The organism is Flavobacterium sp. XN-5 (assembly GCF_008033395.2).
Classification (GTDB): Bacteria; Bacteroidota; Bacteroidia; order Flavobacteriales; family Flavobacteriaceae; genus Flavobacterium; species Flavobacterium hiemivividum.
In genome coordinates this window covers 173,015-230,685 of record NZ_VOGZ02000002.1, presented here as the reverse complement: position 1 = coordinate 230,685, position 57,671 = coordinate 173,015, and the positions used below count along the sequence as shown (strand labels likewise).

The window sequence follows — 57,671 nt, the reverse complement described above, 5'->3', positions numbered from 1 at the left end:
TAGCATAGAGTATGTTTTTTCTCATGAGATTTCAATTTTTACTAAATTCAAGGATATAATTTTAAAAGTAACTTAGATGGTAGATGGATGTCTAACATAGCAGTTCTAAAGTATATTTTAAAAAGAGGCAAATTTAACGAGGGCTTCCATTTAATCCTGCTTTAATTTTTTCATCAGCTAATGCTTTGTTCTCGCTATCAGCTTCCATTTTATCAGCTTCATCTTCTCTTAAAATAATAAGGCTGATACTTATGGGGAAATGATCAGAGTCAATTGTTTTTTCAACTTTCATGTCGACGAGTCTAAAATGGCTGCTTAAAAAGTAATGATCCAGTGGCCATCGCAATAATAGCTGCTTTGCGTTAAAAGTACTATACATGCCGCGTCCACGTCGAGGATCCATTAATTCGCTAGTTTTTAAGAATAATTCGGTAGTGTAACTCCAGGCCACATCATTCATATCGCCTATAACAATGCAGGGATCTTTATACTCTTTCGCCATTTTTCCAATTAATAGAATTTCGGCATCTCGGTCAGTACTGTATTTGTTTTCTTGAGGAACTGGTGGTGTGGGATGGAGGCCATAGATTCTTACATTTTGGTTGTCGTATTCTACGTCCACAATAATAGAGGGGATTTCCTTATCAATAAGGAAATTGATTTCCTGTTTTTTTAATGGTAATTTGCTGTAAAATAGTAAGCCATAAGTGTTTTCTTGTGGTGTTTCTATATAGTAAGGATATTCTTCTCGAAGACCTATTACCGCTTGTAGCCATTTTTGATCGGTTTCTACTAAGAATATTATATCTGGGTTTCTCTTTTCTATCAATGCAAGAAGTTTTGAATAACTGGTATTGTATTGGTAAACATTAGAAACAAGTATGTTTATAGTATCTTGGTTGGGTGCTTTTACACGGTCAATCATTGTTCTTCCCAGAAACGTAAACGGAAGTATAACATAGAAAAGATGGATGAACGTAACGCCTAGGAAAACAATGATACACCAATCTATTATTATTAGAGAATCTCTAAGCAATAACAGCCAGGCTGCAATAAGAAAGCCAATGATTACAAACTTTTGTAATCGAGGGTAATCAAAAACACGAAAAACCCAAAAATCTTTTTTTATTAATGGCAATAGTACCGTAAGTATAACCAAAAAGGAAAAGAAATAGAGTGAAATCTTTAATATTGTCATGGAATGCTAGTTGTGTTAAATTTTAAAGTGTTTCGTATAAGAGGCATGTAATCTATGTTATGACAGAGTAATTAAAATTGAAAAATATCATATAAAGGATAAAAGTACTCATTTAAGTACTAGTTTACTGCTTTTTTGACAGCAAAAAAAAGAGTTTTTTCGGACAATAAAATTATTCTGCCACAATGAGATAAGGAAATTAAATAAGTCATTAAAACTCAAATTAGAAGTCATTGTGCCGCTAAGAATGTGATCGTTATAAGTAAAGATGTTTATTACTGATACTTTCATTTGGTCTTAAAACTACTAAAAAGATTACAAAGCAAGTTTTTCAATCCACAAAAAATAGCTTACTTTAGCAGTATATAAATTTAGTATAAAAATGATTAGCGAAGCACAATTTCAAAACGAATTACAGATTTTAATTGCAAATGCCATCCGTGAAGATGTAGGTGATGGTGATCATAGCTCGTTAGCTTGTATTCCAGCTTCGGCTCAAGGAAAAGCAAAGTTATTAGTGAAAGATGACGGAATTATTGCCGGTGTCGAATTTGCTAAAATGATCTTCCAATACGTAGATCCAAATTTAGAAATTGAGACCTTTATAGTTGATGGTACGCCAGTAAAATACGGAGATGTAGTATTTCATGTGTCGGGAAGTTCGCAATCTATCCTTAAAGCAGAAAGAATGGTTTTGAACTCGATGCAACGCATGTCAGCCATCGCTACCAAAACAAATAATTATGTCAAGTTACTTGAAGGGACTGATACTAAAATATTGGATACTCGTAAAACCACACCTGGTTTTCGAGTTGCCGAAAAATGGGCAGTAAAATTAGGTGGTGGCGAGAATCATCGGTTTGCCCTGTATGATATGATTATGCTCAAAGACAACCATATTGACTTTGCTGGCGGTATAGCTTTGGCGATAGCCAAAACAAAAGAGTACCTCAAGGAAAATAATTTAGACTTGAAAATTATTGTGGAAGCTCGAGATTTAAACGAGGTTAAGGAAATCGTTGCCTGCGGCGGAGTGTACAGGATTCTATTAGATAATTTTGACTTTGAAATGACTAGAAAGGCAGTGGTTTATATAGGTAATCAAAGCTTAACGGAATCATCGGGAAATATTAATGAAGAAACTATTAGGGCGTATGCTGAGTGTGGAGTGAATTATATATCTTCGGGAGCATTAACGCATTCTGTCTATAATATGGATTTGAGTTTAAAAGCGATATAAATTTACTAATTTCGCAACCTGATCCCAGTTATTAAAGGGACTGATACCTGAATAGAATGAGTGAGGAAATTGAAGAAAAAATTGATAAAATCCCGGTATTGCGCAATTTTGCAATATATCTAAAAAGGATAAAATTGAAGTGGCTGGCTGATTTACGGCTTTATGATTTAATGGAATTGTATGTTTTAGGTATTGTAGAAGGGGCAGTCTCGAATAGGGCTGGTTCTATTGCATTTAGTTTTTTTATGGCATTGTTTCCATTTGCGTTGTTTATTCTTAACCTTATCCCATACATTCCCATTGAGGGATTTCAAGCTGATTTTTTGAAATTTGTATCAGAGGGAGTTCCTCCTAATACATTTTACGCGATTGAAAATATTGTAAATGACATATTACATAATAGTCATTCAGGATTGTTATCTACGGGTTTTATACTGTCTATTTTCTTGATGGCTAATGGATTAAATGCTATTTTGGGAGGCTTTGAAAACTCAAGACATGTCTTAGTAAAAAGAGGTTTTGTTCGTCAATATTTGATTGCCGTGGGAATGTCTGTTTTTTTATCGCTGTTGTTACTACTTACAGTAGGTGTTATTGTAGTTTTTGAAGTATTTATTCATAAATTAACCGCTAATCAGGTTTTAAATGAGCAAATTCCATTAATTGTGATGGGGAGGTATTGTTTTTTAATTGCAATGATTTTGACGACCACCTCAATACTATTCAAATTTGGAACAAAACATGATAAATCAAGAGCATTCATTTCTATAGGATCGGTTTTTTCTACGATTTTAACTATTATTATTTCGTATTTTTTTGGAATTTGGGTTATCAAATTTTCTCAATACAACCAACTTTACGGCTCGATAGGAACTTTACTGATTGTGATGTTCTATATCTGGATAAACTGTATGATTTTACTTCTAGGTTTTGAATTGAATGCAGCAATAAATAATTTGAAAAGAAAAAATAATATTAAAACAATCTAAATGATTTTCGTTAATTTTATAGTATGTTTGATGTAAGTAAAGCTATTTTTGGCTTTAGAAGCGTATTAATTGAGGGATATGTCTTTCTGATTCAAATAAAATAAAAAGAAGTTTCCACTTAAGGGAAATTGTAAAAAAGATAAATTATGAAAAAGAGTATCACATTAATATTACTATTTGTTTCAACATTGTTTTACGCACAGGGTCATGATGTAATTGGAAAATGGACCACAATTGATGATGAATCCGGGGAGGCGAAATCTGTGATAGAAATTTATGAGAAATCCGGGAAGATTTATGGACGAGTATTAGAAATCTTTGATCCTAAACGTAGAAAAGATCGCTGTAATGGTTGTGCAGGAGAAGACGCTAATAAACCCATTATTGGGTTAACAGTTATTAAAGGACTTTCTAAAGATGGAGACGAATACAATTCAGGAAAAATTTTAGATCCCAAGAACGGAAAGGTTTATAAATGTTTTATTACTTTAGAATCCAAAGATAAGCTTAAAGTACGTGGATATATTGGATTTGCAATGCTAGGAAGAACTCAATATTGGAATAGAGTTAAATAAGACTTTCTATATCTCTAAACTGTACTGATAAACACCCAATATTTAAAAGAATGCTTTTTTTTGCCGAAGTAATTTTACCGCTTTCTCTTGCCAAAACGTTCACGTATAGTATATCGGAAGCCGAGTACCATTATATCAAGAAAGGAATGCGGCTTGCAGTTCCTTTTGGAAAAAGTAAGATCTACACTGCTCTAGTTGTAGAAACCCATCAAAATAAACCCACATTATACGAGGCTAAGGAAATTCATCAAATTCTAGATGAAAATCCTATTGTTACTGAGATACAAATATCCCATTGGCAGTGGATTGCGTCGTATTACATGTGTGCCATCGGCGATGTTTATCGTGGTGCTATGCCAAGTGCTCTACTATTAGAAAGCGAAACTATTATTTCTCAGAAAGTAGATGGTTTTGTTGATGAAAGTACACTTTCAGACGATGAGTTTTTAATTTATCAAGCCTTACAGCAGCAATCTTCTCTAAAGGTGCAGGATATCATTGCAATTTTAAACAAGAAGAATATTTTTCCGGTCATTCAAAAACTGATTGATAAGAATATACTGGTGCTTCAGGAAGAAATGCTGGAAAACTATAAACCAAAATTAGTTCGTTACATTCGTTTGCATTCTAAATACGAATCCAATCAAGGGTTAGGCGCATTGTTAGAATCACTAAAAAGTGCTAACAAACAAAAAGAAGTTGTTTTATCTTATTTTCAATTAAGCGCTACTGACAAGAATCCAATCACTGTAAAAAAACTAGTGGACGCTGCTGGAACAAGTTCGGCAATTGTAAAAGCGCTAATCGATAAAGAAATATTCGAAGATTATTTTATACAAGAGGATCGCGTTAATTTTGCAGGAAAGAGTAGGGACACGGAATTGCAACTTAGTAAAGCCCAACAGAATGCTTTGGACGGAATAAAAGAAAGTTTTACGCAAAAAGAAGTTTCTCTTTTACATGGTGTAACCTCCAGTGGAAAAACAGAGATTTATATAAAACTGATTGAAGAATATCTTCTTACAGGAAAGCAAGTGTTGTATTTACTACCTGAAATTGCGCTTACCACACAATTAGTAGGCAGGTTAAGAGTTCATTTTGGAAATAAAGTAGCAGTTTTTCATTCGAAATACAATAACAATGAGCGCGTAGAAGTATGGAATCAGGTGTTGCAAAATTCTGAGAAAGCACAAATAGTGATAGGAGCGAGGTCGGCATTATTTTTACCGTTTGCTAATTTAGGTTTTGTAATTGTCGATGAAGAACATGAGCAAACCTTCAAGCAAATTGATCCTGCGCCTAGGTATCATGCTCGTGATGCAGCAGTAGTGTTAGCAAGTTTTTATAAAGCCAAAGTTTTATTAGGTTCAGCGACACCTAGTATTGAAACTTATTTCAATGCTGTCTCAGGGAAATATGGTTTAGTAGAAATCAAGGAGCGATACGGTAATGTGATGATGCCAGATATCGAGCTAGTAGATTTAAAGGATAAGTATTTTCGAAAAAGGATGAAAGGTCATTTTAGCGATACCTTGATTGAAAGAATTACAGCGGCTATCGCATTAGGTGAACAAGTGATTTTATTTCAAAATCGAAGAGGGTATTCGCCTGTGGTGGAGTGTATGACTTGTGGCCACGTACCACATTGCCAGCAGTGCGATGTTAGTTTGACGTATCACAAGCATAAAAGCCAACTTCGATGTCATTATTGTGGATATTCTATTGCTAAACCCACACATTGTCACAGTTGTTCTAGTGTTGAATTGACTACTAAGGGTTTTGGGACTGAGCAAATACAGCAGGAATTAACAACTCTTTTTCCTGAAAGTAAAATTGGAAGGATGGATCAGGATACTACCCGAGGTAAATTTGGATTCGAAAAAATAATTGATAGTTTTAAAAATAGAGAGATAGATATTCTTGTGGGAACGCAAATGTTAGCAAAAGGACTTGATTTTGATAATGTCAGTTTAGTAGGAATTATGAATGCTGATAATATGTTGTATCATCCTGACTTTAGAGCTTTTGAAAGAAGTTTTCAAATGATGACACAGGTGTCTGGGCGTTCAGGGCGATCAGAAAAACAAGGAAAGGTGATTATTCAAACTTATAATCCAGAGCATAATACAATTCAGCAGGTAACTAGGAATGATTATGCAGCAATGTATAAGGAGCAGTTATATGACAGACAAATTTATAAATATCCACCTTATTTCAGAATTATAAAAATAACATTAAAACATCGTGATTTTGATAAGCTTAAGGAAGGGTCTATGTGGTTGTACCAAGTGATTAGTCAAAATTTAAGTATACCTGTACTAGGTCCAGAGGAACCTGCGATAAATAGAATCAGAAACGAATATATTAGAACTATTATTATTAAAATTCCAACTTCTATTTCTATAATAAGTACTAAAAATACAGTTCAAAAAATGTTAAACAGTTTCGACTCAGTTGCTCAGTATAGAGCAATTAAGGTGTCAATAAATGTCGATTTTTATTAAAGTAGTTTTTTATACAAATGATAGTGCTTTTACTAGGTCCTCTTTTCTATTTCTACTCAATGGTATTTTAGTAATACCGATTTCGGCAAATTTACTATTGAAGCGATCTACTTTGTCTACGTTTATAATGTACGACTTGTGAACTCTTACAAATTTCTTTGGTGACAAATCATTTTCGAATGCTTTCATTGTAGAAAGTACCAAGTTATTGTCATCTTCAGTTACAACTCTAACATAATCACCAAAAGCTTCAATCCATTTTATTTTTGAAGTAAAAATCTTTAATTTTTTTAAATTACTTTTAATAAAAATATGTTCTCCGTCTTCTTCTTTGGTGTCTTTTTTAAGTAAATGTAAATCCATTGCTCTGGTTACAGATGCGTTAAATCGGTCTAATGCAATCGGTTTTTGAAGATAATCGGTTGCATCATAATCAAATGCCTTTAAAGCATATTCTGCTTTAGATGTAATGAAGATAATCTGAGGTTTGATTTTTAAACCGTCTAAAAAATCAAAACCGCTGATTACTGGCATTTCAATGTCAAGAAATATTAAGTCTACATTATGTATAGACATACAACTTCTCGCTTCTATCGCATTTGAAAAGTCGCCAATTAAGTGTAAACTTGGATGGTTGTTCACAAGCTTCGAGATAATCATTCGTTGGATGGAGCTGTCATCCACTACAACACAGCTTAGTTTCATAATGGTTGGTTTTAAGATTTAGTTAAGTAAATGTATAGTTTTTTTTCAAACGAATAATAATTTGACACCATTTATTTTGTCATACGTCGATTAAGTTAAAATTAGTCTTGATTATTCGAAAATAAAAACTACTTTTGCAGCCAAATTAACATATAAATAAATATTTATGAATCATTATGAAACTGTTTTCATTTTAAATCCCGTTTTATCTGATGTTCAGGTAAAGGAAACAGTAAGCAAATTTGAAGATTTTCTTACTACTAGAGGAGCCGAAATGGTATCGAAAGAAGACTGGGGCCTTAAAAAAATGGCTTACGAAATTCAAAACAAAAAATCTGGTTTTTACCATTTGTTCGAATTCAAAGTATCAGGAGAAGTTCTAATTGCTTTTGAAACTGAATTTAGACGTGACGAAAGAGTTATGCGTTTCTTAACTGTAAGTCTTGACAAACATGCTATCTCTTGGGCTGAAAGAAGAAGAGCAAAACTTAAATCTCAAAAAGCTTAATTATCATGGCAACATTACAACAATCTGCTTCAGGAAAAAAAGACGGGGATATCAGATATCTTACTCCTTTAAACATAGAAACTAACAAACAAAAGAAATACTGTCGTTTCAAAAAATCTGGTATCAAGTATATCGATTATAAAGATGGTGATTTCTTATTGAAATTCGTAAATGAGCAAGGAAAAATTCTTCCTCGTCGTTTAACTGGAACTTCATTAAAATACCAAAGAAAAGTGTCTGTAGCTGTTAAGCGTGCACGTCACTTAGCTTTAATGCCATACGTGGCGGATTTACTTAAATAATAATTAAAATCAGTTGTTGGTTTTCTGGAAATGAAACCTAACTTCTATAATAAAGGACAACAACATGGAACTTATTTTAAAACAAGACGTTCAAAACGTAGGATTTAAAGATGATATCGTAACTGTAAAAAACGGATACGGTCGTAACTTTTTAATTCCACAAGGATTTGCTCAATTAGCTACTTCTTCTGCAAAGAAAGTATTAGCTGAAAACTTGAAACAAAGAGCGCATAAAGAAGCTAAAGTTGTAGCAGATGCACAAGCAACTGCTGAAGCTTTAAAAGCTATCGAAATTAAAATTACAGCAAAAGCTGGTGGTGAAAAATTATTCGGTTCAATCACGAATATTGACATCGCTGATGCATTAGCAAAAGGTGGTCAAGCAATTGACAGAAAATTCATCACTAGCGGTATCGTTAAGCGTACTGGTAAATATACAGCTAATGTACGTTTACACAGAGATGTAATTATCGAATTACCTTATGAAATTGTTGCAGAATAATTTCAATTGTTAAACAATTTGTTTACAATATTTAAAAATCACTCTTCGGAGTGATTTTTTTTTTTTTTGATATAAAAAAGAATCCTTTCGTGTAAGCCGAGAAATAATTTATTGTTTCTTGTTTTGAACCTGGAGAAATCAGCTATTTTTTGATTAAAAATTATAAATTTGCTACAGAATAAAAATAATAGAAACTTTGTGCCTTAGTGCCTTTGTAGAAAAACAAATTTCATGAAATATACAAGATTAACAAAAGAGCAGTTTGACGAATTAAATCAAGAATTCAGTACTTTTTTAGCTACCCAAACTATTGATAAGGCTGAATGGGACACTATTAAAGCAGAGAAACCAGAAGTAGCCGAGCAGGAACTTGATGTGTTTTCTGACTTGGTATGGGAAGGAGTTTTGACTAGAGCTGAATATTTAGAGCATTTTTCGAAAAATCATATTTTTCTTTTTCAGAGTTTCGATACACATGTACAATCTATAGTTCTGAAATCATTAGTTCCAGAAGTTGATTTTTTAACAAAAGATGGATTGCAATGGCTTAGCGACAATATGTTTACAGATACAATCGAAATGAAAGTAGGTAAAAAAGAATTTACTGAAGAGCGTAATAGTTCTCTTTTCGCTTTAATACAACAGGGCGCTTTTCTAAGTGATGGTCAATTGTACAAGCAAATTAATTCAATTATTGAAGGGTAAATATTCACGATATTTATTTTAAATTGGTTATTTTAGTACGCGATTATCAAATGCTAAAATAGCCAATTTTTTTTCTATGGATGTTCAAAATACGATTCTAAAATTAAGGGAAGAATTAGATCAATACAATTACAATTATTATGTATTGGACGAACCTACTATATCGGATTATGAATTTGATATAAAACTTAAAGAACTTCAAGATTTAGAAAATACACATCCTGCATATTTTGATGAAAATTCTCCTACGCAACGTGTGGGAGGCGCAATTACTAAAAATTTTAAGACAGTTCCCCACGAGCACAGGATGTATTCTTTAGATAATTCTTATTCTAAAGAAGATTTAATCGATTGGGAAAAACGTGTACAGAAAGTTTTAGGCGAGGTGCCATTAGAATATACTTGCGAATTAAAATATGATGGCGCATCAATTAGCATTACTTATGAGAACGGAAAACTAAAAAAAGCCGTTACCAGAGGAGATGGCTTTCAAGGTGATGATGTTACTAATAATATCAAAACGATAAAGTCAGTTCCGCTACATTTAAAGGGTAATTTTCCTGATAAATTTGATATTCGTGGCGAAATTATTTTGCCGTTTGCCGGATTCGAAAAAATGAATCAGGACTTAATTGAAATTGGAGAAACACCTTATTCAAATCCTAGGAACACAGCCTCTGGAAGTTTAAAACTTCAGGATAGCGCTGAAGTTGCTAAAAGACCTTTGGATTGTCTGCTATACTTTCTAATTGGAAATAATCTACCATTTAAATCTCAGTTCGATGGCCTGGAAACGGCCCGAAAATGGGGTTTTAAAGTTCCCAAAGAAGCCAAGTTAGCTCGTAACTTAGAAGAAGTTTTCGATTTTATATACTATTGGGACGCTCACAGACATAATCTTCCGTATGAAACCGATGGCGTGGTTGTGAAAGTGAATAACTTTCAGTATCAGGAGGAATTAGGCTATACTGCTAAATCTCCGCGCTGGGCCATTGCCTACAAATTCAAATCAGAACAAGTTTCGACCAAGCTAAATTCGATTTCGTATCAGGTGGGAAGAACAGGTGCAATTACGCCAGTCGCTAACTTGGAAGCAGTACAACTAGCAGGTACTATCGTAAAGCGAGCTTCGCTTCACAATGCAGATCAAATCGAAAAACTTGATATTCGGGTAAACGACACTGTTTTTGTAGAAAAAGGAGGGGAGATTATTCCGAAAATTATTGCAGTAGATTTAAGTATGCGCCCTGAGAATTCAGAACCTACCATATACATTACGCATTGTCCAGAATGTGAATCATTATTGGTTCGAAATGAAGGTGAAGCCAATCATTATTGCCCTAATTTTTATGGCTGCCCTCCACAGATTATTGGAAGAATCCAACATTATATTTCCAGAAAAGCAATGGATATTGAAGGACTTGGGGGTGAAACAGTAGTGCTACTTTTCAATAATGGATTAGTTCATAATTACGCCGATTTATATGAATTGAATGTAGCGCAAATTCTTCCCTTGGAAAGAATGGCGCAGAAGTCAGCCGAAAATTTGGTTAATGGCGTGCAAAATTCAAAAGACATTCCTTTTGAGCGTGTTTTATATGCGCTAGGAATTCGATTCGTTGGTGAAACTGTAGCCAAAAAATTAGCTAAACATTATAAAAACATCGAAGCGCTAAGTCAGGCTACGTTGATGGATTTAATTTTGGTTGATGAAATTGGGGAGCGAATTGCACAAAGTGTCATTGAATTTTTCGATAATGAACAAAATATAATTATTGTTAACAGATTAAAAAGGTACGGAGTTCAGTTTGAAATTGTTGAAAAATCAAACCCAAATGCAACCGACAAGCTTAGCGGGAAGATTTTTGTCGTTTCTGGTGTTTTCGAAAAATTCTCCAGAGATGATTTAAAGAAAGCGATCGAAGACAATGGAGGAAAGGTAGGAAGCTCAATTTCTGCAAAAACTAATTACATAGTTGCTGGAGATAATATGGGACCGGCAAAATTAGAAAAGGCCGGAAAACTCAATATTCCAATCATTTCTGAAATTGAATTTATGAAGTTGCTTGAATAACTTTAAAAGCATAACAGATGTTTGGACTTAAGAATGAAAATACTCTTGGGAAACGATTGACAATACTATTTTATAGTATTGCGCTAATTGAAGTAATTACAGAATTACTTTCGGATATAGTATTAGTATTTATTTTTAAACCTTTATTGTCTATTGGAATTATGGCCCTGTATTGGAATGCATCTAAGGAAAGAAATCGCACTTTTTTTGTTGTGCTTTTTTTGTCGATGATTACTAATATTCTTTTTATTCCTGGGACCGAGAATTTATTGTTTATGGGGCTAATCGTTTTTTTAGCACATAGGTTACTGCTAATTTCTTATGTAGTGCAGCTAATAAAACTCAAGGATTATATCCCTTTATTTATTGCTGTTTTGCCTTTTTTATTTATTTTTTCTTATTTATTGTCGATTTCGACAGAAATACAAATGAAGAGTTATTTTCTATTAATAGTTCAAAATGTCTTGATTTCGGTTATTGGCGGACTTGCGTTGTCTCAATTTGTGATGAATTATAATAAAATGAATTCCTGGTTGTTAATTTTTGGATTGCTGTCTGTAACGCAGTATTTTATCGTTTTTATTGAGAAATATTACCTTTCGAATATAGCGCCAATAGCGTTTAGGCCATTGGCGATGCTATTGAATGCCAGTGTTTATTATGTGTTTTACCGCTTTGTGATTGATGCAGAAAAAGTAAATGCTGAATCGGTGATTTTGTTAGACAACAATTGATCTTCCTTCGTGTGTTTTATTTTTATTTGAATCAAAAAACACATCAATTCGACCAAGGTTTATTCCGTAACATCCTACTTGATTTACTAGAACTTCTTTGTCATCAAGGTTTTTGACAATTGTTGGTTTGTTTAAAAAAGTATGAGTATGTCCACCAATAATCATATCGATATCCTTCGTTAGTGCAGCTAATTTTAAGTCGCAAATCTTTTCTGGTTCATTTCTATAGTTGTACCCTATGTGGGATAGACATATCACTAAGTCACATTTCTCTTCTTTCTTCAAAATACGTACCATGTCCTGGCTTGTTTCTACAGGGTCATTGTAAACTGTTTCTCCATACATATTTTTATCAACTAGGCCATTTAATTCCACGCCTAATCCAAAAACGCCAACTTTAATTCCGTTTTTATTGAAGATTTTATAAGGTTTTACAAAACCGTCCATAAGCGTGTTTTTGAAATCGTAATTCGAAGAAATAAATTCAAAACTAGCATGTGGTAATTGGGCATAAAGACCTTCGATACCGTTGTCAAAATCATGATTCCCTATTGTTGCAGCATCATAACGCATCATACTCATCAATTTAAACTCGAGTTCTCCCCCATAGTAGTTAAAATAAGGAGTTCCTTGGAATATATCACCAGCGTCCAGCAGTAATACATTTGGGTTTTCTTTTCTAACGGCTTCTATTATTTCGGCTCTTCTAGCAACACCACCCATATTTGCGTTTCGGGGGTGATCTGCTGGAAAAGGATCTATATAACTGTGCACGTCATTTGTATGTAAAATGGTAAGTTGTTTTATATCCGTAGATTTAAAACTGCTTAATGATAAACCCAAACCTACAAAAGCGGTTCCAGCGGCTGTTTTCTCTATAAAATCTCTTCTTTTCATCACTTTATTTTTGGAGCTATTTCCCGCTATTCATTACAATCTTTTTATCTCGTTCTAAAAACGAGATAAAAAGGATTTTCATTTCTATCGGGGCTAGTCGTTATGGTATTAAACTACTTTTATTAATATTAATTATTCTTCTGTAATTCGTATATCAGTTGGCACTGGAATCGTATCAACGTCTTTAAAATAGTCGATCAGGATATCACGAAGTTTGTAGTTCAAATCAAATTTTTGAACACCTTTAGAAAAGAAAGTCATATTGTCTCCTCCGTTTGCTAAATAATCATTGGTAGCAACATAATAAATTGTCTCAAGATTAAGCGCTTTTCCCTGTACAAGAATATTTTTTGGGTTGCCATTTTTATCGATCGTAAATGACATTCCAGATAGAGGATGTGGTTTTTTATCGGCAATAAAATAATTTACTAACTCTGTGATTTGTTCCCCTTTTAAAGCAATAACAACAAGACTGTTTTCAAAAGGCATAATCTCAAAAGCATTTCGGGCTGTAACATCTCCTTTTGGAAGTACTGAGCGAATTCCGCCACTGTTGAGCATACAGATATCGATGTTTTTATTTTCTCTACTTTTAAATACGCGGTTTCCTTGGCTTCTCGTAACGTCTGACTGTAGATTACCAATTTTAGTTTGCCATTTCCCTGAACTTTTATCTAGCGTTTCTGGACAATAAGCTAAGACGGTGTTTAGATCTTTATTAATGTGTTCCCGATAGGGCTTGATAAAGTCATCAATTTGAGAGCTTTGATTAGTTGTATTGACTATAGGAACTAGTTTTCCTTCAATAGTAGTAACATGAAGAACTTGTTTGCTGCACGAAAGCGCAGAAAATAATGTTAAGAATATAACAAAAAGTTTTAAAAACCCGTTATACTTTTTTAGATTTACCATTTAAAATGAGACTTTATTAATTAATTTTGTTATCCAGTAAAATTAGTATGTTTTTAAGTTATTTAAAAGGTTTTTTCCTAAAAAAGAAATTGAAAAATATTTTTTATGATGTAAAAAGTACAAGGCTTACTGGTGCTATCAAAACCGTGGGACTAATTATTGATGAAAGTCATTTTTTAGAGAGAAATTCTTTGATGAAAGAGTTGGTCGAAAACGGAATTTTAGAAGAAAACATTACAATTATTACTTATAAGAACAATTTAAGTAAAAATGGTACGGCAGCTGATTTTAGTTCGAAGGATTTGAAATCAAATTCTGAAATAACAAATGCAGCTGTAAATAATTTTATCAGCCAGGATTTTGATGTATTGATTAGTTATTATGAGGTAGATAGACCAATTTTAATGTTGATCACTCATCGTTCTAATGCTAAACTCAAAGTGGGATTTGCATCAATTGATAAAAAGTTGAATCACCTAATAATAGATACCACTGCTGAAAAACATGAGGTTTTTACAAATGAGTTGTTCAAATATTTAAAAAGAATCAAACAAAATTAATTTAATATAATCATGCAAGCATTAATAGGAACTGGTGTTGCCCTTGTGACTCCCTTTAAAGAAGATTTTTCAATTGATACGGAAGCATTGTGTAGAATTGTAGAATATTCAGTAGCCGGCGGAATTGAATATCTTGTAGTTCTAGGAACAACAGCAGAGAACGCCACACTTTCTGAGGCAGAAAAAGAGGTGGTTATTAAAACAGTAGTGGACTGTAATAATGGACGCTTACCATTAGTTTTGGGAGTAGGAGGTAATGATACTAGAAAAATTGTTGAAGAGTTAAAAACTAGAGATTTATCTGCTTTTATAGCGATACTTTCCGTTTCTCCATTTTATAATAAACCAACGCAAGAGGGAATATATCAACATTTCAAAGCGATTTCTGAAGCTTCCCCAATTCCAGTTATAATATACAATGTTCCTGGAAGAACGTCAAGTAATATGTTGCCAAAAACAGTTTTGCGATTGGCAAATGATTTTGAAAACATTGTAGCTGTTAAAGAAGCTGCTGGAGATATCGTTCAAGCGATGCAAATATTGAAGGATAAACCAAGCGATTTTCTAGTACTTTCAGGAGATGATATGATTGCTTTACCAATGGTTCTTGCGGGAGGTTCAGGCGTGATTTCAGTAATAGGACAAGGTTTTCCGAAAGAATTTTCTGAAATGATTCGTTTAGGATTAGATCGCAAAGTAGAGGAAGCATATAAATTGCAGTATCTTTTGTCTGATTCTATTGACATGATTTTTGAACAAGGAAACCCTGCTGGAATTAAGCAAGTGTTTGATTCATTGGGTATAGCAGAAAGTTTTGTGCGTTTACCATTAGTTCAGGTTGATGAATCTTTAGCTCAGAGAATCGATGATTTTGTAAAAAAAATATCAAATTAGATACACTAATTACCGCTTACTTATTAAGCAAAGAAATATTTTGTAGTAGCTAAATTAATAACTAAATTTGCCACCGAAACTTCGGTATGATTTTTTGTGGGTTTGAGTAACCCATAGAATAAATAAAAAAATAAATAAATGAAAAAAATTATATCTCTATTGCTTCTTACTGTTCTTTTTGCTTCTTGTAACGAATACCAAAAAGCACTGAAAAATGATGATGTAGCCGCGAAATTTGAAATGGGTACAAAACTTTATGAAGCTGGGAAATATAGTAAAGCAATACGACTTTTTGAACAAATAGCACCTGCTTACAGAGGGAAACCGCAAGCAGAAAAGTTGTTTTACATGTTTGCACAATCTTATTACAAAACAAAACAATATTATTTAGCTGGTTATCAGTTTGAAAGTTTCGTTTCAGGATATCCAAAAAGCGAAAAAGTACAGGAAGCTGCTTATTTAGGACCTAAAAGTTACTCTATGTTGTCACCAGTTTACAGCTTAGATCAAACGGATACTTTTAAAGCAATTGATAAATTACAGGCTTTTATAGATACTTATCCTAACTCTGAGTATTTGCCTGAGGCTAATGCAACAGTGCGTGCTTTAAGTGAAAAAATCGAAAAGAAAGTATTTGAAAATGCTAAAGGATACAACACAATATTAGATTACAAGTCAGCAATTGTCGCTTTAGATAATTTTATAGCTGATTATCCTGGAACTCCTTATAAAGAAGATGCTTTATTTTATAAGTTTGATTCTGCCTACCAACTAGGAATAAATAGTGTTGACTATAAGATGGAAGAACGTTTGAATGTTGCAAAAACAGCACATACAAATTTGATGAAATTTAATGCTGATACAAAATACAAAAAAGTAGCTAACGAAATGCTAGCTAGAGTTGAACAAGATTTACAAAAATTTTCTAAATAAATAAAGTCATGGATTTAAAAAAGACGAATGCTCCGGTAAATACAATAACATATAATAAAACTGTTATTGAAGAACCTACTGGAAATGTGTATGAGGCGATAACCATTATGGCTAAAAGAGCAAATCAAATCAATTCTGAAATTAAAAAAGAATTGACTGAGAAACTAGAAGAGTTTGCTACATATAATGATAGTCTTGAAGAAGTTTTTGAAAACAAAGAACAAATTGAGGTTTCTAAATTCTATGAGAAATTGCCAAAGCCACATGCTTTAGCAGTTCAAGAATGGTTAGATGGTAAAATTTATCACAGAGATTCAAATAAATAAAAGTACAATGTCAGTTTTAAGCGGAAAAAAGGTTTTACTAGGAATTTCTGGTGGAATTGCCGCCTATAAAACAGCGTCATTAGTACGACTTTTCATAAAAGCAGGTGCACATGTCCAAGTGATAATGACACCTGCTTCTACGGATTTTGTAACTCCTCTTACATTATCCACCTTATCTAAAAACCCGGTTCATTCCACGTTCTTTAATCAAGATGAAGAAAATGAAAAATGGAATAATCATGTTGAGTTAGGGCTTTGGGCAGATCTTATGGTTATTGCTCCCGCTACTGCAAATACCTTGTCTAAGATGGCAAACGGTAGTTGCGACAATCTTTTAATAGCTACCTATTTATCTGCCAAATGTCCTGTGTATTTTGCACCAGCAATGGATTTAGATATGTATATTCATCCTTCTACAGTAGCTAGTTTTAAAGCTTTAAAAGAATTTGGAAATAACATAATTCCTGCCGAAAGTGGAGAACTGGCAAGCGGTCTTTCTGGCGAAGGAAGAATGGCTGAACCTTCAACTATTATTCGTTTCTTGGAAGCTGATTTAGAAAGCAAATTACCCCTCAAAGGAAAAAAAATATTAATTACTGCCGGTCCCACATACGAAGCAATAGACCCCGTACGTTTTATAGGAAACCATTCTTCTGGTAAGATGGGATTTGATATTGCTAAAAGTGCTGCTAACTTAGGGGCTTCAGTTATTTTAGTGGCTGGTCCAACACATTTTACAGTAGATCATTCTTTAATCAAAGTAGTAAATGTTGTTTCTGCCCAGGAAATGTATGAAGCCTGTCATCAGTATTTTGGAGAGGTAGATGTTGCTATAGCGGCAGCTGCTGTAGCTGATTATCGACCAAAAAATGTGGCTACTCAAAAAATTAAAAAGGCCGCAGATAATTTTGTTATTGAGCTCGAAAAGACAAAGGATATCCTAGCTTCGCTTGGAGATAGAAAGAAAAATCAGTTTTTAATTGGTTTCGCTCTAGAAACTGAAAATGAAATTGAAAATGCAAAGGGGAAAATCCAGAAAAAAAACTTAGATTTGATTGTTTTAAATTCTTTACAAGATCAAGGTGCAGGTTTTGGAAAATCAACCAACAAAGTTACCTTCATTGATAAGGATTTTAATATTGAAGCGATGGAACTGAAATCGAAAGAAGCCGTTGCTGACGATATATTAAATAAAGTAATTGCAAAATTTAATGAATAAGATAATTACCTTTTTATTACTGCTTTCAGTTGGGCTTACTCAAGCGCAACAGCTTAATTGTACTGTGACGGTAAATTCAGATAAATTAAGTAATGCTAATCAGCAGGTTTTTAAGACTCTGGAAACATCGTTAAATGAGTTTGTAAATAAAACAGATTGGACCGGACAGTCATTGAAACAGAACGAAAAAATTAGTTGTTCGATGTATATTACTATTGAATCAAATAATTCAGATCAGTTTACGGCGACATTACAAGTACAATCTTCAAGACCTATTTACAATTCCTCTTATTCATCACCAGTTGTAAATTTCAATGACAAAGATTTTAGTTTTAGATATACTGAGTTTGAGAATCTTCTTTTTAATCCTACTTCCTTCGAGTCGAATCTCGTTTCTGTGATTTCTTTTTATAGTTATATTGTTTTAGGAATGGATCAAGATACCTTCGTTTTTGAATCTGGAGATTCTAATTTTGAAGTTGCACAAAATATTTCAAACTTAGCACAACAAAGTGGTTATAAAGGTTGGAGTCAATCTGATGGAAATCAAAATCGTTATTTTCTTATTAATGATTTGTTATCCGGATCATTTTCAACAGTACGAAAATCGTCTTTAGACTATCATTTAGGTTTAGACCTTATGTCAAAAGATTTAAAATTGGCCAAAGAAAAAATAAAAGGAAGTTTATTAGATTTAGGTAAATTTAATTCTTCTAAACCCAACGCATTTTTGACACGTATCTTTTTCGATGCCAAATCAGATGAAATTCTCTCTGTTTTTTCAGGCGGACCCAACAGTAATATCTCGGATTTAATTGAGAGTTTGAATAAAACATCGCCATTGAACTCCAGCAAATGGGAAATGATTAAATACTAAATTTATTAGCTTTTTTACAATAAATTTAAATCTTCATAATAAAACACACCATAAATGATAACCACGCTATCGATAAAAAACTATGCATTAATAGAAAAATTAAGTATAGATTTTTCAAAAGGATTTTCAATTATTACGGGAGAAACAGGTGCTGGAAAATCGATTATTTTAGGAGCTCTAGGCTTGGTTTTAGGAAAAAGAGCCGACTTGACTTCTTTAAAAAATAAGGAGGAAAAGTGTATTATTGAAGCCCATTTTGAAATATCAAAATATAATTTATCTCCTTTTTTCGAAAACAATGAATTAGACTATGAAGACGATACAATTGTAAGACGCGAAATCCTTCCTTCGGGAAAATCGAGAGCTTTTATCAATGACAGTCCTGTGAATTTGCAAGTATTGCAAGAGTTAAGTTTGTTTTTGATAGACATTCATTCGCAACAGCAAACAAGAGAGCTCTCTGATGAGAATGTGCAGTTTGATATCATTGACGCTATTGCGGGAAATTCAGAAAGCATTCAAGAATACCAAGCACTTCTTAAAAGTTATAAAACCGATAAAACCAAGTTAAATTCGCTTATAAAAAAACAAGGGGAATCGTTAAAAGAGCAAGAGTACCATAGTTTTTTACTAAATGAGCTAGTTGAAGCAAATTTAAAATCAGGAGAGCAAGAAGTTCTTGAAGATGATTTCGAAAAGTTAAATAACGTAGAGATTATCAAAGAATCTCTTGATAAATCGTTGGCTGTTGCCAATGAAGAACAAATAGGAGTTTTATATAATTTAAAAGAAATAAAAGGTTCGTTACAAAAAATCGCCTCTTTTTCGACAGATTATAATTCGCTATTAGAAAGAATCACAAGTGTCGCTATAGAATTTGATGACATTTCAGATGAGCTGAGTCGCTGTTCAGATAAACTTATTAATGATCCAGCACAATTAGATTTTATTGGTCAGAAGTTGCAGCTTATTTATAATTTGCAAAAGAAACATCAGGTTTCGACTGTCGATGAATTATTAGAAATCCAAACTCAATTAGAAAACTCCGTTTTTGAACTTGGTAGTTTAGAAGGAGAAATAGAAAAATTGACACTTGCAATTCAAGAAAAAGCTACATTATTAGATAGTCAGGCGATGATTATTCATAATAAAAGAGTGGAAGCAGTTCCTGTTTTATCTCAAAAAATGATTACTATATTAGCAACCTTAGGAATGCCTAATGTTCGTTTTGATATTCAAGTGATAGAATCTACTACCTACTATAATAATGGTAAGGATGAAATTCAGTTTTTATTTTCGGCTAATAAGGGAACAGACTTTGGGATACTGAAGAAAGTTGCTTCTGGAGGTGAAATGTCTAGAATAATGCTTGCTGTAAAAGCAATATTAGCACAATATTCGAAGCTTCCAACATTGATTTTTGACGAAATTGACACTGGTGTATCTGGAGAAATTGCAATCAAAATGGGTGAAATCATGAAAGAAATGAGTCAAACCATGCAAATTTTTGCAATTACACATTTGCCACAAATAGCAGCAAAAGGAAACGCACATTTTAAGGTTTCGAAATCAACAGTAGGCGAAGACACGCAGTCTGAGTTAAAATTACTGTCAGAGGAAGATCGAATCATTGAAATCGCTCAAATGTTGTCTGGAGCAGTAGTCTCAGATTCTGCTCTAAATCACGCTAAAGCCTTGCTGAACTAGTTTTTTGGGTTATATTTGCCCTCTTTAGTTAGAAGTAGAATAATTTTCATAAAAATAGAAATAGTAAATCAACGATTAAACGATATAAAAAATGATTATAGAACCAAGAATGAGAGGATTTATTTGTTTGACATCTCACCCAGATGGATGCGAGCAAAACGTAAAAAATCAAATTGAGTATGTAAAATCAAAAGGAGCTATTGCTGGTGCTAAAAAAGTATTAGTAATTGGTGCTTCAACAGGATTTGGATTAGCGTCAAGAATTTCTAGTGCTTTTGGATCTGATGCTGCAACTATTGGAGTATTTTTTGAAAAACCACCAAGTGAAGGAAAAACTGCTTCTCCAGGTTGGTACAACTCTGCTGCTTTCGAAAAAGAAGCACATAAAGCAGGTTTGTATGCTAAAAGTATTAACGGAGATGCTTTTTCGAATGAAATAAAAAAACAAACATTAGATCTTATAAAAGCGGATTTAGGACAAGTAGATTTGATTATCTATAGCTTGGCTTCGCCAGTTCGTATGCATCCAGTTACTGGAGTTTTGCACCGTTCAGTTTTGAAACCTATTGGAGATAAATTTACTAATAAAACTGTTGATTTCCATTCAGGGAAGGTGTCAGAAATTTCGATTGAACCGTCTTCTGGTGATGATATTGAAAATACTGTTGCTGTAATGGGAGGTGAAGACTGGAAAATGTGGATCGACGCTTTAAAATCAGAAAATCTATTGGCTCCAGGTGCAACAACAGTTGCTTATTCTTATATTGGACCATCTTTGACCGAAGCGGTTTATAGAAAAGGAACAATTGGTCGTGCTAAAGATCACCTTGAAGCGACTGCATTTACTATCACTGACAGCCTTGCTGATATTGACGGGAAAGCTTATGTTTCTGTAAATAAAGCCTTAGTAACACAAGCAAGTTCAGCGATTCCAGTGATACCTTTGTATATTTCTTTATTGTATAAAATAATGAAAGATGAAGGGATTCACGAAGGTTGTATCGAACAAATTCAACGTTTGTATGCGGATAGATTATTTACTGGAAAAGAAATCCCAACGGATGAAAAAGGAAGAATTCGTGTTGACGATTGGGAAATGCGTGCTGATGTTCAAGAAAAAATAGGCCAGTTATGGCAAGAAGCCACTACTGAGAATCTTGCTGAACTAGGAGATTTAGAAGGATACAGAAGTGATTTTCACAATCTTTTCGGATTTGGATTTGACGGTGTAGATTACAAAGCAGATACAAATGAAATGGTAGGAGTAGAGAGTATCGAATAATTCTTTTCTTCAAATTGTAAGATAACACCTTGTTTTATGCGGTTCATGCCAATTAAAACAAGGTGTTTTTTTGTTTTAGGAGCTTCACTATTTAGGATTTTGATGAATTGTAATCGCGCCATTCGCTGTATTCCCGCTAAATAAAAACTACGGCTAAAAAAGCCTTGTTTTTCTAAATCGGGAGATGCCGCTATTGTCAAGGCTAAAGAGAGGTTTTGTTCTATTTAACTTTTGAAAATGCTGGAATCAAAAATTACCACAAAATTGTCATTCCGGCGAAAGAGGAATCCTAGCTAAAGATGTAGTTTGATAAAATTCCTCCTCCGTACTAATAAAAAACTTATTGCTTGTCTTTTAGCTTAAAGACTTCATAGTAATTTTTAAGCTAAAGTAATATTATATACATCTCATTGCGTTAGAATACGGTTTTTGCTAATTATAAAGTGGACTACTTTAGTAGAATCTCCTTTTTAATATAATTTTAGCTATTAATTTTATATCAATTGCTTACTTTAGTTCAATTGTTAACGCAATGGTATTTTCGAAACAGAAGATGCTCCTATTGTGTTGTAACTCATAAAAATTATATAATGAAAAATCGACTATTATTACTTTTACTATTATTGGTGACTTTTGCCCATGCACAAACAGAACTTACAAATTCAAAACTAGCCGAAATAAAAGTTCAAGTAGATAAACAAACGGTTAAATTCAGAGATTCCTTGACAAAAGTGAATGACGGTGCAGACCTTAAATTAGATATTGAATTTAAAACAGACCTGTACCGGGTTGAAAAATTAGCAGATAAGAAAGTTGCGATTGATTATACCACTTCAGGAATGACTAACGCTATTGTTGAACTCAATAAAGATTACGATAAATTACTGAATAAATATTATGCCATTTTGATAAAAAAACTAGTACCGAAGGATCAAGAAAAATTAAAAGTAGCGCAAAGAAATTGGATTAAATTTAGAGATAGTGAAATTCAGCTTATCGGAATTGTTTCTAAAACAGAATATTCTGGTGGTGGATCCATTCAAAGTAATATTATGGCGGGTAGAATAAGTGATTTAACAAAAAATCGATTGTATAGTATTAAAGAGCATCTCAATCAATTTCTAGATTAGAATCGAAAGTAAATTCGAGCAAATTAGTTAAGGATTTTGGAAGTAATAAAAATGTAGGAATAACAAGAAGAGGCTTACTTTAATTTTATAACGAACCATCAATTAGTAGTTGATGGTTTTTTTATTGAGATAGTATATCTTTGTCGAAAAATTCCCTTATTACACTAATTAATCCCAGTATAGAAATATGTTTTTTTCTTTAATTATTCCAGTATACAATAGACCTGAGGAAGTTGATGAACTATTAGAAAGTTTATCAAAATCACCATATAATGAAGATTTTGAAGTTGTGATTGTAGAAGACGGTTCTTCAGTGAAGTGTGAGGATGTTGTAAAAAAATACGACAGTAAATTAACTATTGCCTATTATTATAAAGACAATTCAGGACCTGGTGATTCCAGAAACTACGGAATGAAAAAAGCCAAAGGTGATTACTTTATTATTTTTGATTCTGATTGTATTATTCCAACCCAATATCTTCTTGAAGTTGATAAAGCTTTAAAACTAAATTATGTAGATTGCTTCGGTGGTCCTGATCGTGCTCTTGATAGTTTTTCAGATATTCAAAAGGCAATCAACTTTGCGATGACTTCTTTTCTTACAACTGGTGGAATAAGAGGCGGTTCTGAAAAAATAGATAAGTTCCAACCTAGAAGTTTTAATATGGGATTGTCTAGAAAAGCATTTGAAGCATCAAATGGCTTTGGAAACATCCATCCCGGTGAAGATCCAGACCTATCAATCCGATTGTGGAATTTAGGTTTTGAAACCAAACTCTTTCCTGATGCGTATGTTTATCATAAAAGAAGGATTGATTGGGACAAGTTTTCTATACAAGTTAATAAATTTGGTAAAGCCAGACCGATACTTAACAGTTGGTATCCGCAGTACAATAAAATCACCTTCTTTTTTCCGTCTGTTTTTATTATTGGATTTGCGGTCGCAGTGCTGTCTCTGATTTTCAATTTTGACGCATTACTTAAATTGTATTTTATTTACTTTTTGGTACTATTTTTGGTGTCAACTTATCAGAATAAAAGTATTAAAATTGGCTATTTATCAGTAGTAGCGGTTTGGAAACAATTTTATGGTTACGGAATAGGTTTTATAGAATCATTTGTAAAAATTATTATTCTAAAACAAAAACCACAAGTAGCTTTTCCTGAATTATTTTTTAAAGTTTAAGTATGACTAGAATTATAGGATTGACTGGAGGTATCGGAAGTGGAAAGACTACAATAGCAAATCATTTTAAAACTTTAGGAATTCCTGTTTACATAGCAGATGACGAAGCTCGAAAAATTATGCAAACTTCAGTAGTTATCGATGCTATTAAAAAGACATTTGGTGAGACACTTTTTGAAGGAGAAGTATTAAATAGAGATAAGCTTGCTCAAATAGTGTTTAACGACCCAGAAAAACTGCAGCAACTCAATGAGATTGTTCATCCGGCGGTAAAACGACATTTTAAACAATGGCTTTTAGAACATAAGGCGTTTCCAATCGTAGTTTATGAAGCTGCTATATTATTTGAGAGTGGAAGTTACAAAGATTTCGATGTAATTATTACCGTTACGGCCCCAGTAGAATCAAGGATTCAAAGAGTAATGACGCGGGATAAAACTTCACGAGAGCAAGTTTTAGGTAGAATAAATTCACAATGGACTGATGAACAGCGCGTTTCAAAAAGTGACTATGTGATTGAAAATATCGAAATTGAAAATGCTAAAAGAGATACAGAAAATATTCTTAAAATTTTGAGGATTAAACAAAATGAGTATTAGATGTTAATGTTTGGTTAATACATTATCATTCATATTGTTAAAATGTTAATTTTGAACCGATGAATAAACTTTTTTTTAGATTACTAGTTTTATTGATGAGTTTATCCTTAATAGGGATAATTCTAGTTCAGGTGTATTGGTTTAATACATCATTTAAAAATAATGATGAACAATTTAAATTTCACGTAACACAAGTTATTGGTAACGTTGCCGATAAGCTTCAAAAACAAGAAGCGTATAGTTTTTATGACAAATACAATCGCATAAAAGATAGTACTGGGAAAACACCAAAAAAAGAAGATTTAACAGAGTTTTATTACGTACAAAGAAATACGAAAACAAATAAAACTATTGTCTATTCAAATAGTGTTATTTCTGAGGATTACGATATTTCATCTTCATTATTTAATAAAAAGTTTAATAATGAAAAGTTCAAAAATTTTAGTTCTAAACGAGTAACTGAGGTTTATAACAATAATACAGTTGATAAATCAAGTTTGTCTAATAATCTACTTCCTGATGTAACGGTTGAAAAATCAGGTAATCTAGATGTTTTGGATAAAGTACAATTTGAAATCTCTTACAAGGATATTGCCGCGGCAATGCCATTAAATGAAAGAGTTTCTAAAGAGGAACTTCAAAAATTAATAAAAAAGGAATTAGAAGAATACGGTGTAAATACAAAATTTGAATTCGGAATTTACAGTAATGGTATTGCTACAAACGTAAAATCTCCTGAATTTAAGTACGATAAAGAATTAACCTATTCTATACCTATTTATACTGATAACGAAGGAAATGAAAAATACAAGTTATTAGTTAGTTTTCCGCACAAGAAAAAGTTCTTATTGTCTGAATTGATTAGTATAACTGTTTTATCGATCATTTTTACGTTAATTATTATTGTGGCTTATACAAGTGCTTTAAATCAATTGATACGCCAACGTCAAATTTCTGAAATCAAAACGGATTTTATTAATAATATGACACATGAGTTTAAAACACCTATAGCCACAATCAATTTGGCTTTGGATGCGATTAAAAACCCAAAGATAATAGACGATAAGGAGAAGGTTTTCAAGTACCTGCAGATGATTCGAGACGAAAATAAACGGATGCATGCCCAAGTTGAAAATGTTTTACGAATTTCTAAACTCGAGAAAAAAGAGCTCGATATAGATAAGGAATCGAGTAATGTGGAAGAGGTTATTCTTGACGCTATAGAACACGTTAATTTAATTCTAGAGGATCGAGAAGGACAGATAAAGACTCATTTTGATGCTAGCAGAAAGACAGCATTAATGAATGATGTACACTTTACAAATGTGATTGTAAATGTATTAGAAAATGCTATTAAATACTCTCCTGATGTACCTGATATTGATGTGTATACAGAAAACATTAAAGATATGATCCTTATTAAAGTAAAGGATAAAGGATTAGGAATGAGTAAGGTAGCTCAAAAAAGAGTTTTTGAAAAATTCTATAGAGAACATACCGGAAATATACATAATGTAAAAGGTCACGGTTTAGGTTTGGCTTATGTTAAAAGAATTGTAGAAGACCATAACGGTCAGATATATGTAGAAAGTGAGAAGGGAAAAGGAAGTACCTTCATTATAAAATTACCTTTAATAAATTAAGATACCACTAATATAATAGAACATGGAAAATATAAATAAAAAAATACTTTTAGTAGAAGACGACCTTAATTTTGGTGCGGTACTTAAAGATTATTTAATGTTAAATGATTTTGAAGTTACTTTAGCTAAAAACGGTATGGAAGGATTTGAAAAATTCAAGAAAGATACTTATGACTTATGTATTCTTGATGTAATGATGCCATACAAAGACGGATATACATTAGCGAAGGAGATAAGAGAGAAAAATAGCGAAGTGCCTATTATTTTCCTTACGGCAAAATCGATGAAAGAAGACGTTTTGAAAGGTTATAAAGCAGGAGCTGATGATTATTTGAACAAGCCTTTTGATTCAGAAGTACTTTTGATGAAGATAAAAGCGATCATTCAAAGAAAATCTTCTGATTCTAAAACAGAACAAGTTCAACATGAATTCAATATTGGGAAGTTTCATCTTAATTCTAAATTGAGATTTTTAACTTTTGACAATCAAGAACCAATAAAACTGTCTCCAAAAGAGAATGAGTTATTAAAAATGTTGATTCTTCATGAAAATGATTTAATGCCAAGAGAATTAGCCTTGACAAAAATATGGAGAGACGATAACTATTTCACATCTAGAAGTATGGACGTTTACATCGCTAAATTAAGAAAGTATCTTAAATTGGACGAAGATGTTGAAATTCTAAACATTCATGGTGAAGGATTTAGACTTGTTGTTAAGAACAAAGTAGAGAAATAAAATAGAAAAGGCTTCGAGAAATCGGAGCCTTTTTTTTTGGGGGGAGTTTTGTCGAAATGTTATTCTTTATTGCCAATTCAGTTGTAAAGCAAAACAGTTTTTATTCTCTTTTGTTATACTAAAGGTAGTGGATTCTTCACATAGATTCTCATGAATAATAACGGTGTCATTTAAGGAAAGTTCCTTCATGAAATTCATTTCAAAACTGCTCATCTTTTGATTGAGAATCAATTTATCGTCCACATGATCTAAGCACCATTCTAGGTATTTTACATTGTTGACGTGATTGACAATATCTAAATCAGATAAATAGACTACTTTTTCAAAAACAACTTCCTTCTCTGGATTAACGGTTATTTTGGAAAAACTTTCTTGCGTAGGGTTTCTTTCGGGATAGAGTTCGAAATGTTCATAAGGCAACGCCAATGCTTCCGGACGGCGTTTCTCTGTATTAAAAACGGCCCAAAAAGTTTCTGAACCTACTATTTTAACTCCATTTAAATGCATTTCTAAGGCACGCACAGAACGGGAGTTTTCTAGGGTGTTTATCCATGTTGTTACCGTTACAACGTCTCTCCATTTCGGAAGCGCGCTAATCTCAACACGCATTCTGCTTAATACCCATGCTTGGTCGAATTCCTGCATATCAGAAAAACTGATGCCACCCATATCTGAATGTGCCGCAGCTGTTAGTTGTAAAATATTGCACAAGTCAGTGTATTTTAAGTAGCCATTTGGCATGCATTGTGTAAAATTGATTTCCCAATCCTTACTTAAAATAGAAGTGAAATTTGGAGATATTGGCATGTAAGTTTAATTTTTAATACTTTAGAAACCAGTATGATACCGAGATTGCTAAAGTGCATTTTTATTTTATTGAATTGATGTAGCTAATAATAGCCTCATATGGAGTCTCAAAATCAAACCATTTTGTGCTTTCCTCTCTTTTGAACCAAGTGAGTTGGCGTTTAGCAAAACGTCGTGTGTTTTTCTTGATTTCTTCAATGGCAAATTCTAAGCTAAAATCGCCGTCTAGATAACTGAAGAGTTCTCGATAACCTACTGTTTGCAAGGCGTTCAGTTCTTTATTTGTGTACAATCCTTTGGCTTCTGCCAATAAACCTTCGCTTATCATGATATCAACCCGTTGGTTGATTCGGTTGTACATTAAGCTTCTTTCAGCTTCAAGAGCAATGAGAATAGGAGTGAAGCTACGTTCGTTCTTTTTCTGGTTTAAAAAGGAAGAATATGGCTGTCCTGCGCCAATGCAAACTTCTACAAAGCGCATCATGCGTTGTGGGTTTTGCAGAGTTTGTGGATTCTCATTTGTAATTTTATCGAAATATGCTAAATCGAGCGCTTTTAATTGCTCTTGTAAATAGATGATGCCTAATTTTTCATATTGCGCATTAACAGCTTCTCTTACTGAAGGATCAATTTCGGGAAAATCGTCAAATCCTTTTAAAATCGCATTAACATATAAACCAGAACCGCCTACTAGTACTACGTAGTCATTTGTCAGAAATAATTCCTCCATTTTTTTAATGGCTTCTTTTTCAAAATCACCTACACTGTAGTTTTCGAATATCGATTTGTTCTGAATAAAATGATGCGGAGCGGCAGCTAATTCGGTTGCTGATGGAACGGCAGTTCCAATTGTCATTTCCTTGAAAAATTGACGGCTGTCACAGGAAATGATTTCGCATTTATAATGATTAGCCAAGATTATACTCAAGGCTGTTTTTCCTATGGCTGTAGGTCCGACGATGGTGATTAGTTGTTTCATATTTATTTTTAGCCCAGATAGCAACGTAAACCCCGGACGATTGCAAGTTAGTATTTCTAAATGTAAAAGAGCGCCTTAGGAAGCTCCTTTTATGTCTTAGAAATACAACTTCCAGGCGGAGGAGTTGTAGTGAATAGCTGGAAATAGCTTCATAAATTAGTTAGTGGTAAAGGAATGTCCGCAATGAGGGCAATAATTAGCATCCTCAGGATGATCTTCGTTACCACAAGCACTGCATGGGTTTTTTGGTTTTACAGCAAGGTTTTGCGAACTTTTGGCTATTTCAGCAGTTACAATTCCAGTTGGTACCGCGATGATTCCGTAACCTAAAATCATTACTAAAGAGGCGATAAATTGACCTAATGGTGTAGCGGGGGAAATATCTCCATATCCAACGGTGGTTAAGGTCACGATTGTCCAATAGATACTGACAGGAATACTAGTAAATCCATTTTCTCGACCTTCTACAAGGAACATTATTGAGCCAATTAATATGGTGCTGATAAGAACAAAGTAGATAAAAACAATTATTTTTCCTCTACTTGCTTTAACGGCTTGGTTGAGTTGTGAGGATTGGGTTATAAACTTTGGATGGTTTAATATTTTGAATAATCGCAATAAACGTAAAGAACGAATGACAGTGAGAACACTTGTTCCCAGAACGAAAAATGAGAGATACATAGGGAGAATTGCAAGTAAATCGATAATACCGTAAAAGCTAATTATGTATTTCCAAGGCTTATTAATCGAAATGATTCTAAGCAGGTATTCCAGCGTAAATAATCCGGTGATAATCCATTCAAGTAATACTAAGGTACGATGGTACTTGGCGTCAAATCCACTAACGGTTTCCATCATCACTAAAAGGACACTCAGTACAATAAGACCTAGCAGAATTAAATCGAATAACCGACCCGCTTTTGTTCCAGTACCATGGATTATGATATTAACTTTTTGTCTAAAACGTTCGTATTTTGATTTTATATCAGGCATAAGAAAGCGTAGTATTTGGAATTTAATTTTAGAAATTAATGATTTTAAATCCTTTGTTTTTTCTAATATGCCCCTGAATAATTGTACGTGTATCTCGATTATTTTGCATTGGAACGATAATGTTTTTCAGGATTTCGATATTATTGATCTGATAATTTAAATCGTAAAAAACATAGCCTTTGTAAATACCGTTTTCGACTAAAACGGCACTGCGTTCATTGACAGTTCGCCCTTTTTCAACGATAATCATATTCTTGTTGTCAAATGAGCTTTGGGTGATAAAATTAGTTACTCTTGCGTTATACTCCAACGTCGTAATACTGCCAATACAAGCGCCATCACATTCATTAATGGTGTGGCGGTAACAGTTTGTTTTAGAAGTAGATAACCCAGTTAATTTATGGCATAACTTGAATTCATTTGTTATCGAAGTCAAGACATGATTGCCTTCTTGAGCGTTAACAAAAGAGAGGATTTCTTTTTTCCTACCGTCTGCTTTTGCAAGTTTCAAATTTAAATATCCAGTGGCATCTTTCTCGGAATAAATAGACCATGAATAAGTACTCTTTCTCGACATTCGGTTATAAATAGGTTTGTTTATCTTTATTTCCTCGGTTTCCTTTAAAAGGGCTATTAATTCACTTCCGGTTTCCTCAAAAGTTACCGTAAACACTTCAGCTTGAATTTTTTTAGCGCTTCGAGTTATTCCAGTAAAATGCTGATTCACTCTTTTTTTAATATTTTTACTTTTTCCTATAAATATTATTTTACCTTCCTTATTGTGAATGTAATAGACTCCTGTTCTTGAAGGTAAACTTTCAATAATATCCATTAATTTTGGAGCAATTCCTTTTTGTATTTCCGATTTAATGAGATCTTTGATAATTGCTTTTTCTAAATCTTTGTCCAGTAACATTTTAAATAATTTCACTGTAGCTAAGGCGTCGCCACTAGCGCGATGTCTGTCAGCCATTGGAATTCCTAAGGCTCTAACAAGTTTTCCTAAACTGTGAGAAGGTTGTTCCGGAAGTAATTTTTTAGATAATTCAACGGTGCAAAGTGTTCTTACATTATAATCATAACCTAAGCGACGAAACTCTGTTCGTAATATTCGGTAATCGAAATCGGCATTGTGTGCTACAAGTACGCAATTATTTGTCATTTCGATGATTCGTTTTGCAACTTCAAAAAACTTGGGAGCCGACTGTAACATGGCGTTATTAATCCCAGTTAATTTTACTACAAAGGGTTGAATTGGAATCTCAGGATTGACTAAACTTATGAATTGATCTATTATTTCATGACCATCATATTTGTATATGGCGATTTCAGTAATTCCTTCTTCATTGAATTGTCCTCCGGTGGTTTCTATGTCTAGTATTGCGTACATTGTCAATATCAATTTCAATTTTAAATAGCAATGCCAATATCAAACTTAATTTCAAAAAACAATATCAATTCCTAAAAAAGTAAAATTTGTATTTGTCTTTGTAATTGCAATTGTTATTGAAAAAACATTGTCATTATGATCGAATTATTTTTTATTATTAATCATTTTTGAAGTTATTGCGATAAGTTCTTCCACTTCTGTCAAAAGCTATTTTTTTCTTCTGAATCGCCTGCTTTTATATAATCAAGAGCTTTTAATGATTTTCTAGATTCTTTCAATTCCTTTACCGTTAATGAAGCTTTGAAAATAAAATCTTTGCTAGTTATCGTACCTTGGGCTTCTCCATAATTTAATGCAGCACTTCCCGAAGATCTTATAAGTTGGTTTTGTAATATTCGATTTCGTATGATTTTTCTAATTTTCTAACAAAGAAAATATATTCGCCAGCAAATCGAACCAAACGATCTTCAAAATTATAGATTTTATCAAAATTTGGTTCGTCAACTTCCATTGTTAATTATATTTTATTTTGAATTTCAGTTGTCATTGTCATTGAAATATCATCTCCCCCCAAATATACTACTTCCTATGCGAATCATCGTGCTTCCACATTCGATAGCCAGCTTATAATCGCCAGACATTCCCATCGAGAGCGTATTCAATTGACAGTTTTCAGAATGATGCGATTGTAATTTATCAAAAATGGATTTCAAATGCAAAAACTCCTTTTTTATTTGATCTTGGTTCTCTGTAAATGTGGCCATTCCCATTAATCCTGTGATTCGTATGTTTTTCATTTCCGCAAATTCAAGTGAAGCGAGAATAGCATTTAGTTCGTCTTCATCGAGACCAAATTTTGTTTCTTCCTCCGCAATATGCATTTGCAGTAAGCAATCAATAATTCTATTGTTTTTTAAAGCTTGTTTATTAATTTCATTGAGTAATTTAAAGCTGTCTACTCCATGAATCAAGCTGACAAATTCAGCCATAAATTTAACCTTATTTGTCTGAACATGACCTATCATGTGCCATTGAATATCTTTAGGCATTTGTTCCCATTTTTCAGTCATCTCCTGAATTTTGTTTTCACCGAAAATACGTTGACCCGCATCATAAGCTTCCATCAAATCTGGAATAGGTTTAGTTTTAGAAACAGCAACCAGCGTTAGCTGCTCTGCTAAGGTATTTTTTATCGAAAGTAAATTTTCAGCTATTGACATAGAGAGGGTTTTTATATATAAACTCTTTTAATCGAAATAAAGTTCATAGATGATTATGTGTTATTAGATTTAGAGTTAAAACAAGTCTTTTTTTTTGGGTATAATTTGAACAATATTCACCTAAGCTCTAATATTGTAATTGTTAGCAGCTAAAAGTATATATTGAACAGATGATTTTTTTTCAATTCGAAAGTAACAACTTTACGAAAAGTGTTATCATTAATAGAATACTCCGCTCTAAAAGGAATAATTCTGGACATTATTTATTGTTTTAAGTTGGTAGTTGCAATATTCAATAGAAACTACGACTACCAACTTTGACTTTACGCAAACTGTTTTGAGATTTTCTCTGCTTTTTTGCTCTCTGAATAATCGTAGAATCCTTCACCAGATTTCACTCCTAATTTTCCGGCGCGAACCATATTTACTAGTAGTGGGCAAGGAGCGTATTTTGGGTTTTTGAATCCGTCATACATTACGTTTAGAATGGCAAGACACACATCAAGACCTATGAAATCAGCTAATTGCAATGGTCCCATAGGATGGCCCATTCCTAGTTTCATTACCGTGTCAATCTCATATACACCAGCTACTTTATTGTATAATGTTTCGATAGCTTCATTGATCATTGGCATCAAAATTCTATTAGCGACAAAACCGGGGTAATCATTGACTTCGACTGGTGTCTTTCCTAACTTTTCTGAAAGCGTCATAATAGTTTTCGTCACTTCATCACTGGTGTTGTATCCACGGATGATTTCGACCAATTTCATGATAGGCACTGGATTCATAAAGTGCATACCAATAACGCGTTCGGGATGTGAAACTACCGCTCCAATTTGAGTTATAGAAATCGAAGATGTATTTGTTGCTAATATCGTATTGTGAGAACAAGCCTCATTCAATTGTTTGAAAATATTTAGCTTTAATTCTACATTCTCCGTTGCAGCTTCTACCACTAAATCCACACCTACAACTCCGTCTTTAATATCCGTGTAGGTAATTATATTTGTGATCGTTTTTACTTTGTCTTCTTGGGTAATAACTCCTTTTGAAATCATTCTATCTAAATTGGCAGCAATTGTCGCCATTCCTTTATCTAAAGATTTTTCAGATACATCAATTAATTTTACTGTAAAACCACTTTGGGCAAATGTATGGGCAATTCCATTTCCCATTGTTCCTGCACCGATTACTGCTATTATTTTCATTTATTGTATATTTAATTCTAAAGTTTTCTCGTTTAACTTTTAAATTTTGAAAGGCTGTTCTATTTCTTGAAACAATCGATAATTTGATGCGCAACTCGCAAAGCTTCTGTAGCTTGATCTAAAGTGACAATAGGTGCAGTATTATTATTTATTGCATCTGCAAATGTTTCCAGTTCCTCAAGAATGGCATTGTTTTGTTCCACATCAGGATTCGAAAAATAGATTTGTTTTTTTACTCCTTCGGCATTTTGCAAAATCATATCAAAATCACCTGGAGTTTCTGGTGCATCTTTCATTCTTACCACTTCGCATTTTTTCTCTAGGAAATCGACAGATATGTAGGCATCTTTTTGAAAGAAACGTGTTTTTCGCATGTTTTTCATCGAAATTCTACTGGCAGTTAAATTAGCAACGCATCCATTTTCAAATTCGATTCGGGCATTTGCAATATCGGGTGTATCGCTAATTACCGAGACTCCACTTGCACTTATGTTTTTTACTTTAGATTGTACTACGCTTAAAATCACATCGATATCATGGATCATTAAATCCAAAACTACAGGAACGTCTGTACCACGAGGATTGAACTCAGCCAAACGATGCGTTTCAATAAACATAGGTTTATCAATCATATTTTTAGTGGCGATAAATGCGGGATTGAAACGTTCCACATGTCCCACTTGTCCCTTAACATTATATTCATTTGCCAAAGCAATAATTTCTTCTGCTTCTTCAATCGTATTTGAAATGGGTTTTTCTATAAAAACGTGTTTACCAGATTTGATGGCAACTTTGGCACATTTATAATGGGAAAGGGTTGGAGTAACAATGTCTATTACGTCAACTGCATGAATAAGAGTCGCAATTGTACTAAAATGTTTGTATCCAAATTCTTTAGAAATTTTCTCGGCATTCTCTTGATTTGGATCGTAAAATCCAACTAATTCATATTTTTCAGACTGTTGTAATAAACGTAAATGTATTTTTCCTAGGTGTCCAGCACCTAATACTCCAATTTTCAGCATAATAATGTTGTTTCTACAAAAATAGCAATTAAAATTAAAAATCCATTTTTTAAAATAGCAAATTGCAATTAAACTAGTAATAATTTGATCTCGAATTTAGGACTTGTTTATTGGTATTTTTACTTCTATTTTTGCTAAAATAAAATAATAAACTTTGAAAGATACAGCCAAACATCAAGGACTTCGGAATCAATTAGTAAGCGTTTTAAGGGGAAAAGGGATTACCGATGTGAATGTGTTGGATGCGATTAAAAAGATACCGCGACACTTGTTTTTGAATTCCAGTTTTGAAGATTATGCCTATCAGGACAAGGCTTTCCCTATTGGTGCCGGTCAAACTATTTCGCAGCCTTACACGGTTGCTTTTCAATCTCAACTGTTAGAAATTAAAAAAGAGCACAAAGTATTAGAAATAGGAACTGGCTCTGGATATCAAACGGCAGTTTTATGTTTGATGGGAGCAAAGGTGTTCAGTGTGGAACGACAAAATGAATTGTTTAAACAGACTTCTACTTTGTTACCCAAATTAGGAATTCGTCCAAAACATCTTTCCTTTGGTGACGGATATAAAGGCTTACCAGGTTATGCTCCCTTTGACAGTATTATTGTTACTGCAGGAGCTCCTTTTATTCCGCAGCCGCTAATGGCGCAATTAAAAGTAGGAGGTAGGCTTGTGATTCCGTTAGGTGATACTGTACAGATTATGACTTTGCTAATTCGGGTAAATGAAACTCAGTTTGAGAAGCATGAGCTGGGCGAATTTAAATTCGTACCTTTATTAGAAGATAAAAATTAAAGTAAAGCCTCTTTAAAAAGGGGCTTTCTTATTGGCTAATAGTTCTAATGTTGTTTTCTAAACTTTCTTTCTCGATTTGAGCTAGATATAACGTGAAAGCATCATTATTTTCTTTAGAAATCGATTCTTTTAATGATTGGAAATACCTGTTGCGGCTGTCATTTTCAGCTTTAATGTTTGCAATCAGGTAACCATGCTGCAATAGCACAAAATTCATAATTAGCCGAGATACCTTTCCGTTTCCATTTATAAATGGGTGAATTGTAAGTATGCGCTGTTTTATTGTGGCAGCCAATATTATGGGATGTATTAGATTTTTATTCATTTCGTACCAATTGAAAAGAGCTTCTAATTCTAGTGGAATCGATGCCGGTTCACAAGGAGTAAAACTTCGATCCTTAATTGTGATCGACACAGCGCGGTAATGACCTGATTCTTTAGGAAGTACTCCTCTTAAAATAATAGCATGAATGGATAGCAGTTCTTTTTCAGTAAAAATTGTATTGCTTTCAACCTTATTTTTAATAAATGCAATTGCTTCTTGATGGTTAATTGCTTCTAGATGCTCGCGCATGCTTTTGCCAGAAATAGTTTGGCCTTCATTAACAACCGACTCAGTTTCTTCCAGCGAGAGTGTGTTTCCTTCCAGTGAATTAGTATTATAGGTGTATTCTATTTCTAAAGCCTCGGTGAAGCTATTATTTTCAATTTGTTTCGAAAGATTCAGTTTTGCTTTAAAAGAATCGATTTCATCTAAAAGTTGTTGGAGTACTGTTGATACTTTTTTAACTGTCGAGCTTGAATTTAATCTAATTTCTTCTTCTGCAGCACGTAAAGCTTTTAAAGCAAATTCATCATTACCTATTTCATGGATTATTTTTTCTTTCAACCAAGAAATCATAATTGTTTCATAATCAATATCTAATAGCGTAGCTAATTTTGAAACTTGATCTTTGGTTGGTTTTCGAGTTCCACTCTCAAATTTACTGATAAGTGCTTGGTCGATCCTTAAAAGTTGAGCTACTTCTCTTGTTTTAAGGTTCTTAAGCTCACGAGCCTCTTTGAGTAATGTTCTCATTTTTAAACTAGGTTGTAGATAATATTGACAATTTAAGTCATCAAAATTGACGGTAAAAAAGGGTAATTGCATTTACCCTTTTTTTTATTAAAACTCTTTTTTGATACGGGCTAAATCGCGCTTAGTATCTGCTTCTTTTAATGATTCTCGTTTGTCGTATGTTTTCTTACCGCGACAAAGTCCTATTTCAAGTTTGGCCATTCCTTTCTCGTTCGTAAATAACTTTAAAGGAACTATTGTCAAACCTTTGGCTTGAACACTTCGGGCTAAACTCTTTAATTCTCTTTTGTTTAACAACAGTTTTCGCTCGCTTCTTGCTTTGTGATTGAATTGATTTCCAAAAGTATATTCTTCGATATAGGTGTTGATGGCAAAGAGTTCTGTGCCACTGAATTCACAAAAACTCTCAGTAATATTGGCCTTTCCTAAACGGATGGACTTGATTTCAGTACCCGCCAAAACAATTCCTGCAGTGAATTTTTCGATTATTTCATAATCGTATCGGGCTCTTTTATTAAGTATGTTGACTTTTTTTAGCATAGGACTACAAATGTAGGAACAAATCAATGAATCGACACTATTTTTTATAAAATTGATTTAAATTTGCACTATGGAAAAGCAGCAGTCAAAAGATCCGCTTCACGGAATAACGCTAAAATCAATCTTGGAAAAACTAGTAGATCATTATGGTTTTGATACTTTGGGTGAATTGGTAAAAATTAAATGTTTTAATGACAATCCAAGTGTAAAATCAAGTCTTACTTTTTTAAGAAAGACAGATTGGGCAAGGAAAGAAGTCGAAGAACTCTATATTCAATCTCTGTCTAAATTTGATAAATAGCGTTAATTTATTCGATAAGACACCATAATTCCTCCTCTGTAAGGAATCCATTCACCGCTTTTATTGTAATTTGTAGCATTATCGTATCGTTCTCCGGTGCTTAAAAGATAACCTTTGTAAAAACCTTGATGAGAACCACCGCCTATAAAGCAGTCCAACATGAATTTATCATTTATTTTAGCTTGATAACCAATAGTACCTCCAATAAAATATCCCAAGCCTTTTTCATAATTATCCGTGTTTAAATAATTCCATTTTTGGAAGTTAAACACACTTGCACCAATGTGTGCTCCCAGATAAAAACCATTGAATTTTTCTTTAAAATGATATCTATATTCTGGTGTAATAGTATAAAATTGTCTCGGTTTTCCATTAACTGATTTCCAAGGAGAACCCAAAATATCAAAGTGGAAAGTTGATTTTTCACCTATACTGGTTTCGATACCTACATTAGGAATAGATAACAAAGTGGTTAAAGCATTAACTTTAACGTACGTCTGACTTTGTAATTGAAATGAAATTAAAAGAACAATAAAAAAAAGTAGTTTTTTCATAAGGTTAAATTGACTGAACAATGAATAGATTTACTATTTTGAGCATTAGTTGCAAATATATAGTAAAAGCGAAGAAATATGTAATCTAAATATTATAAAATATGAATTAACTGGAATGTTATAATTGATTTAATTTCGAATAAATTACACTATCCCAAAAACGTCCTTCAAAATATTCATTTTCTCTTAAATGGGCTTCTTTTATGAATCCATTTTTTTGCAAAACCTTCTCCGAAGCTAGATTATTTGGATCAATAACTCCTTCAACAGAGTGCAAGTGCATTGTCTTAAAACCATAGTTCATTAATTCATTTATGGCCTCTGAAATTATTCCTTTTCCGCTAAAGTCAGGGAGAAGCATATAACCTATTTCAGCACGATAATGTTCTGGTCTTATTCTGTAAAATCCGATTAGACCGATTAATTCCGAATCATTTTTAAGTGTTATAGCCCAGTTTATACCTTCGTTATTATCGATTTTATCATCTATCATTGCAATGTGTTCCAGAGCATCCTCAGTAGTTTTAAGTAATGGTCTTGGAATGTATTTCATGGATTCAGGGCTTGAACGTAATTCGAGAATAGCGCTTGCATCATTTTTATTAACACGTCTCAAAGACAGACGTTCAGTTTCTAGATTTGGAAATGGAGAGAAGTTTATAGTTAGCATTTATTTTGTGGCTTAAAGGATTTCGATACTAAATTCGGTATTAAAAGGCTGGTCTGGATCTAAGATTTGAATGCCTTCTTTGTCCATTATATTTCCATTATTATCAATTGAATCAGAATATCCAAACCAAGGTTCGATACAAAGAAACGGCGCATTCATTTTTGTCCAAATTCCAAGATGTGGAAAAGAAGCATAATGAATTCTAAGGAATGGTGTTTGATTCTTCGAGATTGTTAAAAAGTGGGATTGCAATGTTTTAAAAATCAAAGCATCGTCCTTAAATAATTCATGTTTTAGCGGAACCAAATTATTGGTCTTAGCAAGTATTTTAGTTTCATTAGAAATCAAATCATTTTGCAAGAGGCTGTATTCTAAAACTTCGTCTTTTTCAAATTGTAAATTATAGTCTTCAAAATTGCCTGCTAGAGCAAAAGCTGGATGTGCTCCTAGCGAAAAAGGCATTTGTGTGTTGCTGTTGTTTAGCACCTTATAAGCAATAGTCAAGCTATCGCCGTCAAGAGTATAAATGATCTGCAGCTCGAAATCAAATGGATATTTTTTTATGGTTTCTTCAGATGACTTTATTGTAAAAGTGGCGCTATTTTCATTTTTTTCAATTAATTCGAATACCATATCTCTAGCAAAACCATGTCGTGATAATTGATACTCTGCACCATTATATTGGTAAGTATTATTTTTTAAAGTTCCTACTATTGGAAATAAAACAGGAGAGTGCTTGCCCCAAAAATCAGGATTGCCTTCCCAGATATATTCGACATTTAGCTTACTTTTTAAAGAACATAATTCTGCTCCAAGGTGTTTAATTGCTGCAGTTAAATTTGAATTTGTTATTGTTGTTATCAAAATGAAAGCTGTATTTATGATTAATTAGGATTGTAAAGATATTTCTTAATTTTCATAATTAATAAGGAAAACTACCATAAATAATTTCTTAATTTTTCATTAAAGGATTGAATTAACTATACCAGTACAATTATTTTTACTTAATTTGCTTACAAACAACGAAAAACATGAAAAATATTAGGTTTAAAACCATGCTTCAAATGGTTTTATTATTGGGGATTACTTCCCTTTATGCACAACAAGCTCCTGCAAATAAGGTAAGTACGTCAGAGTCAAATTACAATTACTATGATGCTTTTGCGCCATTTTTTTACACAAAGAATGGAACCAGTACAAGATCGGCAAGTGGTCAGCCAGGTGCAGAATATTGGCAAAACAGAGCCGATTATCAACTAACGGCAAAATTGAACGAGAGTAACAACGAAATTATTGGTACGGATTTAATTACCTACACTAACAATAGTCCTGATACGATGTCTTTTGTATGGATGAACTTAGACCAAAATCTATTTAAAGAAGATTCACGTGGTAATGCTGTTGTTCCATTAACGGGTAGTCGCAATGGAGGTCAAGGTGAGGTTTTTGACGGAGGTCATAAAATCAAATCGGTGAAAATTGTTAGTACTATCAAAGGGATAACTACCGAAGTTGACGCTAAATATATGATTAGCGATACCAGAATGCAGGTTTTTCTTCCGCAGGTCTTGAAGGCAAAAGGCGGAGTCGTAAAAATTAAAATTGATTTCTCTTATATTTCTCCAATGGAAGGTTCAGATAGAACTGGAGTTTTGGAAACTAAAAACGGAAAAATTTTTACCATCGCACAGTGGTATCCGCGCATGTGTGTTTATGACGATGTAAGAGGTTGGAATACGCATCCCTATTTAGGAGCATCTGAATTTTATTTAGAATATGGTGATTTTGACATTAAGATTACTGCACCAGCAAATCACATTGTGGTTTCTTCGGGTGAGTTAGTGAATCCTACAGCAGTATATAGTGCTGTTGAGCAAAATAGATTAGCTAAGGCGAAACTAAGTGACAATACGGTTGTAATTCGTACCGAAGAAGAAGTAACTGCATTAGCAAAAAACACTTCCACAGCTACTAAAACATGGCATTATAAATTTAAAAATGCTAGAGATTTATCTTGGGCTTCTTCAGCGGCATTTATTTTAGATGGTGCTAAAATTAACCTTCCAAGCGGAAAAAAATCATTAGCATTATCGGCTTATCCGGTTGAAAGTGCAGGTAACGAGGCTTGGGGACGTTCTAGTGAATATACTAAATATTCTATCGAGCATTATTCTAAAAAATGGTTAGAATATCCCTATCCAGTGGCTACAAATGTGGCAGGAAATGAAGGTGGAATGGAATATCCAGGAATCGTTTTCTGTAGCTGGGAATCTAAAGGAGCTGATTTATGGGGAGTTACTGATCATGAATTTGGTCATATTTGGTTTCCAATGATTGTAGGTTCAAATGAGCGTTTATTTGGTTGGATGGATGAAGGTTTCAATACCTTTCTAAATTCATTGAGTACAGCTGAATTTAATAATGGTGAGTACAAAGAGGAGGCGATGAATTTACATCAAAATGCGGAAATGTTTACAAGTCCACATTTAGAAGCGGTGATGAGTTCTCCTGATAATATGAAAGAAGCTAATATTGGTCTTTTACTGTATTATAAACCTAGTACAGGATTAACAATTTTGCGTGAGCAAATTTTAGGAAAAGAACGTTTTGATTTGGCTTTACGCACTTATATTGAACGTTGGGCTTATAAACATCCTACTCCAGATGATTTCTTTAGAACGATGGAGAATGTTGCAGGTGAAGATTTAAGTTGGTTTTGGCGTGGTTGGTTTCAGTACAACTGGCGTTTTGACCAAGGTATTAATGGAATCAAATATGTAAAAAATGATCCTAAACAAGGAGTTATCATTACCGTTGAAAATTTCGAAAAAATGCCTATGCCTATAATCTTAGATGTAAAAACAAAAAGCGGTAAGGTCGAAAGAATAAAACTACCTGTTGAGATTTGGCAAAAAAACAAGGAATGGTCGTTTAAGCATAATTCTACAGAGGAAATTGAAAGCATCACTTTAGATCCAGAGCATGTTTTTCCAGATAGTAACTCAGAAAATAATGTGTGGACTTCTGATAAAGGTACTGTTGAAAAAGATTTAATTTTAGATGGTTACTTAGGTAGCTACTCGAATGCGCAAGCGCCAATAAAAATTGTTTTTTCAGAGAAAAATGGTGTGCTAAATGTGCTGATTACTGATTATCCATCGTTTTCAGTAGAACCAATAGGGAAGAACTTATTTGAATCTAAAAGAGCAGGATTGAAATTCCAATTTAATGATAGTCAAACTGGTTTTGAAATGATTATTGGTGACACTCAAAAAATACCGTTTACGAAAGATAAATAATATTTTATAAAACAATCACAAACGAAAAACACCAGCAATGCTGGTGTTTTTTTATACAAAATACTTAGTTTTCTTATGCTGGAATCTGCTGACTTAAGCAATGTAAGGTTCCGAACCCCCAGATTAAATCAATAGAACTGATTCCGATGATTTCTCTATCGGGAAAACAGTCAGCAAGGATGTTAAGTGCTATACGGTCATTAGGATCGTTAAAAGTAGGAACTAACACGCATTTATTCAAAACTAGGAAGTTCGCGTAACTCGCCGGCAATCTTAAATCTTCAAAATCTACTCGATTTGGCATCGGTAATTCAACAATTTTAGGAGATTTACCATTTTCTAATTTAGCATTTTGCAAACGTTTCAAGTTGTCTTGCAAAGGAGCGTAGTTAGCATCTTTTGGATCTGATTCTACAATGGTTACAATCGTATCCGCATTGATAAAACGACATAAATCATCGATATGACCATGAGTATCATCGCCTTCAACACCATCGCCTAACCAAATTACGTTCGATACTCCTAGGTATTCCTTGAAAACTGCTTCGTAATCTGCTTTGGTGAAGTTTGGATTTCTCACCTGAATATCAGGATGCATTAAGCATTCTTCTGAAGTCAACAAAGTACCGCGTCCATTACTGTCTATTGCTCCACCTTCTAGAATTACAGGTTTATCTTTGTACATCACCTGGGTAAGTGGCATATCTAGAAAATCAGCTACTCTAGCAGGGACATGTTTGTCTAACTGGAAATTTTTATATTTTGCCCAACCATTAAAATTAAAGTTTAGCGCTTCTCTTAGATCTCCATTTTTTACAACAATTGGCCCCGAATCACGCATCCAACTTCTATTTGTTTTTTGGATGATAAAGGAAACATTATCGAGATTTACTCTTGCCATTTCTAGCATTTCGCTTACTTTACCTTTTAGTTTTTCATCAAAAACAACTAAAAAGACTGTTTCATATGTTGCAACTTTCTTAATAAACTCAACAAATGCCCATTGAATCGCTTCGTATTTTCCAGGCCAGTCTTTTCCGTTATGAGGAAAACAAAGTAAAATGCCTTGTTGGTTTTCCCATTCGGCAGGGAATCTTCTATTATTTTTAGCCATGATTAATTTCGATTATGAAGGACAAAGGTAAACATTATGCATCAATTTTTAAATTGTTTTTGAATACTAGGAACCAAATAAACGGAGTCATTTTAAATTTTTTTAGGAAGAGTAGTTTTGTTAATCATTCGATAATATTATTTTAATCTAGCTTCGATGCAATCTCTTTATTTTTGGAAAAACTAAAAATAGAATTATGAAAAACTATGGATTAGCCTTATTTGCATCAATTTTTTTATTGACAGCTTGTGCAAATGAAAACACTAATGAGAATGAAATACCGGAAGGAATGGTAAGTGAAAACCCTTCTACTTTTAAAGAAATTGCTTCGATAACTATAGGAGGCGAAGGAGCAGCTGAAATAAGTGCTTACGATGAAGTTTCTAAGAAACTTTTTACGGTGAATAATAGTGATAATAATAAAATTGATGTTATTGATCTAGATGATCCAACTAATCCAAAACGTATTGCAAGCATTAATTTGTCAGTTTATAACGGAGCTTCAAACAGTGTGGCTACATATAATGGCAAGCTTGCTGTAGCTTTAGAATCTACCATTGACAAACAAGCCAATGGCAAAGTGGTTGTTTTTAATACCAGTGATTATAGTTTGATTAAAGAAATTACCGTGGGTGCTTTACCGGATATGGTTGTATTTTCTCCTGACGGGAAATTTATTATGACAGCCAATGAAGGAGAACCTAATGCCGATTATACAATTGATCCTGATGGTTCTATTTCTATAATTGATGTTTCTAATAATTATGCGGTGACTACATTGAATTTTGCTGGTTTCGAAAGCCAATTGAGTGCCTTGAAAGCAAAAGGATTCAGGATTTCTAAAACAGCTAAAAGTTTTGCAGCCGATATTGAACCGGAATACATTACTATTTCAGCCGACTCGAAAACGGCTTGGGTTACTTTACAAGAAAATAATGGCGTTGCCAAAGTGGATTTGACAAACAAAACCATTTCGTCTATTTTTTGCTTGGGTTATAAAGATTTTAATTTGGCAGAGAACGGGATTGATATTAGCGATAAAGACGGAGCGGTTGTATTCAAGCCTTGGAAAGTAAAAGGAATGTTTATGCCAGATGCAATTGCGAGTTATACTGTAAACGGAACGCCTTATTTTATTACGGCTAACGAAGGAGATGCTAGAGAATACGGTAGTTATGCTGATGTAAAAAGATTAGCTAAAATGACTTTTGATGCGACTGTTTTTCCTGATGCAACTACTTTTAAAGCAGATGCCATGATGGGGCGTTTGAATTTGATTTCTACAGAAGGCGACACAGATAATGACGGTGATTTAGATGAGTTAATCAGTTTCGGAGCCCGTTCCTTTACGATTTGGAATGGAAATTCAGGAAGTTTGGTTTTTGATAGTAAAAACGACTTAGACAAGCGTTCGAATGATTTTGGAACTTATGATGACGGTAGAAGTGACGATAAAGGTTCGGAGCCAGAATCAGTAGTAGTAGCCAAAATGGGAGAAAAAAACATCCTATTTGTAGGATTAGAAAGAACCGATACGGTTATGGTTTATGATATTACTAATCCATTGGCTCCACAATACTTGCAAAGTATTAAAACAGGTGATGCCCCAGAGGGATTATTTTTTATTCCTGCTTCAAAAAGTCCAACGAAAAAAAGTTTACTGATAGTAAGCAGCGAAGGGGATGGAACTGTTAAATTTTTTCAACCTGAGATTTGAATTAAGAATTAAAATCATTGTTTCTACACAAAAAAAAGCTACCAAATTGGTAGCTTTTTTGCATTTATATAAAATGAAATTAGTCGATTGCTCTTTTAGTAATATCTCCAAAAGCATCAATTCGTCTGTCTCTGAAGAACGGCCAGTTCTGACGTACATTTTCTTGTAAATCTAAATCAACTTCGGCAATTAAGATTTCTTCTTTATCGTGTGAGGCTTGCGCCAAAATTTCACCTTGTGGTCCTGCAATGAACGAAGCGCCCCAAAACTGGATTCCGTCAGTATCAGGCAAGTATTTTTCTAAACCTATTCTGTTTGCTGCTGCTACATATACACCGTTTGCTACCGCATGTCCTTTCATAACATTCATCCAGGCACCATATTGATTTTCACCATATTGCTCTTTCTCTCCTGGGTGCCATCCTATTGCTGTAGGGTAAAATAAAACTTCCGAACCACCTAATGCAGTCAATCGAGCTGCTTCAGGATACCACTGGTCCCAACAAATTAATGTTCCAATTTTTCCTTTTTTTGTAGGTATCGTTTTAAAGCCTAAATCACCAGGAGTGAAATAGAATTTTTCATAAAAATGGGGATCATCTGGAATGTGCATTTTACGATATAATCCAGCTTCTGAGCCGTCAGTATCGATTATATAAGCGCTGTTATGGTAAATACCAGCCATTCTTTTTTCGAAAAAAGGAACAATTATTACCACGCCTAATTCTTTTGCCAAAGCACTAAAAGCGATAAACGAAGTACTATAAAGTGGTTCAGCGATTTCGAAGTTGGCTACATCTTCGCTCTGACAGAAATAGTGACTGCTATATAATTCAGGAATCGAAATAACCTCAGCACCTTGACTTGCAGCATCACGTACCCAGCTCAAACACTTTTTTAGGTTGTTTTCGGCAACATCGTTCAGGTTGAGTTGAATAACTGCAATTTTATATTTTTTCTTTGACATAGTCTTATTTTTAGATTGCAAAAATAGTGAATTTTATAAAGACTAGAAAATCATAAAATTGAAAAAAGACCAATAAAAAGTATGGTGCTGAAAAGGCGTTAAAGTGATTGCAATAGGAAACAATAATGTAGATATAAGGGTATAAAATGAGATCTAAATTCGACATAAGAAAAAAAGGAACTATTTTTGTTACTTACAATCAATCAAATACATGTTTATGAAAAATATTTTCAAAGTCACTCTAATTCTTACTATTATAATTTTCAGTAACAGTTGTGCGGAGGCTCAGTCGAATGATAAAAAAGCTAATGCGATTGTCAAAGAAATGCTAACTGCGATGGGAGGAATGAAAAATTACAATTCAACCCAGTTTATTCAATGGGATTTTGTGAATAGAAAACTCTCTTGGGATAAATGGACCGGAGATGTTCGCGTCGAAAATCCAGCAGCAAAACAAGTGATTTTAGTAAATATCAATACTTTAAAAGGGAAAGTATATGAAAATGGGGCACTAGTAAAGGATCAGGATAAAGCCAAAGAACTACTTGAAAAAGGGAAAAACTGGTGGATTAATGATTCTTATTGGTTGGTAATGCCGTGGAAATTACAAGATCCTGGTGTAAGTCTAACATATGTTAAAACAGCTAAATTACCTAATGGTAAGACTGCCGATATATTGCAACTTACCTTCAGTGCTGTTGGTGTAACTCCCGAAAATAAATATTGGTTGTATGTAGATAAAGAAGATCACCTGATAAAGCAATGGGCTTACTATAAAAACTTTAATGATGCTGAACCTAAGTTTTTGAAGCCTTGGAACAACTATCAAAAAGTCGGTAATATTTTGCTTTCTTTCGATAGACCAAATGAAGAGGTAGGACCAAAGAATGTAGTTGTTAAAACTAATTTAGATTCGTCTATTTTTACAGACTTATAAAAAGTAAATATTTTCATTTCACCATAAAAAACCAGTCTAAATTGACTGGTTTTTTATGGTGAAATATCCGAATCTTGAGCTATTTTTAAAAGTAAGGTTTAGTGTTTTCAGGTCGTAATTTAGGCGAGCAAATCAAATGTTCGACTTTAACTCACAATTATCTGGCTTTGATAGTAAAACTGGAAAGGTAATAAACATCACTTCGGGTTTACTTAAGCGGTATTGGTAGTTCATGCTTGCGGCTACCGTCTTCTGCACTTTCTTCAAACAAAATAAGGATTAATGTTGAATAATTGTCTTTTTTCTCAATTTCAATTGTGAAGTCAAAATTACCCCATTCTGGTGCGCCAGCGTCTGCTGTTGTAAATCCACTTTTCAATTCATTATGACCGTCCTCAATAACCCAACTAATGTTTGCTTCCCAAACTTGTGCTTGTCCTTGCAAGCGGAACTTATTTTCACCAACTTTTTCTACCGTTACTTGGCGAAAACGTTCATTTGAAGATGCTGTAACCATTTCTTCTTCGGGTGCTATGGATTTTGTTATTTGAACAGTATCATTAACAGCCGTGGTATCAATACTTTCACTATCGTCTTTATTTTGTTTGTTGCATGCTAGTAATAGCATACTTAATAACCAGATTGTCGATTTTATTTTCATGTTTTACTTTTTTTTAATTTTTGTCCTATCGGCATTTTACCAGAACAAATTGTCAGAACGACGAATCTATATTTACTTGTAATAACAAATTTTCGATCCTTCATATTTTACTATTTAGCTTTTCTCTACTTAATCAAACTTACCACCAAATAATAAAATACTCGATATAGGAACCGTTATATTTTTGCCAAATTAAGGGAGATTGTTTTTCCTTCATACAAGTTTGAATATCTTTTACTACACCATTAAAGTCGGTCCAGATTTCGTTTTCAGCAGGATCCATTCCCCATTCCTTTTTTGAAGGGATATAATAGTTTTTTGCGGGATTATCTAGCTTGCTAAATGTTTCCATGTTTAGATAATACCCTTTTATGGCTTTTTCATAAATAGGGTTAAAATTACCTTTGTATTTGTAAGGAATAAACAGGGAAACCAATAAACATAACGCTTGGGAAACCTCGTTGATTGCAATAGCTTTAAACCTTGATTTAGCACAATTGTGGTATAGTAAAGGAAATTGTTTAGTTTTTAATTTTTCTAATTTCTCTTTTAAAGAATCATTCCTATTTGGGCCAATCCAATTATATATAGCTTCTGAAGAAATACTAGGGTCAAACAGGTAAAATTTATAAGCTAACTCCATATGGATTAACTGCGTTGTGTTTTCTTCTTCAATAATAAAATCAATTTCACCTATGGTTTTATTACCTTCAATTACCTGAACATTTTCATACAGCACATTGTAGTTGGTAGATGATTTAATCATTTCAGAAACAATATTCTCTACTAAATGACCTAATCTTATATTAGTTGGTAATTGAAAATCGAGATCAATTTTTATGTTTAATGCTGAGAGATCAAAAGATTGCAAGCCTATAACAGAAAAGTCTAGACTATTCGCTTTTACTATTGATGCTATCCTAGACTTTGTTTTCATTATATAGTAGGTGTTAATATATTTTGTTTCCGCAAAGATGCACAGAGCCTGTAGCGATTTATTTTAAACAGATAAGACATATAAGTTTTTGCTTTTTAATTATTTAAAAAACATAAAAAATAGAAGCGCATATAGTATTTGTATTTCACAAAGATACATAGAGCAAGTACAGCGAATTGCAAGGAATCACAAAGAATTTCTGTAAATCACTTTTTTCTGAGCTTCGATCGGAACTCAATTAATACAATCAAATTATCTTGATTTTACGCCAAACTTATCAAAATATATTCTTAAATTAGTATTTGGTTCAAAGAGCATAAAGATATGTTTAACTGTCTTTTTTTTACCAAATTAAATTTCCGTTTTTAATGTTGATTTATCCTTCCTAATAATATAAAATAGGTGATTAAACAAAGACTTGCCTGTACTTTAAAGATTTGTTAAATTACTAATAACAAAAGTTAACAAGTAGTAAAATGTAATTATATTTGTAATACTACTGCTATTAAATGTTGATAATGTGTCAAACCAATGGGACTATTTAATAACTCAAATTAAAAGATTATGACTATAGATTTTGAAATCATTGAAAAAGAAGAGATAGAAACTTTAAAATTCCCACATACTGAAGTGTTAGAAGACGATAATGCTATTACCCAAAGGAAAAATGAATTAGAGCGAGCACTTTCTTTAGGAAATTTAGAACATTCAAAAATTCAAATTTTCTTTGAAGATGATTCGTCAAAAAAAATGGTTGAAACCACAGTTTGGGCATTAACAGACGAAAGTGTTGTGCTAAAGAAAGGCGTTGGAATCCCAATTAATAGAATTTTAAAGATAGCCTAAAGGTAAATCTTCTACAAAGAAGTTTATTTGGTTTATCCTTTCTTAAGAACGGGGGAATTTACTACTAAGATATACAGTAAAATTTGTTTCGCAAAGAGACACAAAGGGAACCCAAAGATTCACGAAAATTTATAAAGAAGTTCTAAAAATAAAGCTATTGCGAGGAACAGCTTGTCCGACGTGTCGGAAAGTAATCACACTAAGAACATTTTAAACAAACGTATTAGATTACAGTCTAGAATAAGGTCGGGTACCAAGTCGGGAGACTTCGCACAGCAGTCTGGCTTGTCGCTAAGTTGTGCTTACGTAGTTATAAAAAACTAATCCTCCTAAATAGCCCTGATCAAGGTGGTATCCTCGAAGTGAAACGGAGAGATATAGCCGAGAGCAGGAGGGATGCTATTCTAGAAATAAAACCTTCTGCTACTGAAAATCAGCATAAAAAAAACACCAGACTTGCGACTGGTGTTTTAATACTACAAAAAAAATATTACAAAAATAAATAAATTATTCCACTGTCTCTGTTTGGTTTCTAAAAACCAATTCGCCATCAAATGCATCCAAAAGTATGATACTATCCGTTGCGATTTTTCCGGCTAGAATTTCCTTAGAGAGGCTGTTCAATACGTCTCTTTGAATCACACGTTTCACCGGTCTGGCACCAAATTGTGGATCATATCCTTTTTCGGCCAAGTAGGCGATCGCTTCAGGCGTAGCATCCATGGTAATTCCTTGCAGTGCAAGCATTTTGGTCACGCTCTTAAGTTGTAAACTAACAATCTTAGTTATATTAGCAGTGGTTAGTGGCGTAAACATCACGATTTCGTCGATACGATTGATAAATTCTGGACGAACGGTTTGTTTTAATAAACCTAACACTTCGGTTTTTGCGGCCTCTGTGGCAGCTTCCATACTTCCCTTCAGGTTTTCAAACTTTTCCTGAATAATCTGGCTTCCCATATTAGAAGTCATGATGATAATGGTGTTTTTAAAATCGGCAAGACGTCCTTTGTTGTCGGTTAATCGTCCTTCGTCTAATACTTGCAACAAGATGTTAAACGTATCTGGATGTGCTTTTTCAATTTCATCCAGTAATATCACAGAATACGGTTTTCTACGCACCGCCTCAGTCAACTGACCGCCTTCGTCATAGCCCACATATCCCGGAGGCGCACCCACTAAACGGCTCACACTATGGCGTTCCTGGTATTCACTCATGTCGATACGGGTCATGGCATTTTCATCATCAAACAGGTATTCTGCCAATGCTTTTGCCAACTCAGTTTTACCAACACCAGTTGTCCCAAGGAATAAAAAGGTTCCAACTGGTTTTTTCATATCTTGTAATCCAGCGCGGCTTCTACGTACGGCATCACTTACCGCCTCAATCGCTTCTTCTTGACCTACAACACGCTGATGCAATTCGGCTTCTAGGTGCAATAGTTTTTCGCGTTCTCCTTGTAGCATTTTCATAACTGGAATTCCAGTCCATTTGGCTACAACTTCTGCAATATCTTCGCGAGTCACTTCTTCTTTTATCAGTGAGCTTCCGCCAGCTTGGTTTTCGACGAGTTCATTATGCAAAACATCAAGACGCTCTTGGGCTTCTTTGATTTTACCATAGCGAATTTCGGCTACTTTTCCGTAATCGCCATCACGCTCTGCTCTTTCGGCTTCGTATTTAAAATCTTCGATTTCTGTTTTTATTCCTTGGATACTATCAACAACATCCTTCTCTGATTTCCATTTGGCATAAATTTCATTTCGCTCTTCTTTAAGATTGGCTAAATCCATTCCTAAAATTTTGAGCTTGCTTTCGTCTTTTTCTCTTTTTATAGCTTCAATTTCGATTTCGAGTTGCATTACTTTTCGATCCAAAACATCCAGTTCTTCGGGTTTTGAATTGATTTCCATGCGTATTTTTGAAGCGGATTCATCCATTAAATCGATGGCTTTGTCCGGTAGAAAACGATTGGTAATATAACGTTGCGATAACTCGACTGCAGCGATAATCGCCTCATCTTTTATCTGTACTTTGTGGTGTGTTTCATATTTTTCCTTGATACCACGCAGGATTGAAATTGCACTTTCGGTATCAGGTTCTTCGATAATTATTTTCTGGAAACGTCTTTCTAGTGCTTTGTCTTTTTCGAAATATTTTTGATATTCATCCAATGTGGTGGCACCAATAGCGCGAAGTTCTCCACGAGCCAAAGCAGGTTTCAAGATATTTGCCGCATCCATTGCGCCCTCACCACCTCCGGCGCCTACGAGTGTATGAATCTCATCAATGAAAAGAACAATATCACCTTCGGCAGCGGTAACTTCTTTAACGACGGCTTTCAATCGTTCTTCAAATTCTCCTTTATATTTGGCTCCCGCAATCAAGGCACCCATATCCAGTGAGAATACAATTTTGTCTTTTAAGTTATCTGGAACATCACCGTCCACAATTCGATGTGCTAATCCTTCGGCAATGGCAGTTTTACCCACGCCGGGTTCTCCCACAAGCATTGGGTTGTTTTTTGTACGACGCGTTAATATTTGAAGTACTCTTCTAATTTCTTCATCACGCCCAATTACAGGGTCTAATTTCCCTTCTTTGGCTAGTTCGTTTAGATTTTTAGCATATTTATTCAAAGAGTTATAAGTTTCTTCGGCAGAGGCGGAAGTCACTCTTTCTCCTTTTCGCAATTCGTCAATCGCGGCTTTTAGTCCTTTTTCGGTTACGCCTTGGTCTTTTAATATTTGGGCTGCTTTACTTTTTGAATTAAAAATCGCTAGAATTAAATGTTCGATAGAAACAAATTCATCGTTCATTTTCTTTGCAATACTTTCTGCTTCATTTAAGGTCGAATTAGCCGTTCTGGAAAGCATTATTTCGCCGCCACTTACTTTTGGGAAACTTTGAATTGTGCTGTCTAATATTTTAATAAATAGTGGCACATTTACATTTAGTTTTTTCAAAATAAATGGCGCTACATTTTCGTCCACTTCAAGCATGGATTTAAATAAGTGTTCGTTTTCTATTTGTTGTTGGTCATAGCCTTGAGCAAGCTGCTGTGAATGCTGGATGACCTCCTGTGATTTAATCGTAAATTTATTTATGTTCATGATTTTATATTTTTGGAGTTATTTTGGTAACTTTGATAATTATTATTCAATTTATATTCCAATACAAAAACGCAGACAAAATGACTGTATCCGCGTGATTTTAATCATATTAACAGGACAAATTGTCTTAAAATTAATAAATTATGAGTTTTTTTAAAAATATCTTTAGTGGTTCGTCTGACAACCAAAATGAATCTACATCTAAAATTGCCTGGAATGCTTTAACTGATTTGGAGCAGCTAAATGAGATTGTATCTCTTTCTAATGATAAGCCAGTTGTTATTTTCAAACACAGCACGCGCTGTAGTATAAGTAGAATGGCTTTGAAACAGTTTGAAAATGAGTTTGATCTCTCAGATAAAGTTACGCCATATTTTTTAGATTTAATAGCGCATCGCGATGTTTCTAATGATATTGCATCACGATTTGGAGTAATGCATCAATCGCCGCAATTATTGTTGATTAAGGGCGGAAAATCAGTTTATGACGTTTCCCACAGCGACATCGATGCTGACGCTCTGAAGGGGAAGGTATAGTTGTAAAAAAGGTTAAAAAAAAGCCAGGAATCAACTAATTGTCAGTGAATTCCTGGCTTTTTCTTTTTAAAATTTTTCACTAGAACCGCCACCACTAAATTCACCACCACCAAATTCTATATTTGATCCCGTTGAAGTTTCTGGTTTTAAGCCCAGTTGTGACGAAATCAGTATTTCGGCATCTAAGAAAGTATTTGTTTTGCTAAAACGGTCGGGCTTAAATGTGATTCCAGTTTCTTTGTCTTTAAGTTTTTTGATAGCTAAATAAGTTAATACAAAGAGGAGTACACCGCCAATCGTTAATATAATTTCAATAGACAAAATAGGATAGTAAAAATGGATGGTATAGATAGAAAAACTAAGTGTTAAGAACCCGATCCAAAACATTATTCTTTCTTTTTTTAATATCGAATAGACTAGGTAAAAAAGTGGGATCACAAAGGTAAAACCATAAAAGAAGAATGCAAACGGAATATCACTATCTGGAGCAATCTCAGTACCAAGAAGTACAACTGAAAGTTCACGCACTACCAGGTAATTTCCGGACAGGTAAAAGAGAATAAGGCTGAAACTATTCGCTAAAGAAATTCCTTTGTAATAAAATGGGGTTGTTATTTTAGACACAACTGTTTTACCAGTAAAATAGATTACAACAGCAAACAACATCATTACAAAAGGTAAAATAGTTTTACCAAGAGTGCCTATTTCAAACATGGCGTAGATTACAATAGCTGTCAATGCAAGACAAAATAGTAACACCATGGAAAGATGTAGATAGCGTAGATAGCTAATTAATGCAGTAATCGTTATAATTGACGCAATTACTATCTCGTTTCCATCTGTTAAAATACCTACGGCTATAGCCAAAGTTAATTGGGATCCTACTATAAAGGCATCATCTAAGCCATGTCCATACAATTTTAGACGACTTAAAACTTCTGCTCCTGCAAAACCAATGGTGGTATATAGGAATACAATTACATTAAAATTTTCAGTTATTAAATCCTCGCTGAGTAAAGTTAAGAAACCACAGATAGAGGAGTATAAAAAACTTCCCAATATGAAAAAAGCCAGTCTGATTAATAGGTTATTACTGTTTTTAGGAGTTATTAGTTGTTTAGAAATGGCCTTATATTGTTCATTATCTATGAAGCCCCCTACTTTTAAAGAATATGCTTCTTCTACTAGAATCAAATTCTCTAATTCACCTTTATCGTATACTATCATCGTTACTGTTTTTATTGAATTTTTTAATAAGGCGAATAAATAGGATTATAGAAATTATGAAATAAAAGGGCACGAAAAAGAAGAAAGAAATTAAAAATTCATCAATATTTAGTAAAGCAATAGCTTTGAATAAAATGATATTAACTCCAATATAGGCGTAAATGATTGTGAAAACAAAAAGAGAAACAGATTTGACTTTGTAACTGGAGATATAAAAGTAATACAAGGCAGCAGCTAAAATAACTCCGAATATTAACCAGTATGGTTCAAATAAATTAGTAACACAGGAAATACTTATAAGGTGTAATCCAAAAGCCAAATAGACTAAGGTGAAATGTTTTTTTAATGCAATTTGGTTACTGTAAATTGACCAAAGAACGAGTACTATGCCTAAGCCAATTGCTGAATAGCTCAACGTATTTGTTGTGTAGAAATCATTACTAAGCAATGCTTGAGGACTAACTGATAAACCAATGTATGCAGCCAAGCCAGTGATTGCAATGGATAAGATGCTTTTGTTATCAAAATAATAGGCGCAAAAAAGTCCAATCACTGTGGGAACTAAAGTAGCCAATCCGTAATGAGTGCCAAAAGCGTTGTATTGAAATTGTAAATAGCCTATAAAAATACAAGTCAAAAGAACAGCCGAAAGAATAAGGTAATCAAATATGGGGTTGTCAAAACTAGTTTCTCCTTTTTGATATCCAGTGCTATTCTTGAAACTGAAGTAGTAGCAAATAACAGTTACCACTAATAATAATGATATGATAGCGATATGACCAATCGTTTCAATGTTTTGATAAATCAATATTCCAATTCCCGTAGTAAAGAATAAAACTGACAGGTATAGAAACAATTTTAACTCGGTGTTTAGCGAAAAAATCTCTAAATTTCGATACGCTTTAACCTGCTTAAATTGAGTGTCCGTTATTAATTTTTTCTCAAAAAGAGTTTGAGTTGCTTGTTCTTTAAAAGAATCCATAGTTATATTTTAAATGGGCTACTATTCAAATATATGTATTCTGTGTTGATTTTCCGTACTACTTTTTTCGCATAGTATAATTTCAAAAAAAATCCATTCAGTTAAGAATGGATTTTTAAAGAAGTTGTGCAAATTATAGTTGTTGTATTTTTAATACGATTTGTTCATTTTATCCTTTATCTCTGCTAAACACAAATTATTAATACTCCCTTCGTGAGTATGTTTAGTCTCTTTTGGAGATTCGTAAGTGCCATTCTCTAATTGCTCCGCTACAGCTTTGTATGCGTCTCTAAAAGGCATTCCGGCTACAACCATTTCGTTTAAAGTATCTACAGTAAACAGGTAGTTGTATTTTTTATCCGCTAGAATATTGTCTTTTACTTTGATATCTTTTATAGAGAAAATAGCAATATCTAGACAGGCTTTTAGGTTTTGAATAGCCGGAAACAATCCTTCTTTCAATAATTGTAAATCGCGGTGGTATCCACTTGGAAGATTATTTGTGATTAAAGTGATTTCGTATGGCAAGGCTTGAATCTTGTTGCATTTTCCGCGAATCAATTCAAAAACATCTGGGTTTTTCTTGTGAGGCATTATGCTAGAACCTGTTGTCAAATGCGCAGGTAAACCAATAAAATCAAAATTCTGACTCATATATACGCAGACATCCATCGAGAACTTAGCCAAAGTTGCAGCTACACTGCTCATTGCAAAAGCCAAAGTTTTTTCTGATTTTCCACGGCTCATTTGAGCGGCAACCGAATTGTATTTTAAAGTTTCGAAACCTAATTCTTTTGTAGTGAATGTTCTATTAATAGGGAAGGAGCTACCGTATCCTGCGGCAGAACCTAGAGGGTTTTGATTCACCACTTTCAATGCAGCATTCAACATCGTGATATCATCAATCAAGGTTTCTGCATAAGCTGAAAACCACATTCCGAATGAAGATGGCATAGCGATTTGCAAGTGCGTGTATCCAGGTAGCAAAACATTTTGATATTTCGCTGCTGATTCCATTAGTAAATCAAAAAGCGATTTTACTTGCTCTTTTAAATCAATAACAACGTCTTTTAAATACAAGTTGACATCAACTAGAACTTGATCGTTTCGAGAACGAGCAGTGTGTATTTTTTTACCAGCATCTCCTAGTTTCTCTGTAAGTAAATATTCAATTTTGGAGTGTACATCTTCAAATGAATCTTCGATTGTGAAATTTCCTTCAGCAACATCGGTAATGATATCGTTTAAAGCAACTACTAACGAATCAGTTTCAGTAGTTGTTAATAAACCAATACTTCCTAACATTTTAGCATGAGCAATAGAGCCCAGAGCATCGTATTTCGCTAGAACCAAATCCAATTCTCTGTCGTTACCAACGGTGAATTGTTCGATTTGTTTATCTGTAGGTATTCCTTTTTCCCAAAGTTTCATAGTATTGTTTTTTTGTTTCACAAGAACAAGTCGCAACTTGTCTGTACTTATTATTTGTAGCCCCGATAGAAGTGAAAATCCTTTTTATTTTGTCTTTAAAAATAAAAAGATTGTAGCGAATAGCGGGAAATTGCTCCTAATTATTCTATTGTTTTAAAAAAATCTCCCAGTATTTTAATATACAATTTAATTCCTTCTTCGATTTCATTTATATATATAAATTCATCTGCTGAGTGCGACCGCAGTGTATCTCCAGGCCCCAATTTCAATGATTTACAGCTCAAAACAGATTGATCAGAAAGGGTAGGAGAGCCATAAGTCGTGCGTCCTAGAGCGATTCCGGCTTGTACTAATCCATGCGATTCTGGAATAGACGAGGAACTTAAATTCATAGAACGCGGCGTAATCTCTGCGTTCACATTGTCTTTTACAATTTGTAAAATTTCATGATTCGTATAGCAGTCGTTAACACGGATATCGATAACCAAATCACATTCTGAAGGTACAACATTGTGTTGTTTTCCTGCATTGATTTGGGTAACAGTCATTTTTACGGGACCTAATTGCTCTGATATTTTGTCGAAAGTATAGTTTTTAAACCATTCCATGACCGGAATCGCTTTGTAAATTGCATTGTCGTCGTTTTGATGTGCGGCATGACTTGATGTTCCTTTTATTTTAACATCCAAGACTAATAAACCTTTTTCAGCTATAGCCAATTGCATTAAGGTAGGCTCGCCCACAATGGCACAATCTAATTCCGGTAAATGTTTTAGGACGCTATTTAAGCCATTTTTACCGCTACTTTCTTCTTCGGCAGATCCAACAATTACAATGTTATAAGGTAAATTTTCCTTGGCATAAAAATGCACAAAAGTAGCTAACAACGAAACCAGACAACCGCCAGCATCATTACTACCTAAACCAAATAATTTACCGTCTTTTACAAAAGCATTAAACGGATCGTTTGTGTAGGCTTGGTTGGGTCTTACAGTATCGTGGTGGGAATTTAAAAGCAAGGTAGGTTTAGTGGCATCAAAATGCTTATTGTAAGCCCAGACATTATTGTTTTCTCTTTTGAAAGGGATATCGTTTGAATTGAACCAGTTTTCAATTAGTACGGCAGTCTTATCTTCTTCACTTGAGAAAGAAGGAGTCTCAATTAGTGATTCTAAAAGTGAAATGGCTTCTTTTGTAAGGATTTGGATGTTTTTCATTTTATTTTTGTTTTTGCCACTAACGCGCAAAGGCGCAAATTTTATTTTTATTAGATATGCGATAAACAATATCCGTTGCTACTCCCTCTCCTTTGGAGAGGGCTGTAGTGAGGATATTTATAATTGTATTGTTGTGCAAATAGCATCGTCGTTTTGTAACATGCTGTGATGGCCAATTCGTA

60 protein-coding genes (2 of these 60 running past the window's edge) are annotated in these 57,671 nt (G+C 33.6%); 30 read left to right on the top strand and 30 right to left on the bottom strand.

From position 1 onward, the window contains the following. Together FQU23_RS06330 and FQU23_RS06325 are read right to left on the bottom strand one after the other, a co-directional pair. A protein-coding gene (locus FQU23_RS06330; RefSeq protein ID WP_147673119.1) for a DUF2254 domain-containing protein crosses the window boundary here: on the bottom strand, positions 1-25 show its 5' portion. It extends 1,238 nt beyond the left edge of the window; 25 of the gene's 1,263 nt are visible here — the first part of the coding sequence; its start codon is at positions 23-25; the stop codon falls past the left edge of the window. 108 nt (positions 26-133) lie between these two features. Next, entirely contained in the window at positions 134-1,198 is a 1,065-nt protein-coding gene (locus FQU23_RS06325) for an endonuclease/exonuclease/phosphatase family protein (RefSeq protein ID WP_147673118.1), read from the bottom strand. Positions 1,199-1,580: 382 nt separating this feature from the next. Here FQU23_RS06325 and nadC point away from each other — a divergent pair, with 382 nt between their 5' ends. From nadC to priA, 4 genes are all read left to right on the top strand, one after another. Further along, the gene (gene nadC / locus FQU23_RS06320) at positions 1,581-2,438 is read left to right on the top strand and encodes a carboxylating nicotinate-nucleotide diphosphorylase (protein ID WP_147673117.1); all 858 of its coding nucleotides are present in this window, start codon (positions 1,581-1,583) and stop codon (positions 2,436-2,438) included. A gap of 56 nt (positions 2,439-2,494) precedes the next feature. Beyond that, entirely contained in the window at positions 2,495-3,427 is a 933-nt protein-coding gene (locus tag FQU23_RS06315; RefSeq protein ID WP_147673116.1) for a YihY/virulence factor BrkB family protein, read from the top strand. 146 nt (positions 3,428-3,573) lie between these two features. Next, positions 3,574-4,002 carry a DUF2147 domain-containing protein gene (locus FQU23_RS06310; RefSeq protein ID WP_147673115.1) on the top strand — a complete coding sequence of 143 codons (429 nt, stop codon included), beginning with the start codon at positions 3,574-3,576 and terminating at the stop codon, positions 4,000-4,002. Between the two features lie 50 nt (positions 4,003-4,052). Beyond that, positions 4,053-6,506, top strand: a complete 2,454-nt coding sequence (priA, locus tag FQU23_RS06305) for a primosomal protein N' (protein WP_147673114.1) — start codon at positions 4,053-4,055, stop codon at positions 6,504-6,506. A gap of 9 nt (positions 6,507-6,515) precedes the next feature. Here the strand turns inward: priA and FQU23_RS06300 are convergent, their stop codons facing one another. Continuing rightward, positions 6,516-7,211 (bottom strand): LytR/AlgR family response regulator transcription factor, encoded by a 696-nt coding sequence (locus FQU23_RS06300; RefSeq protein ID WP_132109498.1) that lies wholly within the window; start codon positions 7,209-7,211, stop codon positions 6,516-6,518. Positions 7,212-7,377: 166 nt separating this feature from the next. Here FQU23_RS06300 and rpsF point away from each other — a divergent pair, with 166 nt between their 5' ends. The 6 genes from rpsF to FQU23_RS06270 all read left to right on the top strand — a co-directional run bounded on the left by rpsF (position 7,378) and on the right by FQU23_RS06270 (position 12,036). Then, on the top strand, positions 7,378-7,719 hold the full coding sequence (rpsF, locus tag FQU23_RS06295) for a 30S ribosomal protein S6 (RefSeq protein WP_132109499.1): 342 nt from the start codon (positions 7,378-7,380) through the stop codon (positions 7,717-7,719). 5 nt (positions 7,720-7,724) lie between these two features. After that, entirely contained in the window at positions 7,725-8,021 is a 297-nt protein-coding gene (rpsR, locus tag FQU23_RS06290; RefSeq protein ID WP_073017581.1) for a 30S ribosomal protein S18, read from the top strand. Between the two features lie 64 nt (positions 8,022-8,085). Beyond that, on the top strand, positions 8,086-8,523 hold the full coding sequence (rplI, locus tag FQU23_RS06285) for a 50S ribosomal protein L9 (RefSeq protein WP_132109500.1): 438 nt from the start codon (positions 8,086-8,088) through the stop codon (positions 8,521-8,523). A gap of 231 nt (positions 8,524-8,754) precedes the next feature. Further along, positions 8,755-9,228: a DUF6495 family protein gene (locus FQU23_RS06280; RefSeq protein WP_147673113.1), complete on the top strand. Its 474-nt coding sequence runs from the start codon at positions 8,755-8,757 to the stop codon at positions 9,226-9,228. A 76-nt stretch (positions 9,229-9,304) separates the two neighbouring features. Further along, on the top strand, positions 9,305-11,302 hold the full coding sequence (gene ligA / locus FQU23_RS06275) for an NAD-dependent DNA ligase LigA (RefSeq protein ID WP_147673112.1): 1,998 nt from the start codon (positions 9,305-9,307) through the stop codon (positions 11,300-11,302). A gap of 17 nt (positions 11,303-11,319) precedes the next feature. Beyond that, entirely contained in the window at positions 11,320-12,036 is a 717-nt protein-coding gene (locus FQU23_RS06270) for a hypothetical protein (RefSeq protein ID WP_147673111.1), read from the top strand. Here the strand turns inward: FQU23_RS06270 and FQU23_RS06265 are convergent. After that, on the bottom strand, positions 12,022-12,933 hold the full coding sequence (locus FQU23_RS06265) for a bifunctional metallophosphatase/5'-nucleotidase (RefSeq protein WP_147673110.1): 912 nt from the start codon (positions 12,931-12,933) through the stop codon (positions 12,022-12,024). The genes FQU23_RS06270 and FQU23_RS06265 overlap by 15 nt on opposite strands. 132 nt (positions 12,934-13,065) lie before the next feature. Next, entirely contained in the window at positions 13,066-13,845 is a 780-nt protein-coding gene (locus tag FQU23_RS06260; protein ID WP_147673109.1) for a 5'-nucleotidase C-terminal domain-containing protein, read from the bottom strand. A 47-nt stretch (positions 13,846-13,892) separates the two neighbouring features. On the opposite strand from FQU23_RS06260, the gene FQU23_RS06255 reads away from it, so the two are divergent. The 8 genes from FQU23_RS06255 (at position 13,893) to fabV (ending at position 21,643) form a co-directional block, all read left to right on the top strand. Beyond that, positions 13,893-14,405, top strand: coding sequence for a DUF6913 domain-containing protein (locus FQU23_RS06255; protein WP_147673108.1), 513 nt, complete (start codon positions 13,893-13,895; stop codon positions 14,403-14,405). 12 nt (positions 14,406-14,417) lie between these two features. Further along, positions 14,418-15,299, top strand: a complete 882-nt coding sequence (gene dapA, locus FQU23_RS06250; RefSeq protein WP_147673107.1) for a 4-hydroxy-tetrahydrodipicolinate synthase — start codon at positions 14,418-14,420, stop codon at positions 15,297-15,299. Between the two features lie 138 nt (positions 15,300-15,437). Beyond that, entirely contained in the window at positions 15,438-16,232 is a 795-nt protein-coding gene (locus FQU23_RS06245; protein WP_147673106.1) for an outer membrane protein assembly factor BamD, read from the top strand. 8 nt (positions 16,233-16,240) lie between these two features. Beyond that, positions 16,241-16,558: a DNA-directed RNA polymerase subunit omega gene (locus FQU23_RS06240; protein ID WP_026709525.1), complete on the top strand. Its 318-nt coding sequence runs from the start codon at positions 16,241-16,243 to the stop codon at positions 16,556-16,558. Between the two features lie 7 nt (positions 16,559-16,565). Beyond that, a complete protein-coding gene (gene coaBC / locus FQU23_RS06235; protein WP_147673105.1) occupies positions 16,566-17,777 on the top strand; it encodes a bifunctional phosphopantothenoylcysteine decarboxylase/phosphopantothenate--cysteine ligase CoaBC in 1,212 nt (403 codons plus the stop codon). Next, positions 17,770-18,654, top strand: a complete 885-nt coding sequence (locus FQU23_RS06230) for a DUF4835 family protein (protein WP_147673104.1) — start codon at positions 17,770-17,772, stop codon at positions 18,652-18,654. The genes coaBC and FQU23_RS06230 overlap by 8 nt, the downstream gene beginning before the upstream one ends. A 54-nt stretch (positions 18,655-18,708) precedes the next feature. After that, positions 18,709-20,361 carry a DNA repair protein RecN gene (gene recN / locus FQU23_RS06225; RefSeq protein ID WP_147673103.1) on the top strand — a complete coding sequence of 551 codons (1,653 nt, stop codon included), beginning with the start codon at positions 18,709-18,711 and terminating at the stop codon, positions 20,359-20,361. 91 nt (positions 20,362-20,452) lie between these two features. Further along, complete coding sequence (gene fabV, locus FQU23_RS06220) at positions 20,453-21,643, top strand: enoyl-ACP reductase FabV (RefSeq protein ID WP_147673102.1); 1,191 nt, start codon at positions 20,453-20,455, stop codon at positions 21,641-21,643. Here the strand turns inward: fabV and FQU23_RS06215 are convergent. After that, complete coding sequence (locus FQU23_RS06215) at positions 21,595-21,843, bottom strand: hypothetical protein (protein WP_147673101.1); 249 nt, start codon at positions 21,841-21,843, stop codon at positions 21,595-21,597. The genes fabV and FQU23_RS06215 overlap by 49 nt on opposite strands. A 390-nt stretch (positions 21,844-22,233) precedes the next feature. Here FQU23_RS06215 and FQU23_RS06210 point away from each other — a divergent pair, with 390 nt between their 5' ends. The 5 genes from FQU23_RS06210 (at position 22,234) to FQU23_RS06190 (ending at position 26,940) form a co-directional block, all read left to right on the top strand. After that, positions 22,234-22,773 carry a lysozyme inhibitor LprI family protein gene (locus tag FQU23_RS06210; RefSeq protein ID WP_147673100.1) on the top strand — a complete coding sequence of 180 codons (540 nt, stop codon included), beginning with the start codon at positions 22,234-22,236 and terminating at the stop codon, positions 22,771-22,773. A gap of 187 nt (positions 22,774-22,960) precedes the next feature. Further along, positions 22,961-23,959 carry a glycosyltransferase gene (locus FQU23_RS06205; RefSeq protein ID WP_147673099.1) on the top strand — a complete coding sequence of 333 codons (999 nt, stop codon included), beginning with the start codon at positions 22,961-22,963 and terminating at the stop codon, positions 23,957-23,959. 2 nt (positions 23,960-23,961) lie between these two features. Then, the gene (gene coaE / locus FQU23_RS06200) at positions 23,962-24,558 is read left to right on the top strand and encodes a dephospho-CoA kinase (protein WP_147673098.1); all 597 of its coding nucleotides are present in this window, start codon (positions 23,962-23,964) and stop codon (positions 24,556-24,558) included. A gap of 59 nt (positions 24,559-24,617) precedes the next feature. Further along, positions 24,618-26,201 (top strand): sensor histidine kinase, encoded by a 1,584-nt coding sequence (locus FQU23_RS06195; RefSeq protein WP_147673097.1) that lies wholly within the window; start codon positions 24,618-24,620, stop codon positions 26,199-26,201. 22 nt (positions 26,202-26,223) lie between these two features. Then, positions 26,224-26,940: a response regulator transcription factor gene (locus FQU23_RS06190; protein WP_132109517.1), complete on the top strand. Its 717-nt coding sequence runs from the start codon at positions 26,224-26,226 to the stop codon at positions 26,938-26,940. A 66-nt stretch (positions 26,941-27,006) separates the two neighbouring features. Here FQU23_RS06190 and FQU23_RS06185 read toward each other — a convergent pair whose 3' ends face one another. The 9 genes from FQU23_RS06185 to FQU23_RS06150 all read right to left on the bottom strand — a co-directional run bounded on the left by FQU23_RS06185 (position 27,007) and on the right by FQU23_RS06150 (position 34,565). Continuing rightward, positions 27,007-27,747, bottom strand: a complete 741-nt coding sequence (locus tag FQU23_RS06185) for an acyl-[acyl-carrier-protein] thioesterase (RefSeq protein WP_147673096.1) — start codon at positions 27,745-27,747, stop codon at positions 27,007-27,009. Positions 27,748-27,808: 61 nt separating this feature from the next. Continuing rightward, a complete protein-coding gene (miaA, locus tag FQU23_RS06180) occupies positions 27,809-28,726 on the bottom strand; it encodes a tRNA (adenosine(37)-N6)-dimethylallyltransferase MiaA (RefSeq protein WP_147673095.1) in 918 nt (305 codons plus the stop codon). Positions 28,727-28,882: 156 nt separating this feature from the next. Beyond that, entirely contained in the window at positions 28,883-29,719 is an 837-nt protein-coding gene (locus FQU23_RS06175; protein WP_147673094.1) for an ion transporter, read from the bottom strand. A 28-nt stretch (positions 29,720-29,747) separates the two neighbouring features. Then, positions 29,748-31,109: an exonuclease domain-containing protein gene (locus tag FQU23_RS06170; protein ID WP_147673093.1), complete on the bottom strand. Its 1,362-nt coding sequence runs from the start codon at positions 31,107-31,109 to the stop codon at positions 29,748-29,750. A 200-nt stretch (positions 31,110-31,309) separates the two neighbouring features. After that, the gene (locus tag FQU23_RS16165) at positions 31,310-31,486 is read right to left on the bottom strand and encodes a four helix bundle protein (protein WP_317165185.1); all 177 of its coding nucleotides are present in this window, start codon (positions 31,484-31,486) and stop codon (positions 31,310-31,312) included. Further along, complete coding sequence (locus FQU23_RS16160; protein ID WP_245181075.1) at positions 31,483-31,620, bottom strand: hypothetical protein; 138 nt, start codon at positions 31,618-31,620, stop codon at positions 31,483-31,485. Before FQU23_RS16160 ends, FQU23_RS16165 begins: the two co-directional genes overlap by 4 nt. A 49-nt stretch (positions 31,621-31,669) precedes the next feature. Next, on the bottom strand, positions 31,670-32,329 hold the full coding sequence (locus tag FQU23_RS06160; RefSeq protein WP_147673092.1) for a YggS family pyridoxal phosphate-dependent enzyme: 660 nt from the start codon (positions 32,327-32,329) through the stop codon (positions 31,670-31,672). Positions 32,330-32,652: 323 nt separating this feature from the next. Beyond that, on the bottom strand, positions 32,653-33,540 hold the full coding sequence (locus FQU23_RS06155; RefSeq protein WP_147673091.1) for a 3-hydroxyacyl-CoA dehydrogenase family protein: 888 nt from the start codon (positions 33,538-33,540) through the stop codon (positions 32,653-32,655). Positions 33,541-33,599: 59 nt separating this feature from the next. Continuing rightward, a complete protein-coding gene (locus FQU23_RS06150) occupies positions 33,600-34,565 on the bottom strand; it encodes a Gfo/Idh/MocA family protein (RefSeq protein ID WP_147673090.1) in 966 nt (321 codons plus the stop codon). Between the two features lie 154 nt (positions 34,566-34,719). Between FQU23_RS06150 and FQU23_RS06145 the strand changes: the two genes are divergently transcribed. Then, on the top strand, positions 34,720-35,361 hold the full coding sequence (locus FQU23_RS06145) for a protein-L-isoaspartate(D-aspartate) O-methyltransferase (protein ID WP_147673089.1): 642 nt from the start codon (positions 34,720-34,722) through the stop codon (positions 35,359-35,361). A 28-nt stretch (positions 35,362-35,389) separates the two neighbouring features. Here FQU23_RS06145 and FQU23_RS06140 read toward each other — a convergent pair whose 3' ends face one another. Next, positions 35,390-36,439, bottom strand: coding sequence for a Fic family protein (locus FQU23_RS06140; protein WP_147673088.1), 1,050 nt, complete (start codon positions 36,437-36,439; stop codon positions 35,390-35,392). Between the two features lie 87 nt (positions 36,440-36,526). After that, positions 36,527-36,979: an SsrA-binding protein SmpB gene (smpB, locus tag FQU23_RS06135; protein WP_132109528.1), complete on the bottom strand. Its 453-nt coding sequence runs from the start codon at positions 36,977-36,979 to the stop codon at positions 36,527-36,529. Positions 36,980-37,049: 70 nt separating this feature from the next. Between smpB and FQU23_RS06130 the strand changes: the two genes are divergently transcribed. Then, on the top strand, positions 37,050-37,280 hold the full coding sequence (locus FQU23_RS06130) for a VF530 family DNA-binding protein (protein ID WP_147673087.1): 231 nt from the start codon (positions 37,050-37,052) through the stop codon (positions 37,278-37,280). 2 nt (positions 37,281-37,282) lie between these two features. Here the strand turns inward: FQU23_RS06130 and FQU23_RS06125 are convergent, their stop codons facing one another. From FQU23_RS06125 to FQU23_RS06115, 3 genes are all read right to left on the bottom strand, one after another. Beyond that, positions 37,283-37,834, bottom strand: coding sequence for a DUF3575 domain-containing protein (locus FQU23_RS06125; RefSeq protein WP_147673086.1), 552 nt, complete (start codon positions 37,832-37,834; stop codon positions 37,283-37,285). A 118-nt stretch (positions 37,835-37,952) separates the two neighbouring features. Then, a complete protein-coding gene (locus FQU23_RS06120) occupies positions 37,953-38,504 on the bottom strand; it encodes a GNAT family N-acetyltransferase (protein WP_147673085.1) in 552 nt (183 codons plus the stop codon). 12 nt (positions 38,505-38,516) lie between these two features. Beyond that, positions 38,517-39,368, bottom strand: coding sequence for an aldose 1-epimerase family protein (locus FQU23_RS06115; RefSeq protein ID WP_147673084.1), 852 nt, complete (start codon positions 39,366-39,368; stop codon positions 38,517-38,519). Between the two features lie 167 nt (positions 39,369-39,535). Between FQU23_RS06115 and FQU23_RS06110 the strand changes: the two genes are divergently transcribed. Further along, entirely contained in the window at positions 39,536-41,803 is a 2,268-nt protein-coding gene (locus tag FQU23_RS06110) for a M1 family metallopeptidase (protein WP_147673083.1), read from the top strand. A 73-nt stretch (positions 41,804-41,876) separates the two neighbouring features. Here FQU23_RS06110 and FQU23_RS06105 read toward each other — a convergent pair whose 3' ends face one another. Next, positions 41,877-42,917, bottom strand: coding sequence for an agmatine/peptidylarginine deiminase (locus FQU23_RS06105; RefSeq protein ID WP_147673082.1), 1,041 nt, complete (start codon positions 42,915-42,917; stop codon positions 41,877-41,879). Positions 42,918-43,113: 196 nt separating this feature from the next. Here FQU23_RS06105 and FQU23_RS06100 point away from each other — a divergent pair, with 196 nt between their 5' ends. Beyond that, positions 43,114-44,634: a choice-of-anchor I family protein gene (locus FQU23_RS06100; RefSeq protein ID WP_147673081.1), complete on the top strand. Its 1,521-nt coding sequence runs from the start codon at positions 43,114-43,116 to the stop codon at positions 44,632-44,634. A gap of 79 nt (positions 44,635-44,713) precedes the next feature. On the opposite strand, the gene FQU23_RS06095 is transcribed toward FQU23_RS06100, so the two are convergent. Then, positions 44,714-45,601: a carbon-nitrogen hydrolase gene (locus tag FQU23_RS06095; protein WP_147673080.1), complete on the bottom strand. Its 888-nt coding sequence runs from the start codon at positions 45,599-45,601 to the stop codon at positions 44,714-44,716. Between the two features lie 217 nt (positions 45,602-45,818). Between FQU23_RS06095 and FQU23_RS06090 the strand changes: the two genes are divergently transcribed. Beyond that, positions 45,819-46,538 (top strand): hypothetical protein, encoded by a 720-nt coding sequence (locus FQU23_RS06090; protein WP_147673079.1) that lies wholly within the window; start codon positions 45,819-45,821, stop codon positions 46,536-46,538. Positions 46,539-46,746: 208 nt separating this feature from the next. Here the strand turns inward: FQU23_RS06090 and FQU23_RS06085 are convergent, their stop codons facing one another. Beyond that, on the bottom strand, positions 46,747-47,199 hold the full coding sequence (locus FQU23_RS06085) for a Gmad2 immunoglobulin-like domain-containing protein (protein WP_147673078.1): 453 nt from the start codon (positions 47,197-47,199) through the stop codon (positions 46,747-46,749). Between the two features lie 139 nt (positions 47,200-47,338). Beyond that, positions 47,339-48,136 (bottom strand): DUF1853 family protein, encoded by a 798-nt coding sequence (locus FQU23_RS06080; protein WP_147673077.1) that lies wholly within the window; start codon positions 48,134-48,136, stop codon positions 47,339-47,341. A gap of 564 nt (positions 48,137-48,700) precedes the next feature. Here FQU23_RS06080 and FQU23_RS06075 point away from each other — a divergent pair. Continuing rightward, a complete protein-coding gene (locus tag FQU23_RS06075; RefSeq protein WP_147673076.1) occupies positions 48,701-48,982 on the top strand; it encodes a hypothetical protein in 282 nt (93 codons plus the stop codon). A 507-nt stretch (positions 48,983-49,489) separates the two neighbouring features. Here FQU23_RS06075 and clpB read toward each other — a convergent pair. Next, on the bottom strand, positions 49,490-52,096 hold the full coding sequence (gene clpB / locus FQU23_RS06070) for an ATP-dependent chaperone ClpB (protein ID WP_147673075.1): 2,607 nt from the start codon (positions 52,094-52,096) through the stop codon (positions 49,490-49,492). Positions 52,097-52,239: 143 nt separating this feature from the next. On the opposite strand from clpB, the gene ytxJ reads away from it, so the two are divergent. Then, positions 52,240-52,632, top strand: a complete 393-nt coding sequence (gene ytxJ, locus FQU23_RS06065; RefSeq protein ID WP_132109542.1) for a bacillithiol system redox-active protein YtxJ — start codon at positions 52,240-52,242, stop codon at positions 52,630-52,632. A gap of 66 nt (positions 52,633-52,698) precedes the next feature. On the opposite strand, the gene FQU23_RS06060 is transcribed toward ytxJ, so the two are convergent. The 5 genes from FQU23_RS06060 to argB all read right to left on the bottom strand — a co-directional run. Next, a complete protein-coding gene (locus FQU23_RS06060) occupies positions 52,699-53,859 on the bottom strand; it encodes a hypothetical protein (protein WP_147673074.1) in 1,161 nt (386 codons plus the stop codon). Further along, entirely contained in the window at positions 53,843-54,841 is a 999-nt protein-coding gene (locus tag FQU23_RS06055; RefSeq protein ID WP_147673073.1) for a DUF2157 domain-containing protein, read from the bottom strand. Before FQU23_RS06055 ends, FQU23_RS06060 begins: the two co-directional genes overlap by 17 nt. A gap of 150 nt (positions 54,842-54,991) precedes the next feature. Further along, positions 54,992-56,272, bottom strand: a complete 1,281-nt coding sequence (gene argH / locus FQU23_RS06050) for an argininosuccinate lyase (protein WP_147673072.1) — start codon at positions 56,270-56,272, stop codon at positions 54,992-54,994. 140 nt (positions 56,273-56,412) lie between these two features. Continuing rightward, positions 56,413-57,489, bottom strand: coding sequence for a M20 family metallo-hydrolase (locus FQU23_RS06045; RefSeq protein WP_147673071.1), 1,077 nt, complete (start codon positions 57,487-57,489; stop codon positions 56,413-56,415). Between the two features lie 117 nt (positions 57,490-57,606). Continuing rightward, positions 57,607-57,671, bottom strand: partial view of an acetylglutamate kinase gene (gene argB, locus FQU23_RS06040; RefSeq protein WP_147673070.1) — the end only. It continues 721 nt past the right edge of the window; the window shows 65 of its 786 coding nt (coding positions 722-786); the start codon falls outside the window, past its right edge — the gene reads right to left on this strand; it ends in the stop codon at positions 57,607-57,609.

Bases quoted from the DNA above. Each gene is read 5' to 3' on its own strand.
- FQU23_RS06075 (WP_147673076.1), top strand. From the start codon at position 48,701: ATGACTATAGATTTTGAAATCATTGAAAAAGAAGAGATAGAAACTTTA.
- FQU23_RS06095 (WP_147673080.1), bottom strand. From the start codon at position 45,601: ATGTCAAAGAAAAAATATAAAATTGCAGTTATTCAACTCAACCTGAAC.
- FQU23_RS06130 (WP_147673087.1), top strand. From the start codon at position 37,050: ATGGAAAAGCAGCAGTCAAAAGATCCGCTTCACGGAATAACGCTAAAA.
- FQU23_RS06315 (WP_147673116.1), top strand. From the start codon at position 2,495: ATGAGTGAGGAAATTGAAGAAAAAATTGATAAAATCCCGGTATTGCGC.
- FQU23_RS06055 (WP_147673073.1), bottom strand. From the start codon at position 54,841: ATGGATTCTTTTAAAGAACAAGCAACTCAAACTCTTTTTGAGAAAAAA.
- FQU23_RS06195 (WP_147673097.1), top strand. From the start codon at position 24,618: ATGAATAAACTTTTTTTTAGATTACTAGTTTTATTGATGAGTTTATCC.
- FQU23_RS06140 (WP_147673088.1), bottom strand. From the start codon at position 36,439: ATGAGAACATTACTCAAAGAGGCTCGTGAGCTTAAGAACCTTAAAACA.
- clpB (WP_147673075.1), bottom strand. From the start codon at position 52,096: ATGAACATAAATAAATTTACGATTAAATCACAGGAGGTCATCCAGCAT.
- FQU23_RS06270 (WP_147673111.1), top strand. From the start codon at position 11,320: ATGTTTGGACTTAAGAATGAAAATACTCTTGGGAAACGATTGACAATA.
- FQU23_RS06325 (WP_147673118.1), bottom strand. From the start codon at position 1,198: ATGACAATATTAAAGATTTCACTCTATTTCTTTTCCTTTTTGGTTATA.
- FQU23_RS06150 (WP_147673090.1), bottom strand. From the start codon at position 34,565: ATGCTGAAAATTGGAGTATTAGGTGCTGGACACCTAGGAAAAATACAT.
- FQU23_RS06045 (WP_147673071.1), bottom strand. From the start codon at position 57,489: ATGAAAAACATCCAAATCCTTACAAAAGAAGCCATTTCACTTTTAGAA.
- FQU23_RS16160 (WP_245181075.1), bottom strand. From the start codon at position 31,620: ATGGAAGTTGACGAACCAAATTTTGATAAAATCTATAATTTTGAAGAT.
- FQU23_RS06265 (WP_147673110.1), bottom strand. From the start codon at position 12,933: ATGAAAAGAAGAGATTTTATAGAGAAAACAGCCGCTGGAACCGCTTTT.
- FQU23_RS06210 (WP_147673100.1), top strand. From the start codon at position 22,234: ATGAAAAATCGACTATTATTACTTTTACTATTATTGGTGACTTTTGCC.
- FQU23_RS06255 (WP_147673108.1), top strand. From the start codon at position 13,893: ATGTTTTTAAGTTATTTAAAAGGTTTTTTCCTAAAAAAGAAATTGAAA.
- FQU23_RS06110 (WP_147673083.1), top strand. From the start codon at position 39,536: ATGAAAAATATTAGGTTTAAAACCATGCTTCAAATGGTTTTATTATTG.
- FQU23_RS06155 (WP_147673091.1), bottom strand. From the start codon at position 33,540: ATGAAAATAATAGCAGTAATCGGTGCAGGAACAATGGGAAATGGAATT.
- FQU23_RS06190 (WP_132109517.1), top strand. From the start codon at position 26,224: ATGGAAAATATAAATAAAAAAATACTTTTAGTAGAAGACGACCTTAAT.
- FQU23_RS06100 (WP_147673081.1), top strand. From the start codon at position 43,114: ATGAAAAACTATGGATTAGCCTTATTTGCATCAATTTTTTTATTGACA.
- FQU23_RS06120 (WP_147673085.1), bottom strand. From the start codon at position 38,504: ATGCTAACTATAAACTTCTCTCCATTTCCAAATCTAGAAACTGAACGT.
- coaE (WP_147673098.1), top strand. From the start codon at position 23,962: ATGACTAGAATTATAGGATTGACTGGAGGTATCGGAAGTGGAAAGACT.
- FQU23_RS06300 (WP_132109498.1), bottom strand. From the start codon at position 7,211: ATGAAACTAAGCTGTGTTGTAGTGGATGACAGCTCCATCCAACGAATG.
- miaA (WP_147673095.1), bottom strand. From the start codon at position 28,726: ATGAAACAACTAATCACCATCGTCGGACCTACAGCCATAGGAAAAACA.
- FQU23_RS06240 (WP_026709525.1), top strand. From the start codon at position 16,241: ATGGATTTAAAAAAGACGAATGCTCCGGTAAATACAATAACATATAAT.
- FQU23_RS06060 (WP_147673074.1), bottom strand. From the start codon at position 53,859: ATGATAGTATACGATAAAGGTGAATTAGAGAATTTGATTCTAGTAGAA.
- ligA (WP_147673112.1), top strand. From the start codon at position 9,305: ATGGATGTTCAAAATACGATTCTAAAATTAAGGGAAGAATTAGATCAA.
- FQU23_RS06080 (WP_147673077.1), bottom strand. From the start codon at position 48,136: ATGAAAACAAAGTCTAGGATAGCATCAATAGTAAAAGCGAATAGTCTA.
- FQU23_RS06245 (WP_147673106.1), top strand. From the start codon at position 15,438: ATGAAAAAAATTATATCTCTATTGCTTCTTACTGTTCTTTTTGCTTCT.
- FQU23_RS06090 (WP_147673079.1), top strand. From the start codon at position 45,819: ATGAAAAATATTTTCAAAGTCACTCTAATTCTTACTATTATAATTTTC.
- FQU23_RS06105 (WP_147673082.1), bottom strand. From the start codon at position 42,917: ATGGCTAAAAATAATAGAAGATTCCCTGCCGAATGGGAAAACCAACAA.
- FQU23_RS06205 (WP_147673099.1), top strand. From the start codon at position 22,961: ATGTTTTTTTCTTTAATTATTCCAGTATACAATAGACCTGAGGAAGTT.
- smpB (WP_132109528.1), bottom strand. From the start codon at position 36,979: ATGCTAAAAAAAGTCAACATACTTAATAAAAGAGCCCGATACGATTAT.
- FQU23_RS06310 (WP_147673115.1), top strand. From the start codon at position 3,574: ATGAAAAAGAGTATCACATTAATATTACTATTTGTTTCAACATTGTTT.
- priA (WP_147673114.1), top strand. From the start codon at position 4,053: ATGCTTTTTTTTGCCGAAGTAATTTTACCGCTTTCTCTTGCCAAAACG.
- FQU23_RS06160 (WP_147673092.1), bottom strand. From the start codon at position 32,329: ATGTCAATAGCTGAAAATTTACTTTCGATAAAAAATACCTTAGCAGAG.
- FQU23_RS06280 (WP_147673113.1), top strand. From the start codon at position 8,755: ATGAAATATACAAGATTAACAAAAGAGCAGTTTGACGAATTAAATCAA.
- recN (WP_147673103.1), top strand. From the start codon at position 18,709: ATGATAACCACGCTATCGATAAAAAACTATGCATTAATAGAAAAATTA.
- FQU23_RS06260 (WP_147673109.1), bottom strand. From the start codon at position 13,845: ATGGTAAATCTAAAAAAGTATAACGGGTTTTTAAAACTTTTTGTTATA.
- ytxJ (WP_132109542.1), top strand. From the start codon at position 52,240: ATGAGTTTTTTTAAAAATATCTTTAGTGGTTCGTCTGACAACCAAAAT.
- FQU23_RS06170 (WP_147673093.1), bottom strand. From the start codon at position 31,109: ATGTACGCAATACTAGACATAGAAACCACCGGAGGACAATTCAATGAA.
- FQU23_RS06185 (WP_147673096.1), bottom strand. From the start codon at position 27,747: ATGCCAATATCTCCAAATTTCACTTCTATTTTAAGTAAGGATTGGGAA.
- nadC (WP_147673117.1), top strand. From the start codon at position 1,581: ATGATTAGCGAAGCACAATTTCAAAACGAATTACAGATTTTAATTGCA.
- fabV (WP_147673102.1), top strand. From the start codon at position 20,453: ATGATTATAGAACCAAGAATGAGAGGATTTATTTGTTTGACATCTCAC.
- FQU23_RS06125 (WP_147673086.1), bottom strand. From the start codon at position 37,834: ATGAAAAAACTACTTTTTTTTATTGTTCTTTTAATTTCATTTCAATTA.
- argH (WP_147673072.1), bottom strand. From the start codon at position 56,272: ATGAAACTTTGGGAAAAAGGAATACCTACAGATAAACAAATCGAACAA.
- FQU23_RS06085 (WP_147673078.1), bottom strand. From the start codon at position 47,199: ATGAAAATAAAATCGACAATCTGGTTATTAAGTATGCTATTACTAGCA.
- FQU23_RS06230 (WP_147673104.1), top strand. From the start codon at position 17,770: ATGAATAAGATAATTACCTTTTTATTACTGCTTTCAGTTGGGCTTACT.
- rpsF (WP_132109499.1), top strand. From the start codon at position 7,378: ATGAATCATTATGAAACTGTTTTCATTTTAAATCCCGTTTTATCTGAT.
- rplI (WP_132109500.1), top strand. From the start codon at position 8,086: ATGGAACTTATTTTAAAACAAGACGTTCAAAACGTAGGATTTAAAGAT.
- FQU23_RS06175 (WP_147673094.1), bottom strand. From the start codon at position 29,719: ATGCCTGATATAAAATCAAAATACGAACGTTTTAGACAAAAAGTTAAT.
- coaBC (WP_147673105.1), top strand. From the start codon at position 16,566: ATGTCAGTTTTAAGCGGAAAAAAGGTTTTACTAGGAATTTCTGGTGGA.
- rpsR (WP_073017581.1), top strand. From the start codon at position 7,725: ATGGCAACATTACAACAATCTGCTTCAGGAAAAAAAGACGGGGATATC.
- dapA (WP_147673107.1), top strand. From the start codon at position 14,418: ATGCAAGCATTAATAGGAACTGGTGTTGCCCTTGTGACTCCCTTTAAA.